Here is a 57270-nt window from a genome sequence, read left to right as displayed (position 1 = left end):
TAGGCTCTGAGATGGGCGTGAAGCCGGGAGCTGAGATGCTCGCAGCCATAGAGGCTGCCAGAGCAGTCAATGCAAGGGTTGCCCTGGTCGACAGAGACATCGGCATAACGATACAGCGCTTCTGGTCGGCGATGGGCATCTGGGAGAAGATGAAGATGCTCTGGAGTCTCGTCGCAGCCGCACTCGGCTTCGGCAAGGAGGATCTCGATGTGGACAGCGTCACCGATTCGGATGTGGTATCCCAGCTCGTGGCGGAGTTCAGGAAGATCGCGCCGTCTGCTGCCAGGGCGCTTGTAGATGAGCGGGATGCATACATCGCCAGGAATCTCTACGAGCTCTCGAAACACGGCAGAGTTCTCGCGGTCGTCGGGGCGGGCCATCGGGAGGGCATAACGCGCTACCTGGCAGATCCATCGCTTATACCAGAGACCTCGGCCCTCGAGATGCCTTCCGCAAAGAGATTCAGCATGGGGAAGGTATTCGGCGTCGCGGTGACGCTGCTGATAATCGCCACGTTTGTGTACATCCTGGCCGCAGGATACTCGAGCGGCGTGGTGCTCCTAGCATTTGGCATATGGTTCCTGGTGACCGGCGGGCTTGCAGCGCTGGGTGTCGTGGCTGCAAAGGGCCATCCCTTATCGATCCTCACAGCATTCATGATAGCCTGGATGACCACACTGAATCCGCTGGTCGCTGCAGGATGGTTCGCCGGAATGGTCGAGGCCTGGAAGAGGAAACCAACTGTGGGGGATGTTAAGCGCCTGGCGAGCGCCGAGAGCATGGAAGAGATGATGGAGAACCGGTTCTTCAGAGTGGTGCTCGTCGCCGCCCTCGCAAACCTGGGTGCAACCCTGGGCACCTTTCTGGGGATATACATCATATGGCATCGGATGGGTCTCATAGATCCGCATGCCATTCTGAGCCATATATTATGATCTGGCGTCAGAGGCTGTCCAGGATCTCGTGGTAGTCTGTGACGTTTCTGAGATCCCTCATCCTCACGCCCTGGCGCTGCGCTATCAACTCCATCATTTTGATCCAGATCGTATCTCCCTCAGGAGCGGATATCTTCAGGTCGTGGTGCGCCCTGAACAGAGCATGCGGATAGCCGAGACATTCAGAAGATCCCGAGAACGCGGCAGCCTTCGAGAGCGCGGTGGATATGCGCCCATTCAGATAAGAGGGTATATCAACCCTGAATGCCCGATCGGCCAGCGGATGGAAGAGCACGATGCAAATGCGCCCGTGCCAGCGCTCTTCGAGCGGATCCGGATTGACGTTCTTTCCGCTGAGATCAAGATACCATGCCCTTCCGGGCAGCAGGCTCTTCCCGAGACGGGAGACATGGTAGACCAGAGGCATTGATATGTCTCCCCACGACAAGCTGCTGGACTTGCTCACGCCGAGTAGGTCCACCCCGCGCTCAGATGCTCTCTTTATGATATCAGCCACTACTCTTCCGAAGGGGCGGTCCTTCCAGATGGCGAAGCCGCCGTCGTAAAGAAGCAGATCGCCCTCCTCTGATTCAGAAAGCGCTGCATCGAGAGCCAGGTACTCCTGCAGCTCTCTGAAGTATGTTGATATCCTGTCGAGCTCGCTCCCGCGGAGGCTGCTCAGATCGATATCAATGTCGAGCCTCTCCAGCGGCTCCCTGAACCACTCCATGTAGGTATGCCTGTCAGCGACGAAGATATCATTGTATGTTACCTCTGTCCTCTCCCGTCTCCTGCCCCTGTAAACCACATACCCCACACGGATGTGGTTCGCCTTGACCACAGAGAGATCGCAGACCTTGATGTTGGAGCCGTCAACAGCGAAGATCCTGCCTTCGAACGGCTCTGGCTCCACGGGCACGAAGTCTTTCTCCCCTATCCCGGTGTGACGCGTGAGATCATCAGTCCCCACACTGAGATATCTAATGAGAGATTCCGCTGCCCTCTCAAGATTCATCAGGGCGCTCATGCTTCATGGCCTCTCTCGCGATCCGTATCGCGCAGAGTTCGCTGCACATCGTGCAGGTCTCCACATCGATACCTCTTCTGTGGCGGATCCTTCTCGCTCTTGTCGGATCTATCGCCTCTCTGAACTGAGCCTCCCAGTCGAGCCTGGCCCTGGCGTCAGCCATCCTCCTGTCCCATGCCCTGGCGCGCTCCCTGACCCCGGGCTTGGTGAGATCGGCTGCATGGGCCGCGATCCTGGTAACCACAGTTCCCTCGACTATGTCATCCAAAGTGGGGAGATCGAGGTGCTCACTGGGCGTGGTGGCGCAGAGGAAGTCGGCGCCTGCCATGCCAGCGATCAGACCGCCCATGGCAGCTGTGATGTGATCATACCCTGGAGCTATGTCTGTGACTATCGGACCGAGAAGATACAGGGGAGCTCCGTCTGTAAGATGCTTCATCGCCTTCACGCTGGTCTCTATCTCATCTGCGGGCACGTGGCCCGGGCCCTCGACCATGGCCTGGACGCCCGCCTCCCTGGCCCGCGCGACAAGCTCGCCGAGGAGTATGAACTCCATGTACTTCGCCCGGTCGCTCGCATCCTCTATGCATCCTGGCCTGAGACCATCGCCCAGGCTCAGGGTCAGGTCGTGCTCCCTCGCGATCTCGAGCAGGTAGTCGAACTCCTCGTAGTACGGGTTCTCCTCTCCGGTCTCTGTGATGTATTTGATTGTGAGAGAGCCGCCACGTGAGACAACGCCCATGAGCCTCGGATCCCTGCTCAGGCGCCTCATCGACTCCTTGTTCACGCCGACATGGACCGTGACGAAATCGACCCCATCCTTTGCATGGAGCTCCAGGGCGTTGAACATGCCCTGTGACGTTAGTTTGTCCTCCACAGCAGCCTGATATATCGGCACAGTTCCAACGGGGACATCTACGGCTTTGAGCACAGCCCTTCGTATCTCATCTAGATTCCCGCCGGTCGATAGATCCATTATCGTATCAGCTCCGGCGTTCACGGCAGCCACTGCCTTCTCCACCTCGCCACTTAGATCGGAGAGCGAGGGGGATGTGCCGACGTTGACGTTGACCTTTGTGCACAGAAGCTCTCCTATGCCAACCGCCCTCTCTCTCATCCTCCGGGCGTTCATGGGGACCACTACACGACCTGCTGCCAGGAGCCTCCTGAGCGCTTCCGGATCCACTCCCTCAGTCTCGGCAGCCCTCCTGAGCGCATCGGGTATTTTCCCCTTTTTTGCGTCTTCCATCAGAGTCATGTTACCATTATATATCCAGACGTTATCTGGCCAGAAGGTGTTTAGATGGTTGAGGTGCATAAGGTTAGCGGTGCGGCCTACGACGGCAACGCATACCTGGTCATGGCCGAGCGGCCGGTCCTGATCGATGCAGGGATGTTCTCAGAGCCCACAATCAGAAATATCGGAAGGTTCATCGATCCAGAGGAGCTCGAGATGATCATTCTCACTCACTGCCATCACGATCACTCTGCAGCTGCGCCTGCGATAAAGGAGAGGACTGGCGCCAGGATCCTGCTATCAAAAGAGGAGATAGGTCTTGTGGGCGATGATCTGGCGACAGTGGCGTACCTTTTCGGCGACACCGCGCCGGAGTTTGAGGTGGATATGCCCCTGGAAGATGGTATGGTCCTCGATCTGGGAGATGCGAAGCTTGAGGTGATACACACGCCGGGACACTCCCCCGGGAGCATATGCCTTTATGAGCGGCGTGATGGCATCCTCTTCTCAGGGGATACTGTATTTCCGGACGGGAATATAGGAAGGACGGATCTGTTCGGAGGATCCACAGAGGATCTCGTGAGATCTATAGAGAAATTGCTGGAGCTGGATGTGAGCTGCATGTACCCCGGGCATATGGGGATAACGTGCAATAATGTAAAGGCGCAGATAAGAGAGAGCCTGAGGTTTGCTAGGAGGTTCCTATGAGCATCGATGAGATCGTGAGGAGAGAGGCAGGGGCGATATTCCAGACATATACGAGACAGCCAGTCCTGATAGTTCGCGGCTCAGGGGCCAGGGTCTGGGACTTGGACGGCAGGGAGTACATAGACTTCGTTGCAGGTATAGCTGTGAACAACGTCGGACACTGCCATCCGAGGGTGGTAGAGGCGATAAAGAGGCAGTGCGAGATCCTCATACACACATCGAATCTTTACTACACAGAGAACCAGGTCAGGCTCGCAGAGGAGCTGAAATCGCTGAGCGGCATGGACAAGGTCTTCTTCTGCAACTCAGGCACCGAGAGCGTGGAGGCCGCACTGAAGCTAACTCGGCGGGCCACCGGAAGGTATGAGGTCGTTGCAGCGACCGGCAGCTTCCACGGCAGGACGCTGGGTGCTCTGGGGCTGACATACAAGGTGAACTACAGGGAGCCGTTCCGCCCCCTCAACGAGGCCACATTTGTGCCCTACAATGATACAGAGTCGCTGAAATCGGCGGTGAGCAAAAGAACTGCAGCTGTGATCCTGGAGCCGGTCCAGGGCGAGGCAGGGGTTTACCCTGCATCGAACGAGTACCTGCGCGCTGCCAGGGAGATATGCGATGACTGTGGGGCTCTTTTGATCTTCGACGAGGTCCAGACAGGGTTCGGAAGAACAGGAAGATGGTTTGCGAAGGAGCACAGCGGCGTGATGCCCGATGTAATGACCCTTGCGAAGGCGATTGCCGGCGGGCTCCCCATGGGCGCGATGCTCTCCACAGAGAGCATCTCCGGATGCTTCCAGCGCGGGGATCATGCATCCACATTTGGCGGCGGGCCCCTGGTATGCGCAGCAGCACTGGCGTCGATATCTGCAATAAGGGATGAGAATCTTGTAAGGAGATCAGAGGAGATGGGTTCTTACCTCAGGAGAGAGCTGAGCAGGCTGCCTGTCAGTCTCCGCGGGCTTGGTCTCATGGTCGGTGTGGACATAGAAGGGGACGCGAGATCTGTTGTGGATGCCGCCCGCGAGAGGGGGGTGCTGCTGAACAGCACAGGCGAGCACACGCTCCGGCTGGTACCGCCTCTTGTTGTAACAAAAGATGAGATAGATCGCGTGGTGAATGTCATTGGAGAGACGCTCTAGACTCAGACCTGTGCTTTCCAGCCTCAGGCCGTACGTTGCGGGCAGGGGGATCGAGGAGATCTCCAGGATCTACGGAATACCTCCGGAGAGGATCGTGAAGCTGGGGAGCAACGAGAACCCGTACGGACCGAGTCCTGCGGTGAAAAAAGCGATAGCTGAGGCACCTCTGAATCTGTATCCGGAGGTCGATGATCTCATAAAATCGATCTCATCATACACAGGATTTCCGGAAAGCCAGGTGCTCATCGGTTCTGGAATGGATGGTGTGATCGATACTCTCTCCAGACTCTTCCTGGATCACGGAGTTCGCACGCTGATCCCCACCCCGACATTCAGCTTCTACGAGATCGTGACCATCCTCTGCGGCGCAGAGCCGGTGTTTGTCAGGCGATCAGATCCTTCAGATCTGATCGAGCGTGTGAGGGACGACAGAATCGGGATGGTCTTCATATGCTCTCCGAACAATCCAACCGGCGAGGTCATCGATGAGGATCTGCTGCGATCGGTGATCGAGTCCACAGATGCGGTGGTCTTCCTGGACGAGGCATACGTGGAGTTCGCGGAGAGGAGCATGGTGGATCTGTTGAACGATTACGATAATCTCGTCGTCGGTAGGACCATGTCGAAGGCGTTCGGCCTCGCTGGAGTCCGCCTCGGCTATGCGCTTGCCCCCGAATGGATCGCTGAGGCTTACAGAAAGGCTGCTCCGCCGTTCTTTGGAGTCACGACCCCTGCGGTTGCGGCTGGCATTGCAGCGCTGAGCGACCTGGAGCACATGCGGCGATCTGTGGAGCTTATAAAGAGAGAGAGGGGGCTGCTGCTCTCAGAGATCGTCGAGGCGAGTCCCTCGTGGGGCAACTTCCTCTACATAGAGACCTCTGAGAGATCTGATGTCCTCACAGAGAGGATGCTCCGGAAGGGCATCATAGTCAGGGACTGCAGATCTTTCAGGGATGCTGGCGATCACCACATCAGGGTGACTGTGGGAACTCCGGAGCAGAACGCGCGGTTCCTGGAGGCGTACAGAGAGCTATGCGGATAGCGCTGACAGGCACTCCCGGGACAGGAAAGACCACTGTCTCCAAGCTCCTTCCATTCAGGGTGGTGGATCTCAATGATCTGGTGAGAGCAGGGATGAGCGCAGGCTTCGACCCTGATAGGGAATGCCTGGAGGCAGACATGGATGCTCTTGAGGAGAGGATACGAGAGATCGAGCGGTCATGTGAGAATGAGATTCTTATAATCGAGGGGCATTTCGCGCATCACTTCGCAGACGAGGCGATAGTCTTAAGATTGCATCCGAACCTCCTCCGCAGACGGCTGGAGGCCCGTGGATATAATGAGAGCAAGATCAGGGAGAACGTCGAGTCAGAGGCGATCGATCTCATACTGGTTGAGGCGCTTGAGCTGTGCTCAAGGGTCCATGAGATTGATACAACTGATCTGAGCCCGGAGGAGGTCGCATCTATCGTAACCGCCGTGGTAAAGAGAGAGATCGAGATGCCCCCTGGAGGCATCGACTGGCTGGGGGATCCGGAGATTGACCTTGGATGATCTCAGAGAGGCATCGAGATCTATCACCGAGCCGGTGGCTGAGCTCGTCGAACGGGCGGGTCTGACCCCGAACATGCTCTCCGCGCTCTCCCTCTGCTTCTCATCTCTCGCATTCCTGCTCTACTACACATCAGCCTCTGATCAGAGGATGCTCTTTGCAGCTGCGATCATGGTCATGCTCAACGGGATTGCGGATGCTGTGGACGGTGCGCTCGCCCGCAAGATGGGATATGCGGATCGCAGAGGAGATCTTCTCGACCACGTGATCGACAGATACTCAGACGTGCTTATGCTGTCAGGAGTAATCTTCGCCGGATACGTCCGGTGGGAGGTGGGTCTTCTAGCTGTCGTAGGCGTTCTCATGACCAGCTACATCGGCACGCAGGCACAGGCCGTGAATCTCAGGAGATGCTACGGAGGCATGCTCGGCAGGGCCGACCGGCTGGTTTTTCTGGTCGTCGCGACGCTTGCAAACGCTATACACCCCCACAGGATTGGAGGCCTCCAAATCCTCGGCTGGATGGTGCTGATCACTATGGTACTGAGCCACATCACGGCAGTACAGCGTTTCATCTACATCTGGAGGAGCCTGGGGAGATGACGAATGCAGCTTTGAATCGTGGTTTCCTGAGACTGTTCAAAACAGCCGACGCTATCGATGGTCTGCGACCTCTCGAGGAGAGCAGGTTGTTCTGGGCAAATTCAAAGGATGGTAATGATGATCAAAATAATGCATTAATACCAATAATAATAGACATTTTAATAAACTGATCGTTCTTCATGTTTTTCCCTGCAAATCACAGCATTTATTCAAAGATCGAGTGATCCACACGCCACCTTTATATGCCACAATGAAACACGCTATCATGCATCAGAGGGAGGAGATATCTTTGTTCGGTCTGCCGACTGAAACTCTCATCGCGGTGACAATGGTGCCCGGCATCATAGCTCTTGTTCTTCTGGGCTGGGCGTTGAGGTGGAGCTGATGGACTTCAATATGGCAATCATTCTCGGCCTGTATCTGGTGGGGCTTCTCGCCATAGGCGCATGGGCCTCGAGGAAGGTCAGATCATCCGAGGACTTCATTGTCGCGGGAAGAAACCTCGGCTTCTGGCTGCTCACATTGATGATAGTGGCGAGCATATGCAGCGGTATGACGATCCTCGGGACAAGCGGCCTGGGATACATCGGAGGATGGCCCACGATCTGGGAGCAGATCTTCGTGCCGCTGAGCGCTGCATTCGTCATCCTGGTATACGGAACGAAGCTCCATGCGATCTCCGAGCGGATGGGATACATCACAATACAGGACTACCTCGCTCAGAGATTTTACAGCCAGCGCGGGCTGCGCGGGCTCTCAGCAGTGGCTGGAATACTTGTATCGCTGATTTACCTGGTGGGGCAGTACGTCGCCATAAGCATGGTCCTGAGCTGGATGCTCAAGATCTCGTACACAGATGCGCTGCTGATCGGCGCCATAATAGTCATGATATACACAATAATGGGCGGGCTCTACGCGATCGCCTGGGTCTCACTTGTCCAGGGTATTCTTATAATAATCGGAGTTCTTGCGGTCTCGCCCTTCATAATCCAGTCAGCAGGAGGGCTCACACATGTCAATAACATCCTGGCAGGTATAGATCCGAACTACGTGAAGATCTGGTATCCACAGATGCACCCACCGTATGCGAAATACGCCTTCATGACACCAATGTATCTGATATCATTCTTCTTCCTCCTGACCTTCGGGCTTGCGAGCGCTCCGCATGTCATAAACAACGTTCTCTCTGCGAGGAGTCAGAAATTCTTCCGGTGGTCTCCGCTTGCTGCATTTGTTCTGTACCTTGTTGTGATGTACCTGGTCAAGATCTCAGGTTTCGCCTCGAGGGCGATGGTAGCGGAGGGGATGATAGCGCTTCCGACAAACGTATCCAATCCACAGGATTACGCATTTGTTGTCGCTGCGATGCACATCTTCCCCAACATCGCAGGCCCCCTGGTCGCTGTGATCGTGCTCTCCGCAGTGATGTCGACCACCGACAGGCTCATGCTCACAATAGGGAGCTATGTCGGATGGGACATCTATAAGATGTTCTTCAATAAAAAAGCCTCGGATAGAAGCATAACCCTGGTGAGCAGAATAGCGATAGTCTTCTCAGTGATACTGACGCTGGTACTTGCGTGGAGGAAGCCACCGGAGCTTTTGGCATTCCTGATATGGATGGGGATAGGCATAATGCTCGCCACGTTTGTGGTGCCGATACTTGCCGGTCTCTACTGGAGGAGGGCGACAAGGGAGGGCGCTATCGCCTCTATGTCCCTCGGCCTCATAGGGGCGCTTGTGGCAGGATGGTACCACTGGTTCGTCTCGCCACTTCCAGTGCACTTCAGCTTCTATGGATTCATTCTATCGATAGCAGCCATGGTGGTGGTGAGCCTTCTGACCAGATCGCCTCCGGTGGATGTGCTGGATACAACGATGACCGGCATGTACATTCGCCCGAAGAGCAAGCGATAACGTCTAATACCAAAATGTCTCAGAGGTGGCGAGAGGGCCCGTGGTCTAGGTGGTCATGACATCGCCCTTACACGGCGGGGATCACGCGTTCGAATCGCGTCGGGCCCATCGTCACATCAATTTTTGCTGGCGTTCTCTTCAAAATATTTCTATAGGATCAGCTCACATTTATCATCATGATAGTTGCAGAGTTCAGTCTTATACCCATGGGGGCAGGCACAAGCGCTGGCAGGTACATCCGTGCGGTGCATGAGATGTTGAGGAGCTCAGGAATCAGATTCGTGCCAGGTGCTATGTGCACTACCATTGAGGCGGAATCGATAGAGCAGGTCTGCATGATAATCGAGAGGGCGAACAAGATACTGACGGATATGGAGGTGCAGAGGGTGATAACCACTGTGACAATAGACTACAGGCTGGACAAGGAGATATCAATAGACACGAAGCTGAAGGCCCTGGAGAGGAGCCCGTAAAGAGCATCTCTTGATGCTCAGAAATATTTGAGGGCGCGTGGGCAGCTTTGCTGGTCACGTTGCAGCTTTGAAGTCACAGAGGGCCCCCTTCTCCCGTCCGGGATGATCTCGCATACGTCCCCCATCAACGCAGTATCCTGGTCCGTATCAGATCCTTCAGCCTGGCCTCATCGCCCTCAGACGCGATCTTCGGCTTCATCGCACACCTGCTAGGCATCGGTATCAGGCCTGTATCCAGAAGCTCATAGTACGCCTCGTCGATTCCTATGCTTCCCTCCACGTATCTCTGAAGAATCACACGCATGGCCGCCCTCTTATCAGCGCTCATCCTTTCGAATCCATCAATCGCCTGCTCCATCTGGCTGAGCATGTGATTCGGTGCACGGAGATCGTATATCTACGTTTCCACAACCTGGGAGGGACAGCGTGCTGAATTTATTCCGGCTTTTACCGGCGCAGGCCATGACTTTCATCACAAGAGTATCGAAACGTCTTTATCTTTTAATATCAGCCTCCATCTGATGATCATCGATTCGATCACAGTCAGCACCTCGCGCTTCAACCGGTACGGCTCTGTATCCAGCCCTGATGATGCGGAGGATGTCTCCGGGAGGAGGATGGTTGACGGGATAACCGCATCAGGTCATGATTTCAGATACCGGCTGATTCCAGATGGCATCATGCCCGTGCGCCTTGCTCTGCTCGAGAGCATCGAGCGGAACAGCGACGCTGTGATTTTCTGCGGGGGCACAGGCCTAACACCGAGCGATCTCACCATAGAGGCGATCGAGCCGCTTTTTGAGAAGAGCATTCCAGGGTTTGGGGAGATCTTCAGGCTGAAGAGCCTGGAGCAGGTCGGCACAAGGGCGATGCTCACAAGGGCATCTGCAGGTCTGATCAGCGGCGTGCCGGTATTTGCCATACCGGGATCGCCCGCAGCTGCGTCCCTCGGGATCGAGCTCATCCTGCAGGAGCTTGAGCACATACTGCAGCACGCGCGGGGCAGATGATCTTCCGAGGAGCGTGCGGCCTCCATGCCATCAGTTCCAGCGTGGCTGGCCAGAGCAGCAGAGCTTTTCGACCGTTGCAGTCGGGGCTGCGTTTACGCATCTGCTGATGCACAGAGACTCTTTTATAGGTTGAGTTCGCTAAGAATTTGAATGCGGAATTATAGAGTATGAAGAAACGGAGGTTAAGGCGATGGAGACTACGATACGTGTGCGAGAGATCATGAGCCGCCCGGTGCTGACCGTCGATGCAGATATGGATGTGCTGGATGCTGCAAGCAGGATGATATCTGCCAACGTTGGCAGCCTGATAGTGGTTCGGGAGGGGAAACCCATAGGAATCATAACCGAGCGAGATCTTGTGAAGAAAGTAGTCGCCAGAGCTGAGGACCCCAGAAAGGCTAGGGTGGGGGATGTCATGAACTCCCCGCTCATAAAGATCCACCCGGATGCAAGCCTCCGTGATGCTGCCGAGCTCATGCTTAAATCCGGCGTGAAGCGGCTTCCGGTCATCTCCGATGATGGCAGACTGGTGGGGATTATCACCGACACTGATCTGGTCTCCGGTGCATCTCTCGGGCTGAATGACATTCTGGCGGATCTGATCGAGATGCACAGGGAGAGCGTGCACTTCGATGAGCCGAGAGAGATGGTCAGGGGGATATGCGAGCGCTGCGGCCAGCTTTCAGACTCTCTGGTCTCCGTTGATGGGGAGATGCTCTGTTGGAGCTGTCGGGATATCAGCAGATGATATTCTCTGCTTCGGATTATTGTCAGGCATTCTGGATGGGGAGCAACAATGAAAGTAGCTGATATTATGTCCAGGGATCCACTTTATGTGGAGAAGACAGATTTTGCGACCAGGGCGCGCCAGCTCATAAGAGATAATCATGTGCGCGGACTTCCCGTCCTCGACTCAGAGGGCCGGGTAATTGGGATCGTGACAAACCAGGATATGCTCAAGATAACCTCCACGAGGTCGAACGTCACTGTGGCGGGATTCACGGTCAGCGTGCCCCTCATCACCGAGGATATGGATATGATGGAGGCGGCCAGGGTGATGCTTCAGGAGAAGGTGACGCTTCTCCCTGTGGTGGACTCGCCTGCCAATAGAATGCTCAGAGGCGTTGTGAGCCTTCTTGACGTATTCAGGAATCTCGACCTCAGCAGGGTTCCGGATATGCCGGTCGATGCCATCATGTCCAGAGATGTGATCACAGCCAGGCCCGACGACCCGATATCGAAGGTATGGGACAGGATGCTTGAAGAGGACATCACGGGTCTGCCGGTGGTGAACGAATCCGGAAGACCTATTGGGGTCATCACCAGGTTTGATATACTGAAGAGGGGGTGGGCCAGGCTGGGCAAGGAGGATATGTACAGATCGAAGGACACCGCCAAGATCAGGGTGGAGAAGTTGATGAGCACTCCGCTGTACAGCATTAAGAGAGACGCCCCGCTCAAGCAGGCAATAGAGGTGATGCGAAAGCACGATATCGGACGGATCTCTGTTGTGGAGAATGATGTGCTTGTAGGTATAGTCGATAGGTACGATCTTATTAAAGCGGTCCTTGGTGATGTTTGAATGAAGAGAGTTGATCACAGGATTGGGGATCAGAGGGTCGAGGGGATACCAGTTCCTCCGGGCAGCATGGACAGAGGACCGGTCGAGTTTGATTCGAGGGTGGCGAGACGCCAGGGAGACATTCTCAGCATGGCGAGCACAGAGGTTGTTACCGCTCCACCCACGACAACGATAATCGGCGCGATCAAGATAATGAACAGCTACGGCTTCAGGAGGCTGCCAATAGCGGATGCTGGAACGAACCGGCTTCTGGGATTCGTGACCTGCGTGGATATCGTGGACTTCCTTGGAGGGGGCATAAGGCACAACCTTGTGAGAAAGAAGTACGAGGGCAATATTCTAGCGGCCATCAATGCCGAGATAAGGGAGATCATGAGCACAAAGGTGATCTCAGCCCCGGATACCGCTACGGTGGATGAGGCGCTGAAGATCATGTACGAGCGTAACGTGGGCGGTCTTCCGATCGTGGATGAAAGGTCGAGAATAAAGGCGATCGTCACAGAGGAGGACTTCGTGGAGGTTGTGAGAGGCCTTGAGATGGATAAGACCGTCAGGGACTACATGAGCCCGAATGTGGTTACAGCCCCCGCCAGCATGTCCATAGAGAAGACCTCCAGGATGATGGTGCAGAAAGGATTCAGGCGCCTTCCGGTAATTCAGGATGGCGTTCTGACAGGGATAATAACAGCCTCGGACATCATGAAGTACATGGCTTCGGGAGAGGCGTTCAGCAAGATCATAACAGGCGATATAAAGGATGTGATGGAGCAGCCGATAAAGGGCCTCATAAAGAGATCACTCATCATGACAGATCCAAGGACAAGGCTGAATGACGCTGCTAACCTGATGGTGGAGAAGGATGTGGGCTCCCTGCCTGTCATGGAGGGCGGCTCAATGGTGGGGATCATAACCGAGAGGGATTTCCTGAGAGCGTTGGCGGAGCATAGGGGAGTTGCGAGATGAGAGTAAAGGATTACATGGCAACACCCGTCTGGGTAGTGGAGAAAAATGAGCCCATCCAGAGGGCCAGGAACCTGATGTTCAAGCATGACATAAGCAGGCTTCCCGTGATGGACAAGGGGAAGCTTGTGGGAATAGTCACAAAGTACGACATATCGAACAGGCTCGCTCAGGCGGCGCCTGAATGGAGGAGGAGGCCGATCGACAGGATCCCTGTGCAGCTTGTGATGACAGAGAACCCGATCACAATATACCCGGATGCAACGCTCACCCAGGCTGCAGAGCTCATGATGGAGAACGAGATCGATGGTCTCCCTGTGGAGAAGGACGGAGAGCTCGTCGGCATAATAACATCCAGGGATCTGCTCAAGTATTTCGCACAGCAGAACCTCGACTCGAAGGTGGGGGACCTCATGTCCGAGGGCATGGTCAGCGTTCACAGGCATCACACGATAGCGCATGTCGTGGAGCAGATGAATCTCCATGGAGTCAGCAGGGTTCTGGTCTACGAGGACAACATGCGGCCTGTAGGAGTTATAACAAGATCGAACCTGACATTTGCGGGAATCTTCGATTCCTTCGATCAGCCGAGGATGAAGAGCATAAAGATGACCAGAAAGGAGAGCACGGCCGGAAGGAAGCAGTACAGGTACATAAAGCAGGTGCCGCTCGTCGCAGAGGACATAATGTCGTCTCCGATCATAGCTGCGCGTGTCGATGACAGAGCGGTTGATGATGCGAAGGTTCTCGTGGAGAAGAGCATATGCGGCATGCCTGTCATCGAGAACGATAGCATGGTTGGGTTTTTCTCCACGAGAGAGGTTGTCGCAGAGATAGGGAGATGGTGATGCATGCAGGTTAAGGATATAATGACACCGCCGATAACGATAGACAAATCTGAGCGTCTCGGGCATGCGCTCGATCTGATGGAGAAGCACGGCACCAGGAGACTGCTTGTGACAAACAACGGCAAGCTCGGTGGCATAATAACGATGAGGCAGATCGCCAGGGTTCTCGGCACAAGGAAGCGGCTTGGTATGCCAGCGTCATCCCTGCACGTGGCAGCTGCGACTCTTGATGCCGTTATACCGGTACACCCCGAGATGGGCATCGAGGAGGCGATACTGCTGCTCCAGAAGACCTCTGTTCTGGTTGTCACCCAGAACGATGAGATCCTGGGCTGGGTTAGGCCGAGGGAGATCCTCGCTAACGTCAAGCTCACAGGCATCTCCAAGGATGCGATGCGCTCCGCCCTCACAGTAGCCCCCAGCGACAGGCTCATTCACGCGAGAAGGATGATGATGGACAGGGATATCGGGAGGCTTCCTGTTCTCGATGGCGGAAAGCTCGTCGGCATACTCACGGAGAGAGATATAGCAAGAGCGTTCAGGGCGTTTCGCGATCTGGTCTCATGGCGCCAGCAGGAGGGCAGGATAAAGAACCTTCTGGTATCTGATGTCATGACCCAGGATGTGAAGTACGTCTACGTGGACACTCCGCTGGAAGAGGTCCGAAGGATCATCCTGGAGGAGAATCGCGGAGGCCTTCCGGTGCTCAACAGGGACGGATCTCTGGCCGGGATGATCACCAGGAGGTGCCTCATAGACTACCTGGTCAGGACAAAGGCCCTGGCCGCCTGATCCTCTTTTTAAGGGGCTCTTCATCATGAACCTGAGCAGGGCAGCGAGGAGCCTGGGTGTGCCTGTTGAGAGGCTTGAATCTCTGACGGAAGGCATACTGAAGCTCTCCAGCTGGCCTGAGCCCCGCCTCCTGCGCTTCGAGAAGGGCATATCCGGCGTCGAGCCCGGGACTGTGATATTTGAGAACGGTGATGTAGTCCACGGATATCCGAAGATAAGGAGGGCCATGATGCTGGGCCCTGCGATCAGGAGGAACTTTCTCGACAGGGTGGCTGTCGAGGAGAAGATGAATGGCTACAACATAAGAGCAGTCTCTGTCGACGGTGATGTGTATGCTCTGACGAGGGGAGGATACATATGCCCGTTCTCTACAGAGATCGTTCGGGAGAGGGTGGATCCGGAGCTCTTCGAGGATCATCCAGATGTTGTACTGTGCGGGGAGATGGTCGGTCCGGAGAATCCCTACGTGCCTAAGGAAGTCTATCCTGTTGAGAGCATAGACTTCTACCTCTTTGATATCTCAAAGAAGAACTGCCGCTCGATGATGGGCGTTCATGCCACGCATGCGCTTGCAGAGGAGTACTGCGTTAAGCACGTCCCGTTCTTCGGCGAGTTCCCGGTTGAGAGGGCTGCGGATGAGATATTTCGCATAATAAAGAGGCTAGGGAGGGCCGGGCGGGAGGGAGTCGTCATAAAGGATCCTGAGAATCGGGCGAGCCCGTTGAAGTACACCGCCTCGGAGAGCAACTGCAGCGACCTGGAGTTCGCCTTCAGGTACTACAATGATTACGCGCAGGACTTCTTCTTCTCAAGGGTCGTTCGTGAGGGGTTCCAGTCTGTAGAATGGAATGAGGATGAAGCGGCACTGAGAGAAAGAGCTTTAAGGCTTGGTGAGAGCATACTGGTGCCGCTCACCGATACGATCCGGAGAAGAATGCAGGGCGAGCAGATCGTGCAGCAGGTGCAGATAAGGGTGAGATCGATACAGACTGCGCGTGACTTCGAGCAGCACCTCAGACGAATGGGGACGAAGGCCATATTTGATATACCTGAGCAGGACGGAGACAGGTACGTGGTCAGAATCCTGAAGCAGGTGATGTCCACGAACGACAAGACCCTGGCGGTCATCGAGGGCCAGCCCTGGTGAGCGCAGTTTTTGGAGCTGTTGTTTGTATGAGTGAGATATGCGATATAGAGATGGAGGGGCATCTGATAGACTCGCTGATCCTGACAAAGGCGCTTGACAAGATCATGGACATGGGGGGCGAGTTCGAGATAAAGGAGTTCAAGGTTGGCAAGAGAAAGGACGAGCCGAGCCATGTCAGGCTCACGCTTATAGGTAAAGACCCGGCGCATCTCAACCAGATCCTGGAGGCTCTGAACGCGCTGGGTGCGAGGCTCGTGGACTCAGAGGATGTGAGGCTCGAGCCTGCGCCCAATGACATGGTGGTTCCCAGAGGGTTCTACTCGACCACAAACCATCCCACGTATATCAGGCTCAGAGGAACCTGGATCCCTGTTGAGGGGAGCCGGATGGACTGTCTTATAGTTGTCTCAGGCAGCAGCGCGAGATGCACTCCGATACACCACATAAAAAAGGGAGACATGGTCGTCGTGGGGACCACCGGCGTGAAGGTCGTGCCACCCGAGCGGCCCCGCGAGAAATCTTTCTTCGGCTTCATGAGGAATGAGGTCTCATCTGAGCGTCCGAGCGTGGAGATCGTGAGGCAGATCGCAGCAGAGATTGTTGCGACAAAGAGAAAGGGCGGAAGGATAGCTGCGATATGCGGCCCGGCGGTGGTCCACACCGGCGCTGCGCCTGCGCTCGCGCAGCTTATCCGAGACGGCTACATCGATATCCTCCTCTCAGGAAATGCGCTCGCTGTTCATGACATCGAGAGACAGCTCTTCGGCACAAGCCTGGGAATGGACATGAAGGGAAATGCGACATCAGGGGGCCACAGAAACCATCTGTATGCGATAAGCGAGATCATCGCCAGCGGCTCGATAGAGAACGCGATAAAGGAGGGGAAGATCAGAGGCGGCATAATGTACGAGTGCATAAAAAAAGGAATACCATTCGTGCTTGCCGGCTCGATAAGAGATGACGGGCCGCTTCCCGAGGTCATAACAGATACGGTGAAGGCGAAGGATGCGATGGCAGAGGCACTGAAGGGAGTGGATATGGCACTGATGATGGCTACAATGCTGCACTCCATAGCGACCGGAAACCTTCTTCCCTCTTACGTGAAGACGCTCTGTATAGATATCAATCCTGCAACCGTCACCAAGCTCATGGACAGGGGCACAGCCCAGGCGATAGGCCTGGTCACAGATGTCGGGACGTTCCTGCCGATGCTTGCCGAGGAGATCAGGAAGGCTGGTGGAGGATCGCAGATCCAGCAGTCCTGAATCCCATGAACATTCTAGCATAGAGGAAATGTGCGAGGATCTCGTATCTCTGATAAGAGCAGAGCTGCTGCAGAACGCTGACGACGAAACGCGGGAGTCTGCGCAGCGCTTCTTCAGGGAGCCTGTGAGGCTCTACGGGGTGAGGACTCCTGTGGTAAGAGAGATCGCCAGGCGTCATTTCAGGGTGATCCGCCACATGAGGAAGAGGGAGATCTTCGAGCTCTGCGAAGACCTTCTGGAGACGGATTACACAGAGGATGCGATCGTGGCATTCGACTGGGCATACTCCCTCCGGAGGAGCTACGAGCCCCCGGATTTTCAGGTTTTCGAGCGCTGGGTCACAGCTTACATCAACAACTGGGTCAAGTGCGATACATTCTGCAACCACTCGCTCGGAACATTCGTTGAGATGTACCCTGCGTACATCCAGAATTTGAAGAGCTGGTCTGCATCAGAGAACCGGTGGGTGCGCAGGGCTGCAGCCGCGACCATGATACTTCCAGCGCGCAGAGGTCTGTTCCTGAGCGATGTGCTCGAGATCGCTGATATGCTGCTCCGAGACGCTGATGATATGGTCCAGAAGGGCTGCGGCTGGCTTCTCAAGGAGGCCAGCAGGTGCCACCAGCAGGAGGTCTTCAACTACGTAATGTCCCGAAAGAACGAGATGCCCAGGACCACGCTCCGCTACGCCATCGAGAAGATGCCTCCGGACATGAGAAGACTGGCGATGGAGAGGCCCCGCTGAAAAGCAGGTTATGCGCTCCACTATCCCGGCCTGACGGAGTTCTCGTTACCCGCATCCCGTGCATCCGGCCAGGTCGCTCCTGGCGCTCACATCCACATCACACTCGGCAGAAAGCTCATCTGCAGCTCGAGCTCCGCCAGCTGGTGCGGGATATCTCTGTTTCTCAGGAGAGAGTCCAGATGGTAGAGTCTGGAGATCACATCAATGATCTTCACCTCGTTCTCTCCGCTCTTTGGCCTCACAGGGGAATAGTAGATGTAGCCGTGCTCCCTCCCGGCCTCGACGCCGAAGAAGTCCCTGTCTGAGAAACCTCTGAACTCAATAATTACAGGCTTGAATATGCTTCTGAGTCTTGGAAGATAGTAGTCCTCCAGGATCTTCTGGACCATCTTGTTCTCAACATCCCTCAGTGATACCCTTATGTATCCCTGTCCGTGAATGTATTTTGAGTAGAAGACATTGTATCCCACCCTGGAGGTGATATCCACCTGGAGCATAAGACGCATCTCCATATCGTCCCCCAGGGCTATCAGGCTGTCGTTGAGGAAGTACCGGACCTCGAGCACCACGCCCTTCTCAAAGACGATGTGCATGATGCTCTCATCCTCCGAGGGCGCGAGGAGCCGTATGGACTCAGGGCGCCATCCGAATACTCTCTCAACATCATCGCTCTCGGGCTCCGCGCGCGAAATCTCCCGGAGCCCGCGGATCAGATCTCCCAGGGTCTCCATCAGGGCAACTCCTAAATCGAGCTTGTTCAGCAGATAAGACTCTCTCCATGCCCCCCGTGATAAAGGTTGTGTATTTACGGATTCCACCTTCAGCTCCTCTGCAAAGTTGTCCATACCCAGCAGGGAAAGCTATAAAATAATAATGTTAATAACTTTTTTAGTTTATAATATTTTTTAAACCAAGTACAGATTTGCTTTGCAGGAAGGTATATATATAACATGCTAATAATCATTACTCAATAAGCAAATAGGTGAGTAGCTATGATTTCAAGAAGGGGGGTAAGCTCAGTTCTGCCTCTCTGGCTGGCGATTTTGATCCTGGTTGCATCAGCTGATGCTGCCACTTATACTGTATGTCCATCTGGCTGTACCAAGAGCAGCATTCAGGATGCCATCGACAATGCCAGCCCGGGAGACACCATCGTGGTATACTCTGGAACGTATAACGAGAATGTTGTGGTTGATAAGACGCTGAAGCTCGTAGGCATAAATAATCCCACAATTAACGCAGCCACTCCATCAGTAAACGCTGTATCGATCACCGGATCCTCTGTGGTTCTGACCGGATTCACGATCACAGGCGCATCGACCGGCACCGGCATAGATGTTTCAAACACAAGCCCCTTGATACTATACAACAACATAGAGAGAAATGGCGTAGGCCTCAGAAATACCCTGATGTCAACGATTCTCTCGAGGGCATGCTTCTGGGGTGATGGTGGAGTCGGAAGGGATAAAGGCAAGCCTGTGAGCCCGAACAATATCGTGATCGGCTCCGTGGATTACGCCCCGTGGCTCACGGCCAGGACCATAAACGGAAAGGTAACAAATGCATCTCCTGTGGTCTTCGACAATCCAGATGCCGGTATCAGGGTCGAGCTGAGAGGAATTGTGTACAGCGGGACCATAATGGGCAGCGCTGCATACATGCCTGGAGAGGAGCCATACGACGCATCGAAACTGCCTGCGATACCGATCAGGTACTTTGATGTCATACTCACAGGCAATCCGGGCGGAGTGGCCACAATAACCACATCCTACGCTGATGCAGATCTCGCATACGTTGCCGAGAACTCGCTCAACCTCTACGTCTGGGATGGCAATAACTGGATCGCGGCCACTGATACTGTTGTAAACGCGGCCGAGAACCGTGTTAGCGGAAAATTCTCAGCATCTCTGCTCACAGGATCTCCGATTGCTCTCGCGGGCAAGGATTACAGTGTTACAATAGAGCCAGCATCGAGCCCTGTACCGTATACGACCAAGCCTGTACTCACAACATTCCAGGTGGAGTCAATATGGGATCTGCTCAAGGCAGAGTACAAGATCGATGGCGGTAACTGGACTATAATAAGCACAGGCATAAACGCCAAGAGCTGGTACTATCCTGGATGGTCGATGACAGATGATGAATGGGCCAGGCTTGGAGCTGGCAGCCATGTCATAACATTCAGGTTCACGAGAGCTGGTGCGCCAGATATAACCGAGACCTGGCTGTTCGTCAAGGCGATGGACTCCACTCTGGTCAGGCTCATAACTCCAAATGGTGGAGAGGTCCTGAAGAGGCAGATTCCATTCACGATAACCTGGACGATGCCGTCATCAGCATCAGTCTCAGGCGTGGTGCTATCATACTCAACTGACGGAGGAAAGACATTCCCGCACACGATTGCGAGCATAATGGGACCTGCGACGAGCTTCACCTGGCGACCGCCGAACATAGCAACAACGCAGGCGCGCGTCAAGGTCACGGTGATCTACGATACCGGCGCCCAGGCATCTGACACGAGCGACGCGGACTTCACGATACAGAAGGGATATTCATTCATGGCGTGGAGGCCGGACTTCGGAGGATACTACACATCGTTCAGATCCTGGCTCAAACCGCCATACTCCTTCAGGGCAGGATGGTAGGGATCTGTGAGCGATCACAGATCCGATCTTATTTTATGGGGCTCATGTGGTTGAATCACTCCAATCCAACCGACACAACATCTTCCTGCGAGATTGCTGATCCTCCGAATCACCGGCAGGAGGCCTTTTGGACGTCGATCTCATCTGAGCGGGATGAGCAGCAACACCGATAACAAAGCAGCAAGGATCATCGCCCTTCCGATGAGCGAGATGGCAGATGATATGTCCTCGCTCTCCGGCTCCCGACCGTCATCAAGTATTTTGTATACTCCGGGCTTCTCCAGCCGCGTGCCCAGAGCGCCCGCAGCTGCTGCCATCGGCCATCCGGAGTTGGGGCTGGGTGTGGCTGAGCGGTATCGCATGCATGCCCTTAGTATATCAGCCGCTCTTCCTGGAGAGGCTATCATCAGCAGTGGCAGGCTCAGCCTCGCCGGGATCCAGTTCATGATATCATCAAGACGGGCAGGAACATACCCGATCTCGCGGAGCTCATCGGTCTTGTAACCGAGCATGCTGTCCATCGTGCTGACAGCCTTGAAGGCGAGCGCAGCCTCCACGCCGAGGCCTATGTACGAGAATGTCACGTAGTAAAAGAGAGGAGAGACGATCGTATCGACGTAGTTCTCGGAGAGCGACTCGATTACAGCAGACCTGGCCTGGGCGTGTGTAAGAGTAAGAGGATTTCTGCTCACCAGCGCCGGAAGGAGGCGTTTTGCAGCATCGAGATCTTTATCGATGAGACCGCCGATCTCCCTGGAGGTCTCGATCAGACTTCTGAATGCGAATGTGGATTTAAGGAGATACGAGGCCATGAGAAGGGCCAGGATATCCCCGATCGCAGGGGATCCGGCGAGATCGCCAGGAGCATGGGCGATGCGGATCAGGGCATTGCCTCCAGCCACGGCTCCAAAGATAACAAACAGTGTGATCATAAGGCCGGAGAGCTTCCTGCGCGGCATCATCCGCCTGAGAAGATCTACCATCTTCCCCATTAAAACGACCGGATGGAGCGCTGACGGCGGCTCTCCCAGCAGTATATCGATCAGAAGCGCTATGATTAGGACCAATATTGGATCTGTCATATCTGCGATCTCACCCTCCTCCAGACCAGAGCTATATCATCCCCTCTGAGCAGATCCTCAACAACCTCAGCTGCCACGTCAGGCCTGTGCAGAAGCGTGCAGTTGTCACACCTCCAGACACCGTCGATCCTGCACCCCAGAGATTCGTCTAGGCACGGGTAGAACGGACAGAAACAGAATGTGCAGTCCTGTCCCTCGAAGTGGCACGGGTAACGATCGCAGCTCTCCCTCATCTCGCCTCCAGGACATTCTTGAACGCGAGGATCAGCCTCTCGTTCTCATCCCTTCTTCGCACAGCTACCCTCACGTAGCCATCCAGGCCGAACGATCTGCAATCTCTTATTAGGATACCCTCATTCAGCATCCTATCTGCGAGCTCGCCTGAGCCCAGTCCGGTGTCTTTTACATCAACGAGTATGAAGTTCGTGCTGCTCCTGAGCGGTCTCAGCCCTATGCTCCTGAGAGCACCTGTCAGCCATTCAAGCTCCTTGATGATCGACTCTCTGCTCCTCTCCAGAAACTCCTCATCCTTCAGAAGATGGACAGCTACGGCAGACGCTATCGAGCTTATCGACCAGGGTATGCGCGCCCTGTTCATGATATCCGCAAGCCATCTGTTCGTGACAGCGAATCCGAGCCTAAGCCCTGGAACGCCGAATGATTTCGTGAGGGATCTCATGACCACAAGAGATTCCATATCTGGCGCGAGATCTGCCAGGCTCTGATCGGGATCTGAGAGCTCTATGAAAGCCTCATCGAGGAGAAGAAAGACCCCGCGGCTCTCACAACGCTCGGCAAGCCTGATGAGCTCCTCTCTCTCCGTGAGCTTACCTGTGGGATTGTTCGGGTTGCAGAAGAATGCCGCCTTTGCATCTCTCAGCAGCGGTTCATCGAATACGGAGTCGAGAGCTCTTGGAGCCTCGACGCCCAGGTCGGTTTTCACGATGCGCGCGCCAGCAAGCCTCGACTGGGTCTCGTACTCACCGAAGGTGGGCGCGGGAATCAGTGCGATCTCATCATCCTCGAGACAGACCTCTGAGAAGATCCTTATGATCTCCGATGAGCCGTTTCCGGGGACTATATTCTCAGGATCAACGCCGACGAATGATGCTGCAGCCTCTCTGAAATCGCTGTATTTGATGTCCGGATAATGGCTTATGTTTTTCAGCTCGCTCAGCACGAGATCCTCAAGGGGAGGGGGGCCGAGGGGGTTGATGCTGGCGCTGAAGTCAAGAATCTGGGCCCCGAGCCTTCGGGAAAGCTCAAGAATCCTGCCTCCATGCTCGCACGGCTCAACCGCCGCAAAGCTTCTGCGAACTCTCATCCACAGCCCGTCGAACCTCAATGATTTGAACCTAGCGATACATCAGCGAGCTGGACGCTGGAGGAGGAATGTTGAGCTGCAGGAAAGCCCTCAGTCTTCACGACGCTCAGATATTCACGATGGGTTCACCTCGAATGGGATCTTTTAGAGGTCAGATCAACTCGCGATCCCGGCATGTAGCACCGAATGCATCTATATCTCCAAAGAGGGGCGTGCATGTTATGCAACATCCCATTTCCGGTATCTTCTTAGGGAAGGCGAAGATGCGTGGATATCATAATAATCACATCAATTTGCTCTAAATCAAAAAATTCAGATTTGTTATCAAAGTTATGAATTATGATCGCATCTAATGTGCTTTTTGTTATTATTTTTATTATCAAATATTGCTTAAAACATATTTAACAGTGTTATCAATTTTATAAAACAACCGCCCGCCGAAAGGGTTTTATGTACTTCGCGCAAAAGGGGAGCTGCATATACAGGAAAGGAGGCCAAGAACCCAATGGCAAAGCTCGAGGGCAGCTTTACAGTTGAGGACATGAAGAATGTCCAGATCAACATAGGGGCTGTCGTTAAGGAGGAAGAGGAATGGGACCAGCCGATGGGTCCGTTCCCGAAGCCGCAGATCGCAACCCTGCGCGACTGGGACTTCAAGATTTTGAATCGTTATAGAATATTCTACGCGCCTGCAGACGATACATGTACACTCTGTACATACGGTCCATGCGATCTCACCGGCAACAAGCGCGGAGCATGCGGCATAGACATGGCTGGAACGTGCGGTAAGATCGTTCTTGTCGCATGCCTGATGGGCACATGCGCTCATACGGCTCATGGAAGACATCTGTACCACTGGACGCTTGACAAGTTCGGTGACATGAAATTCGACATGGGCACCGACATACTTGTGACCGCACCCCTGACTGAGACCATAATCGGCATCAGGCCGAAGAGCCTGAAAGACTTCGGCAAGGCTCTTGAGTACTGCGAGGAGCAGATCACACAGCTCCTGGCGGCCACGCACACCGGCCAGGAGGGCAACTACGTTGACTTCGAGTCCAAGGCCCTTCACGCAGGCATGATAGACTCTCTTGGAAAAGAGATCTGCGATATGCTGCAGATCGTGGCCTACAACATGCCGCGCGGCGATCCGAACGCTCCCCTTGTCGAGATCGGCATGGGCACACTGGATCAGAACAAGGCGGTCCTGATCGCATACGGTCACAACCTTGCAGCCGGCGCCGAGGCTATGTTCTACACCGAGGCAAACAACCTCTGGGACAAGGTCGATATAGGTGGCGTCTGCTGCACGGCCATAGATCTCACCAGGATCGGCGAGGGTATGGGCGAGAAGAAGGTTCCGGATATGGTGGGAACCAAGGCAAAGGTTGTCGGTGCCATCGGCTGGTGGAGAAAGATGGTCAGGGCAGGCATCATGGACACGGTGATGATCGATGAGCAGTGTGTCTGGTGCGATGCTCTGAAGGACTGCGAGGAGCGGAAGATCCCCCTGATCGCCACCAATGATAAGATTATGCTGGGCCTCAAGGACAGGACGAATGACCCGGTCGATGAGATCGTGGATGATCTTGTTAACTTCAGGGTGCCGGGTGTTGTTATACTGGATCCGGTCAAGGCCGGAGAGGTCGGTGTTAAGACAGCCATTGCGGTGAAGCCAAAGCGCGCAGATATCAAGAACAAGAGTGTGCTTACAGAGGATGAGTTCAAGAAGCTGGTCTCGAGCTGCACAAAGTGCAACGAGTGCGCATTCGTTTGCCCGCCGCACATCAGGATAAGCCATCTCATGGAGGAAGCCGCAAAGGGCAACCTGGAGCCGTTCTCCTCGACATACGAGGTCTGCGTTGGATGCGGCAGATGCGAGCAGGTCTGCAGGCAGGATCTGCCGATCCTGAAGATGTATGAGTACGCCAACAGGGAGTACATCAGGAACCAGAAGTTCAAGATGAGGGCTGGCAGAGGACCTGTCAGGGATACGGAGATCAGGGCAGTAGGAGCTCCCATAGTTCTCGGCACAATCCCCGGAGTGATTGCGCTTGTCGGATGCAGCAACTATCCGAATGGCACTAAGGAGGCATACGATATCGCCAAGGAGTTCGTCGACAGAGGATATATTGTTGTGACCACCGGATGCATGGCGATGGATATGTCCCTGTACACTGATGCAGATGGCAAGACGATCTGGGAGCAGTATCCAGGCGCATTCGATGGCAGAAATATATGCAATATCGGATCATGTGTTGCAAATGCCCACATACACGGAGCTGCGATTAAGGTTGCCACGATATTCGCTCACAGGAACCATCGTGCAAACTACGATGACATCGCGGATTACATCCTCTCCAAGGTCGGAGCATGCGGCATAGCGTGGGGCGCTTACTCTCAGAAGGCTGCCTCGATCGCAACCGGAGTCAACAGGATCGGCGTACCCGTTGTTGTGCAGCCGCACTCTGTGATATACCGCAGGGCGTTCCTCTCCAGAACAGACGTGCCTGAGGACTGGATCGTCATAGATGCCAGAGATGGGTCTAAGGTCAGGATCGAGCCTGCCCCCGAGCACATGCTGTATGTGGCAGAGACAAAGGAGGAGGCCATGCTGATGATGGCCAAGCTCTGCTTCAGGCCCAGCGACAACTCCATTGGACGAATGATCAAGCTGACCCACTACTGCGATATATCGATGAAATATTTCGGGAAGCTTCCGGATGACTGGCCCATTTTCGTGAGACACGCTTCTGAGCTTCCGCTCGCCTGGAAGGACCAGATGATGAAGGAGCTCGAGGAGAAGTACGGCTGGAAGATCGACTGGAAGGCGAAGAAGATCGTCGAGGGCCCGATCAGGCCGGCAGACGTGAGCTTCGATCCGACCAACATCGAGAGGAAGATCAGGGTTAGGAAGTGAGGGAAATGGCAGTCGACACAACCAAAAACCCCATACCTTTTGAGATGGCCCAGATCCCCGGGCCCGAGATGGCAAAAACCTATCCCGTAAAGGTCATAGGCGCCATCATAAAGAAGGCCAAGAGGCCGCTGCTTGTTGTGGGAGCAGAGCTCTTCGATGACCCGATCATGTTCGACAAGGCGATCGAGATCGCCAAGGCGAAGAACATGCCAATTGCAGCGACGGCTCACACGGTGAAGGGCTTTCTCGAGAGGGGGTACATGACTAACGTCTATACGATCGGCCTGCATCCGCTGACGAACTACCTGCGCTTCAAGGACTGGAAGGGCCTTGATGGGCAGGGACAGTATGACGTAGTGATCTTCATGGGTATCTTCTACAAGTTCGCCAACGCCATGTTCTCTGCTCTGAAGCACTTCAACAGGGACATCAAGAGGATCTCCATCGACAGGTACTACCATGTCAACGCGGATATGACATTCGGGAACCTGGCGTTCGACTCGGCAGGATACCACGAGGCGATCGATGAGCTGATCGCAATACTGAAGAAGTGATGTGAAATAATAATTCCAAAATTTATTTTGGTATTAGGAGAGGTGTAGAAATGGCTGAAGAGATTCAACTGGACATATCCCCGATGTACGAAGGGGAGCGCATAAGGAAGGAAGACCTGTGGGTAGAGATGGGCGGCCCGAAGGCAGACGGTTTCGAGCTGACCCTTGCAGCCTCGATGGACGAGGTGGAGGACGGGAAGGTCACGATCATCGGGCCTGACCTGAAGGATGTCAAGGAGGGCTCAACGATCCCCTTCGGAATGATATTCAAGGTCGCGGGCGAGAAGATCGAGAAGGACCTGGAGTCGATCATAGAGAGGCGCAACCATGCTCTGCTCTCCTACATAAGCGGCCTCATGCACCTCAACCAGAGGTACGATATCTGGATGAGGCTGGGCAAGAGCCTGCAGAAGAAGGGTGTCACATCATGGGAGCAGATTTTCAAGCCTGTCATCAACCTGTACAAGGCCGAGATGCCCTTCATCGAGAAGATGGAGGTAACCGTCATCACAGATCCGGCTAAGGTAAAGGAGGAGCTGGAGAAGGCGATGCAGGTCTACAAGGCGAGGGACGAGAGGGCGAAGGGTCTGCACGATGAAGACGTCGATGTCTTCTACGGATGCACGCTCTGCCAGGCGTTCGCTCCGACAAGCGCTTGCGTCGTGACGCCCGACAGGCCATCGCTCTGCGGCGCCATCACATGGTTCGATGGGCGTGCTGCTTCCAAGGTCGACCCCGAGGGCCCGCAGTTCCCGATACCCAAGGAGGGGCTGAAGGACCCGATCACTGGAGAGTACGAGAGCATCAACCAGATGGCCGCGAAGAGGTCCGGCGGCGAGTACACAGTGATGAAGCTGTACACCTTCTTCGATGCGCCCCACACATCATGCGGCTGCTTCGAGACGATCGGATTCTACATGCCCGAGGTCGACGGCATAGGCATCGCTGACCGCGACTTCAAGGGCGCTGCTCCGAACGGCCTGCCGTTCTCGACCATGGCCGGACAGACCGGCGGTGGCAAGCAGGTAGTCGGCTTCCTCGGAATGGGCGTGCTGTATTACTTCTCCCCGAAGTTCCTCCAGGCGGACGGCGGCTGGCGCAGGATCGTCTGGATGTCCAAGAGGCTCAAGGAGAGGGTGAAGGAGGGCATACCCGCGGAGATGTACGACAAGATCGCCACAGAGGATGATGCGAAAGATCTCGAGTCCCTTAAGAAGTTCCTGCTCAAAGTAGATCATCCAGTCGTCACTGGTGTCGTTAGGCCGGTCGATGGCAAGAAGATAACCGAGGGCTGGAAGTTCGAGGAGGTCACCGACGAGCTTAAGGAGAAGGTCATAGCATTCATCGAGAAGTATGGAGGCGAGATCGATACAGACAACGTGAAGAACGAGCTCCTGATGAGCGAGGGGCAGTTCATGCAGGTTGTCGAGGCGCTCCAGGCCGATGGCGTGCTAGAGTGAGTTGGAGGATTTTGAAATGGGCAAGCTGGTATTGAAGAAGAAGGAGGCGGCTGCGCCCGCGGCCGCTCCCGCTGCTGCAGCTCCTGCGGCTGCTGCACCCGCTGCAGCCCCGGCGTTTGCCATGCCCGCAGCCGGCGGTGCTGGCATAAAGCTGGTGCTGAAGGACGCGAAGATAACAATAGACAAGGTGGTTCTGGCAAAGTAGAACACCTGTCTACCATATATTTTTGTGAGGGAGAAAGAGAGGGAGGTTTTGAAGATGGCGAAGCTAGTGCTTAAGAAGAAGGAGGCGGCTGCGCCCGCGGCTGCTCCCGCTGCTGCAGCTCCTGCGGCTGCTGCACCCGCTGCAGCCCCGGCGTTTGCCATGCCCGCAGCCGGCGGATCTCAGGGCATAATCCTGGAGCTCAGAGGCGCGAGTGTACATATTCAGGAAGTAGTCATAAAGCAGAAGAAGTAAGGAAGGCTCGATCTTGGGGAGAGTAATAGCGATAACGGGCAAGGGCGGTACTGGCAAGACTGCAGTCTCCGCTCTTCTGGTCAGATATCTGATCAAAAGCGGCAAAAGATACCGCGTTCTTGTGATAGATGCAGATCCGGATTCAAACCTCGCCGATGCTCTTGGCGTTGAGGTGACGAAGACCGTCGGGGACATGAGGGAGTTCATGCAGGAGGCCAGGTACACCACACCGCCTGACACGGACAAGGAGAGGCTCTTCGAGGCGAAGATCTTCGAGATCCTTGTGGAGGAGAATGGCTACGATCTCCTGGTCATGGGCAAACCCGAGGGCTCGGGGTGTTACTGTTTTGTCAACAATCTTCTGAGAGGCATAATGGACAGGCTGATAGATCAGTACGATATCACCATAATAGACACAGCTGCAGGCCTCGAGCACTTCAGCAGGAAGGTGATCCCGGATCTGGACTCGTTGATCGTGGTGACGGACTCCTCCAGACGTGGTCTCACCACAGGAGAGCGGATCAGGGAACTGGCCGCGGAGCTGGGTCTCAAGTACAACAACCTCTACGTCATCGCGAACAAGGTGACAGAGGGTAACAGGGAGAAGATCATCGAGAACGCCAAGTCCGTGAGCCTCAATGTTATCGGCACGATCCCCTACGATGAGAGGTTAGCCAACTTCGATCTGGTGGGAGACCCATTGATCAACCTGCCTGATGACACCCCCTCGGTGAAGGAGATCGAGGAGCATGTCGTCAAGGCTCTGGGTATTTAAAGGGTGATTTATATGGCAGAGGAGAAGAAGATCAAATTATCAGATCTGAACAAGACATTGGCGGAATATGGCGTTGAGGCCATCGAGGGTGTATCCATCGAGGGCGATATAGAGATCGAGATAGATACAGGAGCTGCTGGGATAGGGCCGCTCTTCGCCTACTACTTCGGTCAGGAGGTTGCCCAGATCGCGGTGCAGCTCGTAAAGTTCGCCAGGAGCATGGGATATCCGGTCGATGCTCTGCTGCAGCCTGCTGCAGTTGCACACGCGATATCTCCAGCTCCAGCTGCGGTGGTGGAGGCGGCAGCCAAGGTGCCTGAGTGGAAGGTTGCCACCAGCCTGGTCCAGGCGAAGTTCCAGGTCGGAATCGATGATACCTGGAAGTACCCGATCCAGGAGGTCACGCTTGGAGCCACGAAGGCTGATGGAGGAAGCAGAGGTCACACGATAAAGATCGGCGGGGAGAAGGCGCTGCCGTTCTTCTACGATGCGCCAATGCCACACAGGCCCGTGGTCACGATGGACGTCTTCGACATGCCCATCGGCATGGCAAAGGCAGTCAAGATGCACTACGAGGATGTCATCAACGATCCCGGCGAGTGGGCGAAGAAGGCTGTCAAAAAGTTCGGCGCTGATCTCGTCACAATACACCTCATCAGCACAGATCCGCTCCTGAAGGATACGCCGCCGAGAGAGGCTGCGAAGACCGTTGAGGAGGTTCTCCAGGCTGTGGACGTCCCGATATGCATCGGCGGCTCGGGCAACCCGGACAAGGATCCTGAGGTGCTCAAGGCAGCCGCTGAGGTCGCCCAGGGCGAGCGCGCGCTCATTGCAAGCGCCAACCTGAACATGGACTGGGAGAAGATCGGGAAGGCGTGCGTTGACAACGGACATGTCTGCCTGGCATGGACGCAGCTCGAGATCAACTCCCAGAAGGAGCTCAACAGGAAGCTGATGAAGGTCGCCGGAGTTCCCAGGGAGTCGATAGTGATGGATCCGACCACGGCTGCTCTCGCATACGGTCTCGACTTCGCGTACACCAACATGGAGCGCATAAGGCTCGGTGCCCTGAAGGGAGACGAGGAGCTCACATTCCCGATGTCTTCAGGCACGACAAACGCCTGGGGCGTGAGGGAGGCCTGGATGGTCCGCTCGCCCAACAAGGAGGACTCCGACTGGGGCGACAGGATGCTCAGAGGCCCGATATGGGAGATCATAACAGGCTTCTCGCTCGCGATGGCCGGTGTGGATCTGTTCATGATGATGCATCCGATGGCGGTCGCTTACCTCCAGGAGATCACACAGACTCTCATGGGACTGATAGATGCGCAGACTCCTGATATTACCAACTGGGTCAAGATGGAGGTCTGATAGCGATGAAGGAAAAGAGCCCCCTGAATCTTTACAAACATCTTCCCCAGACCAACTGCGGCAAGTGCGGGCTGCAGACATGCATGGCGTTTGCAGCAGCTCTGATCGACAGGTCGAAGCGCGTTGAGGAGTGCACACCGCTGGCCGAGGAGAAGAAGTACGCGAAGAAGTACGAGACGCTCAAGTCCATAGTCGCTCCTGAGATACGCCTTGTATATGTTGGCACAGGGGATAAGGAGCTGAAGGTCGGCGGCGAGGATGTCATGTACCGCCACCAGATGACGTTCTTCAACAAGCCGCCGTTCGCCTACGATGTCACAGATACAATGGAGGAGGCAGCGCTCGTCGAGCGCGTCAAGAAGATAAGCACCTGGAAGAAGTTCTACATAGGCAAGTGGGAACGCGTGGAGATGATCGCCGTCCGGTCGACCTCTGGCGATCCCGCGAAGTTCGCAGCGTGCGTGAAGAAGGTCATGGAGACCACAGACTATCCGATGATCCTGTGCTCATTCGATCCGAAGGTCCTGAGGGCAGGCCTCGAGGTCGCAGCCAAGACCAGGCCGCTGGTCTACGCAGCCAACAAGGAGAACTGGCAGGAGGTAGCAAAGCTCGTCCACGAGTTCAACGTGCCGGTCGTTCTAAGCGTGCCCTTCGATCTTGACGGCCTCAAATCGATGGCTGTTACCTTTGAGCAGATGGGCATCCATGACCTGGTGCTGGACTTCGGGACTGCTCCGAACGGCAAGAAGCTCCAGGAGTCGCTGCACAACCTTCTCAAGCTGAGAAGAGCGGCGCTGGAGGAGGGGCAGAAGGATATCGCATACCCGACGATCGCCCTGCCCATCAACGCATGGTTCACGACCAAGGACCCAGTGAGGGCTGCCTACTGGGAGTCGATACTTACAGCGACGTTTGTCATACGCGGCGCCTCGATAATGATCAAGCACTGCATCGAGCCGCACTGCGTGATGCCTGACATGCATCTCAGGTACAACATCTACACCGACCCGAGAAGACCTGTCCAGGTCAAGCCGGGAATCTACAAGGTCGGGAACCCGACGGAGGAGTCTCCCGTCTTTGTCACGACCAACTTCGCCCTCACATACTACACAGTGGAATCGGATGTCGCCTCGAACAACATCGACGCCTACATCATGTCCATCAACACCGATGGCATCGGCGTGCAGGCATCTGTCGCTGGCGGCCAGCTGAACCCGCAGAAGATCGTCGATGCGTTCAAGGAAGCCGACTTCGACCTCACGAAGATGAAGTATCCGTCGATTGTTCTGCCGGGCATGGCGGCGAAGTTCAGCGGCGAGCTCGAGGATCTCTTCGGCGGAAAGGTGAAGATTCTGGTTGGTCCAGAGGACTCCGGGCGCATAGTCGACTGGATGAAGAGCTACTGGCCACCGAAGTGAAGCCCAGGGGGTTGATGCCCCCTGCAGCTCTCTGTTTCTCTTTTTCTTCTGCGGTCACGACCCTACAACTGCTGTTCGTCCCGTTTCTCAGCTTTCCGGATGTGGCAGGTGCCCTAGTTGAGGTGTGCCGGCCAGATCGCCCCGCAAAATGACGTTCTGGGAGATAAGGGCCCATAAGAACATGGGTTTTATGTACATCCTTGGACAAGCATCACCCATGGAACCACCTGGGGTGTTGGAGAGGCTTCATGCAAAGGTCGATGAGCAGCCTTTCGCGCGAAGGCTTGGCATGCGGCTGGTTGAGCTGAAGGAGGGATACTCGAAGGTCGAGATGGAGCCATCCGATGATAACAAAAACTTCTTCGGAACCGTCCATGGCGGGGCGATATTCTCCCTGATAGACCAGGCATTCGGCGCAGCTGCGAACTCTCACGGTACAGTCGCTGTGGCGATAAGCGTGACAGTGGACTATCTCAGGCCTGCAACTCCTGATGAGACGCTCTACGCAGAGGCGAGAGAGGTCAGCAGAACGCGGAGGATATCCACCTACAACATAGAGGTCAGAAACGCGGAGGGTGAGCTGAAGGCCGCATGCCTTGCGATGGCCTACAGAATGGACAAGAGCATACAGTTCGACTGAGCCGGAAAGTTTACCTTTCCATCGCTCCGGAGGGAGTCTCGGGAGAGGGTATTTGGGCTTTGCAGATGCTGGCTATTAGCCGGATCGGTACGCCTATGGTTTGTAGATGCTGCACTGCGCATGATGGTCGCGGTCTCAGTTTCCGGACTACAACAGAAAAGTGTATATCAATTGGCTCGGAATTATGTATCAGCAGTTTCGACATCCAACAGCTCTGTGAGCGCTGGAAATTTCTGCGCCACATCCATTCGCTATGCAGAGCGCCAGCTGTTTGTGTGATTAATGGGACACGCAGCATACAGATGGCGTATCGAGGCGGGACACAGCGTCGGAGGGAAGTCGTCACGCTCTACGGGGCATGTGAGATGCTGAAGAGGTCCCTGATACGGAAGATTGAATTGGAGATCACTGTTTGGGGAGGGCAACTGGATGGGATACACCCTTACTGAGAAGATCCTGAGGGATCATCTCGTGGATGGCACATATGAGCCGGGAAGCGAGATAGGCATAAGGATAGACCAGACCCTGACACAGGATGCGACCGGCACTATGGCGTATCTTCAGTTCGAGTCGATGGGACTCGAGAGCATAGCCACAGAGATCTCTGTGAGCTATGTTGATCACAACACGATACAGGTCGGGTTCGAGAACGCTGACGATCACAGGTATCTACAGTCGGTCGCTGAGCGTTACGGCATATACTTCTCACGCCCTGGCAATGGCATATGCCATCAGGTACATCTTGAGAGGTTCGGGCGGCCCGGAAAGACGCTGCTTGGTTCGGACAGCCACACCCCGACAGGCGGCGGCCTGGGGATGATAGCCATAGGCGCTGGTGGGCTCGATGTGGCTGTGGCCATGGGCGGCGGGCCTTACTACCTGACAGCTCCCAGGGTGATGGAGGTGCATCTGACAGGAGAGCTCCAGCCCTGGGTCACCCCGAAGGATGTCATACTGAAGGTGCTGCAGATACTCTCGACGAAGGGGAATGTGGGGTGGGTTTGCGAGTACACTGGCGAGGGCATTCAGGGGCTCACCGTGCCTGACAGGGCGACGATCACTAACATGGGCGCTGAGACGGGCGTCACGACATCGATATTCCCGAGCGATGATCAGACCAGAAGGTTCCTGGCGGCACAGGGCAGGCCTGAGCATTGGATGCCGCTTGCACCTGATGAAGGTGCAGAGTACGATAAGACCATCGAGATCGACCTCTCGGAGCTAGAGCCGCTGGTTGCCGCTCCACACAGCCCTGGGAATGTGGTCCCACTGCGCGATGTTGAGGGGATGCGTGTTGACCAGGTGCTCGTAGGCTCTTGCACAAACTCGTCATACACTGATATGATGACCGTCTCTCGAATGGTCAAGGGAAGGCATCTGCCGCCAGGCGTCAGCTTTGGGGTCGCCCCCGGCTCGAGACAGGTTCTCAGGATGATGGCCAGGAGTGGCGCACTTGACGATCTCATAGCCTTCGGCGCTAGAATCCTCGAGAGCGCATGCGGCTTCTGCATAGGCAACAGCATGTCGCCGGGCACAGATGCTGTCTCGGTCAGAACGAGCAACAGGAACTTCAAGGGCAGATCAGGAACTCCGAGCGCAAATGTCTACCTGACGAGCCCCGTGGTCGCGGCTGCAGCTGCGATAGCAGGCGAGTTTGTCGATCCATCAGATCTCGGCATCGAGTTTCCGAGGGTGGAGATGCCGGAGAGGTTTGAGATAGATGACAGCATGATCATAACTCCAAAGCCAGCTCAGGAGAGGGCCAAAGTAAGGATATTCAGAGGTCCGAACATAGGCGAGCCTCCGAGGAACACGCCGATGCCTGAGAGCATAAAAGGGGTCGTCACAATAAAGGTAGAGGACAACATAACCACGGATCACATAATGCCAGCCGGCTCGCGGCTCAAGTACAGGTCGAACGTGCCGAAGTACTCGACGTTCGTCTTCGAGCCGCTAGACCAGGAGTTCCCGAGGAGGGCGGCGGAGATCCGTGATAAGGGACTGCATAACATCATTGTAGCGGGTGTGAGCTACGGCCAGGGATCATCGAGGGAGCATGCTGCGATGTGTCCGATGTATCTTGGGGTGAAGGCGGTCATAGCGAAGTCCATAGAGAGGATACATGCCGCGAACCTGGTGAACTTCGGGATACTGCCGCTCTACTTCGTCAGGGAATCCGATTACGATAGCCTCTATCAGGGCATGAGCATAACCATTCCTGAGATCCGGCGGGCCCTGGAGAGCGGGGAGTCACAGGTAAAGGCGATTGCTGGAGATCAGGAGATCCCGCTCCGGATGGAGCTCAGCAGGCGTCAGAGGGATATACTCATCGCAGGTGGGCTGCTTCCATACACTGTGAGAAGAAGTTGATATGATTCGACTGATGATAAAAGGAGGTTGCGTGGTTGGAGATCGCTGAGATACTCTTCTACGTGATAGTGTTTCTGATCGCCTACATGATCGCGAGGATCGTGGTGAAGATAATGAGAGGATACTGAGCTCGAGGTCGGCACCAAGATTCGAGGGATTTTTGCGCACGCCCAGATATCAGCAAATCTTCCTGTACAGCGTGTCCCGCTGGACAGGTATCCTCCCATGCCTCTTTATCAGATCCTTGAACTCATCCGGTGACATGTACTGCCCCTCGCTGGATCCTGCGCATCTCGATATGTTCTCCTCCATGAGCGTCCCGCCGAGGTCGTTGGCTCCCCATTCCATTGCGGCTCCTGCGACCTCCCTGCCGAGCTTCACCCAGCTCGCCTGGATGTTCTTGATATGCGGATAGAGCGCCACCCTTGCCAGTGCATGCATCTTCAGGTTCTCAAGGATATCCGGAGTCTTCGCGACCCCTCTGAGCTCCGTGTTTCCCGGGACGAAGGGAAGCAGCACGAACTCTGTGAACCCTCCGGTCTCCATCTGTATGGAGCGGATGATCTCCAGATGGCTCAGCCTCTCCTCGAAATTCTCTATGTGACCGTAGAGCATGGTCGATGTCGTTGGTATGCCCATCCTGTGTGCAGATTTTATGATAAAAGACCATTCTGCTGTGCTGAGCTTATCAGGGCATATCTGCCGCCTCACAGAGTCGACCAGCAGCTCAGCAGCGGTTCCTGGCATCGAATCCAGGCCGGAATCTCTCAGAGCGCGGAGCGCGTCCCTGATATCCACGCCGGAGGCCCTCGACATGTGAAGTACCTCCATTGGTGAGTAGGCATGGAGATGCATCGAGGGATAGCTGGACTTCAGTACCTCAAGCATCTCGCAGTAGTCCTCCAGGGTCAATCCTGGCGCCAGCCCGCCCTGGAGGCAGATCTCCGTGGCGCCCATCCTCTCAGCCTCCTCTGCCTTCCGGAGGAGATCCTCATGTGTAAGGATGTAACCATCTTCCTTCCTGAATGCGCAGAATCTGCAGCTTCCAACGCATATGTTTGTGAAATTGATGTTCCTGTTTATGACATAGGTTATCTCTCTGCCGCAGCACTTCTCCTGCAGCCGGCGTGAGAGGGAGAAAAGCCTCATCGGGCTGCGCCAGAGGGATCGCATCAGATCGCGGTCCAGCATCGCGCGGTCTGGAGATTCGTATTTGTAGGATTCACTCTGAGCATTCATGATGCGCATCCTCAGGCTGTGCATATCTTGATGCGGATCTATCATCGATCTCAAGAATCCTGCGCTCCCTTGGGAGCTGCGAGATCAGCCTTCCGGGCGTGTACAGGCCGCACCCCATCACAGAGCCCATGTGCGTGACGACCACGTAACCTCTATCCACCTGCGCTCTCAGCTCCAGGCTCTCGCCCGCGAAGAAGCGTCTCGCCATCTCATCATCCAGATCGATGACGTTCTTTCTCGCATGCCGTCCCCAGAGCTGGAGGGCGTATGTTGTTGGCTTCCACGGGCTCTCGCGCATCGATATAACCCTCATCCCAATGCTCTCGCATCTGAACGGCGGGATCTCTGGGAGGCTGAACGCCCATATCATTCTGCCGCGTCTGAAGAAGCTGAATCCCTCGAAGACATCTTCAGGGATTCCAAACCTCTCCACCCACATCGATACCACTGTATCTTTATTCACCAGCTGAAAACCTTCTGCGGAGCTTCGCGACAAAGAATCCCCCCGTGTCGTTCTGATGCGGATAGTACCTTCTGCATTTCAAGAGCTCCTCGCCGTAATCAACTCCATTCCAGGATACAAGACCCGGGCTTGATTGGAGTCCTGGGATTGTGAAGCTCTCCAAATCAGCGATATCGAGCACCCTCGAGACGACTCCCTCGTTCTCCTCAGGCGCGAATGTGCATGTCGAGTAGACGATGACACCGCCAGGCCTTGTGAGCTCTATCGCCCTGCGCAGGAGCGATACCTGTAGGCTCTGGAGATCCATGCTCCTCTTCACAGAGCATCTCGCGATCACTCCAGGGTACCTTCGAGCGGTGCCCTCGCTCGAGCATGAGGCGTCAACAAGCGCTCTGTCGAATGTGTACTGAGGGAAGCGCCTTCCATCATAAGATGTGACCACAGCGTTGACCGAGCCGAGCCGCTCCAGATTTGCTCTCAGCGGCACGATGCGTGCAGAGGAGCTGTCGTTCGCGACCACCATCCCCCTGTTCGACATCTGCATGCTGATCTGCGCCGCTTTTCCTCCGGGCGCTGCACAGAGATCCAGAACCCGCTCGCCTGGCTGCGGGTCGAGGACCAGCGGAGGCAGCATTGAGATCTCCTCCTGTATGTGGATCAGCCCCATCTGAAACTCCATAAGCCTTCCCGGCCTCTCCATATCGAGCCTCAACCCGAGCGGATACCATCGCATGCGCTCATACCCGATCCCAGCGCGATCAAGCCTGGTTAACAGCTCTTGGACCGAGGTCTTCAGCGTATTTATCCTGACGGTCACAGGCAGCGGCCTGCTCATGAAATCCAGGAATGTACTGAAATCAGGTATTATATCGCGGTACCTCTCCAGGTGCTCATGTCCCATGTTTGGGTGGTGGATGTTTATCGGCAAAATATCTTGGCCTTTACATATCGAATGGTGGCCTCGATCCTCTGGGCTACCTCTAACAACATGCGACCACGAAGATCTTTGTTTGTATCACGGGATTCACGATTCTGCCTGATCTCTTCAAGTGAATCAGCGATCTCTTTCAGATTCCACGGGAACAGAGATGATCCAGACGCTGACGCCGCACGGGACGAAAGTTTGATATTCAGCCGCGACCCATCACGCATGGTGGTCTGATGAAGTTCAAGGAGTGGACCCGGCCGATCAGGAAGTTTGATGATATATACTACACAATCGAGAGGATTATCTACGGAAGGGGCAAGCTGAGCGGTTTTACATCAGAGGATATATACAACAACCTCCACGATAAGCGCTTCTTCAGGGATGCGGCAGATCTCCACAATTATCTTCTTGCCAAGGGCAAGACATACAGGATAAGGCCCAAGGACGGCGGCTGGGAGAGGATCTGGTAGATCTCATCGCCCGGCTGAAGTTTGGCGGGCATCCACAAAATTTTTGGTACGGTTGAACTGCTGTGTTGGATAACTTTTTCAGAATTCCATCTCTAGGCATCGATTCTTGGTTAATTTCCATCTTTACCCCTAATGGCCTTCCGGTTACGAATTTCAGGACTTATCCAACACAGCACGGTTGGACCGGATATGCAAGCGCAGGTGACATCTGGACATCGATAATTGGCTCTGCCAATGTGATTCGCTGAATCACATGGATCGGCCATCTTTTCCTGGCTGCGGCATCTCGCGGATCTCCCTGAGCAGCGATTCTGCGGCCCTGGCCACGGCCTCTCGTGAGCTCAGCCTCGGCCTCCAGCCGAGCTGTCTTATCGCGTCTGTTGACAGACACATAAGCTTCACATCTCCCTTCCAGCCCCTCCCGTCGATCCCGCCTGTGAATCTGTACCTCACGCCGTCCAGACCCATCGCTTTGACGACTATATCCGCGATCTCCCTGACATCTACAGTGTCCTGAGAGCCTATGTTGTATATGTTCACCTGCTCGTCCGCATGCTCAACGCAGTGGATCATCGCATCCACGCAGTCCCTGACATCGAGATAGGACTTACGCTGCGCTCCTGATCCGAGGATCTCGAGCTCGTTCGGGTTTGTCCTGAGCTTTCTTATGAAATCCACGATCACGCCGTGATTCCCGCGCTCTCCCACTATGTTCGCGAAGCGGTATATCCAGGCCTGCATATCGAAGGTGTGACAGTACGATGATATCATCGCCTCGCATGCGAGCTTCGACGCCCCGTAGAGCGATATCGGCTTCAGCGGGCCGTAATCCTCTGGCGTCGGTATGATCTTCGCCTCACCATAAACAGTCGATGTGGAGGTGAACGCTATTCTCCTGACCCTCGCCCGGCGCATCGCCTCGAGAAGGTTGTATGTGGTGAGGGCGTTCTGCTCGAGGTGGACCCTTGTATCGGTCTCGCCCACTGCCACAGATGGGTTGGCAGCGAGGTGGAACACAATGTCCTTGTCCTTCACAGCATCATAAACCTCCAGCCTGTCGAGCAGATCTGCCTCTATGAGCCTGAAACGCGGATTGGATTCGTGCGCACTGAGATAATCCCGTTTCCCCGTGCTCAGATTGTCTATGACTGTAACCTCGTTGTGTTTTATCAGTGCATCGACAAGATGAGATCCTATGAACCCTGCGCCGCCAGTTACCAGAATCGACATATCTCTGAGTATGGGCATGCTTTGAGGGTACATGGGAGGTGTGATATATCTTTTGGAGATTGGCAGGTGTGATTGAATCTCAACCGGCCTTAGGCCCATGTCTTTATCGTAAAGCTGAACTTCTGAGCTTCAGAACGTACAGCTCCTCGAAGAAGTATCTCTCCCTGGCCACGATCTCTGTGGTGAAGCCCGACGCCCGGGCGAGCTCCATGACCTCCTCAAGCCCAGTGAGGGATGATATGAGCAAGAGTATCCTAGCTCGCGGGCTCATTACATCACTCACGCCTTTCAGAAACCTCGCTATCACCTCTCTCCCATCAGCTCCGCCATTGAGCGCCGCTGAAAGCCAGTGATCCTCCGTTAGATCCGGGTCAAGCTCGCTCTCCTCCGGCAGGTATGGCGGGTTGAAGAGAATGAGGTCGAATCTCGATCTTATCCCATGAAACAGATCCGCTCTGACCGCGGGTAAGCCGAGAGATGCCGCAGCCTTTACAGCATGAGGGTTTATATCCGTGGCAAGTATGCTCCTCACCCTTCCAATCAGAGACGCCGATATCACCCCCGAGCCACAGCCGATCTCTATGACAGAGTCGTCGGGCCTGGCCTCAGAGGTCGCAGCACGCATGAGGAGATACGTATCCTCTGATGGGGGGTACACATTCACCATTCTTCCGCCTCGGTCTGATATTCTGTATGTCAGCCCATCCCAGCTTTATCAGCAGTATGGCACTGAGGTATTCACGATCCGGCTGCACATGCCTAAGCGCATTCACGCCTCCTTCTTCCCCCTGCACATATCCATCGCCATAAGGAATCCGCGAGCCCTCTCAGCTAAAGGATACCTGTTCACCAGCGACCTGAATCGCGGCCCGTGGTTCGGCTCGATCATGTGCGCGAGCTCGTGCACGATCACGTAATCCTCCACCCAGACCGGCATGCTTCTGAGTCTGGAGCTTATCCTTATCGTGCCATCAGATGGTGTGCAGGATCCATATCGCCTCTCCATTCTATCTGAGTATGAGATGCTCTTCCAGGAGACTGCACCTCCAAGGTACTTCATGTTGAGCTGCCTGGCCCTCTGCTCCAGCTGGGATTCATCTCTTGATCTCCTCCTCTCCACCCTGCTACTGAACCTGGCGATGTGCGCTTCGAGATCCCTATCGGAGATATCAGCCGGAGCAAGGACCTCTATCTTGTCTCCCCTGAGCCTAATCTCGATGGTCTTCTGCCTGCGTTTTGAACGCCTGATCTCAACATCCAAGACCGATCACCCCAGTTCTGCGATGTGCGGGCTGTGAACTCATATCTCCGTGAGGATTCATGCGGGGATGCATCCTCCAATCTTCTGTGTGGCAGCTTCATATACCTAAAATGCTCTGCTAGGAGTTATGATCCACAGGGGCATGAGAACTAAGGGCGGCACGATGCCGCTTGAGACACAGGAGAAGGTTGATGCTCTTCTCGACGAGTTCGTCGGCTTCGTCAATGAGATCTCAGATTCGAGACATCTGCAGCGCGGGATCGCGCGATCATCCCTGCCATGCAGCATCGTGGTCGTTCTGGACCGCAGCAAGCTTCTTGTCATCGCGCAGTTCAGGCCCAGCAACCTCTCATCGATGTACATCTCAGCGGAGCACCTCGAGCTCGCCGCAGACCAGGCTCTCTCAAAGGCGAGCTGGGAGTTCGGCTTCGAAGACCCCTTCCTGCTCCAGTTCCCTGCGGATATGCTTGATATGCCATCTGCGGATCGCGCAGATGCGCTGAGAAGGATAGCCGAAGAGCATGTCGATTCAGAGTTTCTCCGCTTCATGGGCATGCTCAGCATGCTCAGACTGAGGCCGGCCTTCGGACCCGCGCCATACGTCCTGGAGAACAGCTGCGCGATCCTTTCTCCCGCGGGAGGGGATGGGGTATACGATGAGGTCGCGGAGGCTCTCGATAACCTCAGGGTCCAGCCGGTGCTGCTCAGAGGCATAACAGGGACAGAGATCGCCCTCAGGCAGGCATGGCGTGCGATATGCAGTTCAAGACTGGTCATTGCAGATCTCACAGATAGAGACGCAGATGTCATGTACGGCCTGGGGATGGCACAGACTGTTGGAAAACCAGCTCTGATAATCCACGTGGAGGGAGAGCGCCTGGCACTCCCTGGACATACGCTCCCGTACAGCCCGTCTGATATGCAGTCCATGAGGTCGAATCTCGAGAGGGCGCTGAATGATCTTCTGGGGCCGGTCCTCAACCTATAAAAGGATCTCTGAAGCTATACATCATATAGAGTTATATACGTCTACCTAAATAGCGTGAGTCGGTCTCAGAGTTCCAGCTTCCAGGGATTCCAGGAGGGGAATAGGTATTGAAAAAGATTAGATTGGCAGTAGCAGGGGTGGGCAACTGCGCGAGCTCTCTGATCCAGGGCATTGAATATTACAAAAACAGGAGCGCAGAGGAATGTGTTGGCCTCATGCACTACGACATATGCGGTTACAGACCAGGCGACATAGATGTCGTGGCAGCTTTCGATATCGATGCCAGGAAGGTGGGTCATGATATAAGCGAGGCCATATTTGCCAGGCCGAACTGCACCAAGGTTTTCTATCCAGATGTTCCGTACAAGGGTGTCGAGGTCAGGATGGGCCCGGTGCTCGATGGCGTGGCGCCGCACATGATGGATTACCCTGAGGAGAGCACATTCGTCGTATCTGATCAGCCGCCATGCGATGTCCGAAGGGAGCTTGAGGACAGCGGCGCTGAGATACTGATAAACTACATGCCTGTGGGATCTGAGAGAGCGACGAGGTTCTATGCGCAGGCTGCCCTGGATGCTGGCGTTGCTTTCATAAATTGCATGCCTGTCTTCATAGCGTCTGACCGCGAATGGGCGATGAGGTTCCAGGAGAGGGGCATCCCTGTTGTAGGGGATGACATAAAATCGCAGATCGGTGCCACAATAGTCCACAGGACGCTGGCAAAGCTCTTCATGGACAGAGGCTGCCGGCTCGACAGGACCTACCAGCTCAACGTCGGAGGAAACACAGACTTCCTGAACATGCTCAGCAGGGACCGTCTGAGATCGAAGAAGATATCCAAGACGGAGGCTGTTCAGTCTGTCCTGGATGCGCCTCTTGATCCTGAGAACATACACATAGGGCCGTGTGATTACATACCATGGCAGAAGGACAACAAGGTCTGCTTCCTGCGGATGGAGGGGAGGATCTTCGGGGACGTCCCCATAAACCTGGAGCTGAGGCTGTCTGTAGAGGATTCGCCCAACAGCGCAGGCTGCACAATCGATGCGATAAGGGTATGCAAGCTTGCGATCGAGAGAGGCATCGGCGGACCCCTGCTGGAGATCTCATCCTACACGATGAAGCATCCCCCTGTCCAGTACCCGGACGAGGTGGCCAGAGAGCTCGTGGAGAGGTTCATAGCAGAGTCGAAGAGCGTGATCGAAGCAAAAGTTTAGCATTTCTCTGCCATTCCCCTGCCTGGAATGTGTAATGGAAGAGATCTGTACTTGTGGATGATTGCGATCCGAGAGATCTATCCGATATTCAAGTTTCGATTATATAATTTTGCAGATATAGCTAACAGCGTCTCTCAGGCAGAAGGTCAGTGGAAGCAATTACACGATCGCGATCCGAGTATGCAACGTTTTTAATGTATACGATCGATCCAGAATTCGGGAGGTATTACGATAAGACGCATAGTTCTAGATGTGCTGAAGCCGCACAAGCCCACCATCATAGAGCTCGCGAACGTGCTCAGCAATCTCAAAGGCATTAAGGGGGTCAACATGAGCATCTTCGAGGTAGACAGGCAGACGGAGACGGTGAAGGTCACCATCGAGGGGGACAACATAGACTACCTCGCCGTGGAGAAGCTCATCCAGGAGTTCGGCGGCGCAGTTCACAGCATAGACCAGGTCGTCGCTGGCAGGGAGATGGTGGAGGAGATCGATACCTGCCAGGAGCCTTAGGATCTCCTCCTCTTCAGCGCCCTCGCTATGCTCCTCAGCGTCTTAGTTTTGCTGCCCTTCTTCAGGACGAGCACCCTGCCGGGCTGGTCGTACCAGCTCTTGGGATAGCATTTCTCCCGCTCCACCACAGGATCCAGGCCCAGATCCGCGGAGACTCGGAATATGTCCTCCAGCTTCGGATTGCGCACCGCATCAGCTGTGGCGACCCTTCGGCCCTGATCCCTGCTCCGCTCCAGATCAAAGTAAGCCGGCCATATTACTAGCCGATCCCCAGGCATGTGAGCAGCTCTATCCAGTATCCACTTAAGCTTTTGGGCAATTATGAATTACAGGCCATAGCCTGTATCATTGTGTATCATTGCGGGTCGATATCATGGCTGACCACTCTGCAGACCTGCAACCCACTCTTTTGGCAGCAAGGCAGTCTCAAAACCGTGCCAGAACCCGACTGCAATATGTGCAGTGCATCAGAGTTACAGGATGCTTATGCGAATATGGGGCTGCTGGCCATTCTGAGAGATGTTCGATAAGAGCGCAGATCTTCACTCAACTCGCGCTCGTGCATGTAGAAGCCAACCGCGATTCTGAGAGATGTTCGATAAGAGCGCAGATCTTCACTGGCACAACAACATGCATCTTTATAGTGGTGGTTGTATACACCATTCCATGGAGATGTGGAAGATCCTGCTGATATGTCTCCTTATGCTGCCTGCATTCTTTGCCCTGAACTACCTGGTGGTTGTCTACATGGCTAGAAGCAGAAGGGAAAGGGAGATGAGGGTTGAGAGGTTCGTCGGGGATTCTGTGGGCAGGGACTACAGAGCTCACAGATTCGTCACAAGAAGATACAGACCGCGGAGGAGATAAGCGTGCTGCAGGAGAGTGGGCTCGAAATAACCGAGTTGTCTTAAAATCAACGTTCACGGGCGTGTTCACCGTATGAATTATGGTGGCCCACATCTTCTGTCTCAATGGTGAGATATCATCAGGCTGCAGAACTGCAGAATTTGTATGGATGCAGATAACAGGGGTTTCAGACCATGACCAGCATCAAGAATGCGCCGAGAACCGCGACCACGATCAAGGTGAGATCGAAGCCGGAGTACATGATAAGCAGATCGAGGGATCCGTATCACGAGCTGATGCTGCGTTTATTCAAGGACGAGACGACCGCGATGAGGGGCAGGAGGTTCCTGGGCATCGTCGAGGAGAGGATGCGTGAGGGAAATCCGCTGAAGACGAACGAGTGGGAGAGCATGATCAGAGAGCTTGGAATAAGCAGGTCGGCATTCTATGCCATGAGGAACAAGCTTCTGGGTGCAGGCCTGATCTCCATAAGAGGAGGCGAGTACAGGCTATCAGGAGCCTTCAGCAAGGATCTAGTGGACATGGCGAGATGGTGGTGGACCGCTGTTCTCGGAAACAGCCTGGAGAACCTCTAGCCCAGGATAAAGGTTAAATTATCAAGTGCGATCCTACCATCGGAGGATTTTGGTATGGACAGGTACGAGCAGGTGACCGAGCTGGCGAGAAGACGTGGCTTCATGTGGCCGTCCTTCGAGCTCTACGGTGGTGCTGCGGGCTTCTACGACTACGGTCCTCTCGGGGCCAGGCTGAAGAGGCGGATAGAGGACATCTGGAGGAGGTTCTTCGTAATAGGAGAGGGGTTTGCAGAGATCGAGTGCCCGACGATAGGCATCGAGGAGGTGTTCAAGGCATCCGGCCACCTCAGCGGCTTCTCAGATCCCCTCACAGAGTGCAAGGAGTGCAAGGAGATCTATAGAGCGGACCATCTCATAAAGCACATCGTGGAGGTCCCTGACGCGCTCTCCGCGGAGGAGATCTACAGGGTGATGAGGGAGAACGATATCACCTGCCCAGAGTGCGGTGGGGAGCTCTCTGAGGTATACGAGTTCAACCTGATGTTCAGAACCGCGATCGGCCCTGGCAACAGGCATCCTGCCTACCTCAGGCCTGAGACGGCGCAGGGGATGTTCATAAACTTCCAGAGGCTTCTCAGGTACTACCGTGATTCTCTGCCGTTCGGCGCTGTCCAGATCGGGAGGTCCTACAGAAATGAGATATCTCCGAGGCAGGGAGTGATAAGGCTCAGGGAGTTCAGCCAGGCCGAGGCAGAGGTCTTCATAGATCCCAGGAGCAAGCGGCACCCGCGATTCTCCGAGGTGAGGGATCTCCGGCTGAGGCTCTACTCCCGGGAAGCACAGGAGCGCGGCCAGGTCGAGGAGATGAGCATCGGAGAGGCCGTGGAGCGCGGAATCATAGCACACGAGATCCTCGCATACTTCGTCGCAAGGACCTATGAGTACCTGGTGGCTGTTGGCGTTGACAGAGATCGCCTTCGGTTCAGACAGCACAAGGCAGATGAGATGGCGCATTATGCCGCTGACTGCTGGGATGCTGAGGTCCTGCTCGACCGTCTCGGCTGGATAGAGATCGTCGGCATAGCAGACCGCACGGATTACGATCTCAGGTCTCACATGGCGCTGAGCAAGGCGAACCTGAGCGTTTTCGTCCACTACCCCGAGCCCGTCAGGCGCAAAAGGATCGCTGTAAAGCCTGATATGAAGGCGCTGGGGCCGAGGTTCAAGGGCAGGGCAAAGGCGATAGCAGAGGCCCTCCAGTCGATGGATCTCTCGAATCTTAAAGATGATACAATAAAGGTCACCGTGGACGGCGAGACGTACGAGATCGAGAGGAGTCTCGTATCTGTGGAGGAGATCGAGGAGGAGATTCGCGGCGAGGAGGTGGTGCCGCATGTCATCGAGCCCTCCTTCGGGATAGACAGGATCCTGTACACAGTGCTCGAGCATTCTTATCATGAGGAGCATCTCGAGGATGAGGCCCGGGTGGTCCTGAGGTTCCTGCCCGGCATATCCCCTGTGGATGTCGCTGTTCTCCCCCTCATGGACAAGGATGAGCTGATCGAGCCTGCAAGGAAGATCTTCGATGCGTTCAGGAGATGCGGAATGCTCGCGGAGTTCGACACATCAGGATCCATCGGGCGGAGGTACAGGCGGAACGATGAGATCGGGACTCCGTACTGCATCACCATCGATTACCAGACTCTCGAGGATGGAACGGTCACAGTGCGGGACAGGGACACGATGCAGCAGATCAGGATTGGAGCTGATAGAGCTGTTGATGTCATCAGGGATCTTCTATCCGGAGCTCTCTGCTTCTCAGAGGCCGGCGCACCTGTAAAAGCATGATGGCCGCTGAGAACTGGCGCTATTGCCTGATCAAGGAGATCAGAAGGAAGTCCATACATCTCACCGGCCTGTCTGTGCCAATCCTCCTCCTCAGTGTCGGCTGGCGCATAACGGTTGGGTTCGTCGCCACAGCTCTTGCTGTTGCAGTCGTTCTGGAAGCGCTCAGGCTCAAAGGGATGATACGGCTTCCTGAGGTTCGGGAGAGCGAAGAGGGGCGTGTGGCAGGCTATTTCTTCTACATATCAGGATGTCTTCTGACTGTGATTCTCTTCAGCGAGATGATCGCAGCTCTCGCCATACTCATGCTCTGCATAGGCGATGCAGCCAGCGGCATCGTCGGATCTGTGGTCGTGGGATCAAACGTGCGCGATTCCAGTACCCCGAGGAAGAGAAAACCGAGGATCGTTTCAGCGGCAATGCTCTCGGTATGCATGCTTCTCGGCTTCCTCTTCTCCGGCGTCACGCACCTTCCACCACATGTATATCTGGCAGGAGCTGCAGGCGCGACCATTGCTGACTCGGTGCCGATTTTCGTGAAAGGCAGGTCTGTGGACGATAACTTCACGATACCTTTGGTATCAGGCGCCCTGATGACCGCAGCATCGATGATCTGAGCGGGCCAGCCGCAGTACCATATCTTTCGCTACTGCACATCCGGATCTATGTGAAACTGCGAGTTACTGCTGCACATTCCGCCAGATTTAGATATGTAGCCTGTCAATTTACAGAAGATGATCTTACGGCTCAGGAGCTTGATTCTTCTGTTTCTGCTGATCAGCACACAATCAGACTCGTCGGCAGTTACAGTCGCGGCTGATGAGATCAGGCAGAAGGTGATATCTGGAGAGCCTGTTATGCTTGATGGCGTCACGGTCTCGGGATGCCTGAACCTCTCCGGAATAGAGCCGCGGATTGTGAGGAGGGAGTTTGTTATCACAAACTCGGAGATCGGCGATGCAGATCTCAGCGGACTGGAGTTCAAGGGGGATGTGAACCTCACCGGCACACGGATCGGCGATATGAATTTCGCATCATCTGTGTTCTCCCAGGGCGCGTTCTTCGATCTGATCGAGGTCTCTGGGGATGCCAGCTTCGAGGGCGCCCAATTCAAGCGTGATGCGAGCTTCTCCGGAGCCGCGTTCTCAGGAGCTGCTGAGATGAACCACACAGTCTTTGACGACTACGGGTACTTTGCCGGCAGCTCGTTTCTTGAGGGTCTGCACATTTCCAGCTCCTCATTCCAGGGGTTTGCGGATTTTTACGGAGCCCGGATCTCCGGAGATTTTCTTTGCCTGATCACAAAATTTGGCGACGGGGCCGGCTTCATGAATGCGGAGTTCAACGGAGACGCGAACTTCGGCATGTCGAGCTTTGCGGGATACACATCCTTCGATGGGTCTGTGTTCAAAGGTGATGCGAACTTCGCCCTCACAAGGTTTGATAAGGCTGTTTACCTAGGCGATATGACATTCGAGGGAGATGCGATCTTCGGGCTGGCACAGTTCGAGGGTCTCGCAAACTTCGCAGGCACTCATTTCATGGGCGATCTCAACCTGAACAGCGCGAGCATCGATGCATTGATTCTGGACAACACCACATTCGGGAGCGCATCGAGGATAAACCTGAAGGGCGCTGAGTTCAGGAGGCTCACAGCACCCTGGTCCCACATAAAAGATCATATCCTCTACGACGGTGCAACATATCTGGCTCTGGTCAAGAACTACCAGGGGCTGGAGTGGTTTGAGGATGCAGACGACTGCTACTACGATTACAGGAGGGAGGCGCAGCTCAGAAAGCCTCTCGGCTGGGGAAAGATCATCGATTACCTCGCATGGATAACATGTGGGTATGGGGTCAGGCCGAGCTACCCCTTCCTGTGGTCGATCGTGCTGATGGCATTATTCGGGATGGCCTTCTACCTCGGAAAGGGAATCCGCCGGCAGCCTGCAGCTCGAGAGGAGAATCCGGAACATCTTAAGGAGGCCGCGCCAACTGAGGGAACACCAGCATCACTTCATGAGAGCATTTACTTCAGCGCGCTGGTGTATCTCTACTCCACAAGCAGCGTGGACTTCAGGCCCTCTGGCATCTACAGGTACCTTGTGATCCTGGAGGGGATCCTGGGTTGGTTCTTCCTCTCACTGTTTCTGGTGAGCCTTGGCAGGGTGATGATAAGGTAGCAGGCGTACAAACGGGTGCTTTGGGTACAGGAGCCCGCATGTGAGCTGATGCTGAACAGATGGCGCGTGCGATTCCACCTGTGCTGGCAATAGATCTCACTTTGCAATACTCTCAAGCTCTCTCCTGACCCTCTCGAACTCCTCATCCAGAGCTCTCAGTTTCTCCCCCACACCATCAAGCTTTTCTTCCCTTCCGAGCGCCTCAATCTCCGCGCACATCCTGGAGAGACGATGCGCCCCTATGCTCGCGCTTGCCGACTTCATGCTGTGAGCTGCCCTGTAAAGAGCGTCTGGATCATTCCTCTCAAGGGCCTGGTGCATCGATGCGATCCTTGATGGAGCGTTGCTTAGGAATATCGCCCCCAGCTCTGCCACCACATCCGGCTCGCCAGCCTCCTGGAGCTCTCTGAGCCTGGAGAGAGCCGAACGGTCAAGAGCACAACCATCCTCCACCCTCTCGATCGCTGCCTTCAGCTTCTCCATCGTCACAGGCTTGGTTATGTAATCGTCCATTCCCGCTGCTATGCACCTCTCCCTATCACCATCCAGGGCATAGGCTGTTATCGCCACGATACATGGCCCTTCATATCCCTGCATCTCCCGTATTCTCCGGGCCGCCTCCAGGCCGTCCATATCAGGCATCTGTATGTCCATGAACACGAGATCGTAATCGCGATGCTCGAGGGCGCTGAGAACCTCAAGACCGTTACGAGCGGTATCTGCCTTGTAGCCGAGATGTGAGAGCATCATGAGTGTTACCTTCAGGTTCACAGGGTTATCCTCAGCGACAAGTATCCTCAGGTCGCTCCTCCCGACCTCCTGAGGTGCGATCAACTCCTTTGATTCCCCAGCAATGGCGCTGATCATCGCTGAGATCATCTGCGAGTGCTTCACAGGCTTCGGGATCGCCGGAATCTCCGGTGAAATATCTGGATTCAGCAGATCCGTGATCGCGAGAACCCATGTGCCTGGCAGAGCAGATTTTATCCTCATGATATCGCTGCCTTCAGCAGATTCTGCAAGCACAAAATCGAACTCTCCCTTCAGAAGAGATTCGTCGAGGCAGGGCGCATCCAAGACATCGATATTATAAGAGAGGAGCAGCGTTTTGAGCGCATTTCTGGCGGTATCGTTTCTGTAGATCAGCAGGGCGCGTCTCCCCTTCAGCAGGTCGCTCCTTTCCTGCGATTGCTCTGAGACCCCTGCTTGTATCGTGAAGTGGAAGGTCGAGCCCTTTCCAGGGAAGCTCTCAGCCCAGATCCTGCCGCCCATCATCTCAACAAGATGTTTGCTGATCGCAAGACCCAGACCTGTTCCGCCGTACCTCCTTGTGATCGAGGAGTCGACCTGGCTGAATGTATGAAATAGGCGGTCCATCTTCTCCGCAGGAATCCCTATGCCGGTATCCCTGACGGAGAAGTGGAGCTCCGACAGACCTTCATCCATATGCCGGCAGCTCACCCTCAGGAAGACCTCTCCCCTCTCTGTGAACTTGATCGCGTTCTCAAGAAGGTTGATCAGCACCTGTCTGAGCCTTGTGACATCGCCCAGAACCAGCTCCGGCACATCCTCATCTATGAGATAGATAAGCTCGATCTGCTTCTCGCTTGCTTTTACGGACAGAATATCAATGCATGACTCAACGCATTCCATGATGTTGAAGGGGCTCGAATCGAGCTCTAGCTTCCCCTCCTCGATCTTCGAGAGGTCTAGTATTTCAGCGAGCATTTCAAGTAACACATTTCCGCTGCTCTGTATCGCGCTGACATACGACCTCTGCTCCTGGGTGACGCCTGTTCTGAGCAGGAGCCCTGACATGCCTATGATCGCGTTCAGGGGGGTCCTGATCTCATGGCTCATGTTCGCAAGGAACTCGGCCTTCGATCTCGCAGCCTCCTCAGCAGCCTCCTTCGCTTTTCTGAGCTCCTCAGCCGCCTTCATATCCTCAGTCACATCCTCGAAGATGCCCAGCCTCCCGAAGTACCTCCCGGATCTATCCCTGATATCCGTCGCTAAAACCCTTATCACCCTGTCATCTGATGTCCTGATCTCGATCTCAGCATCATCGGTGCTATCGTATATTTCTTGGAGGGACTCTCCAGCATCCGGATGCACCAGACGTATCCGAGAGAAGAGACCGCTGCCATCCAGCCTTCCAGCTCTGAGATCCTCCTCGAGATCCTCAACGCCCAGAAGCTCGCAGAACCTGTGGTTGAGATAGAGAGTCCTCTTTGTCGCTCTGTCGAGCACATAGAATCCAAAGGGTATGCTCTCCGTCATGGATCTCATCAGGAGTTCGCTCCGCCTGAGACGCTCCTCGGCGAGCCTCCTCTCGGTCGTGTCCCTCTGTATCGATACCCAGTGGGTGACCTCGCCTCTCTGATCCCTCACAGGGAAGATGTTCAGCTCGACCCAGAACATCGAGCCATCCTTCCTGTAGTTAATGAGCTCCTGGTTCACGGGCAGCTCCTTCCTGACCGCCTCCAGGATCTCCAGAGTCCTCGATCTATCGGTCTCTGGCCCCTCAAGAAAATCAGGATACCTTCCGAGCACCTCCTCTCTCCCGTATCCTGTCATCCTGGTGAATGCATCGTTCACGTAAATGATCTTGGGCATGCCGTCAGATGGATCAGGTGCGGCTATGACGATCGCATCGTTGCTGTTTACCACTGCGGACTCGAGGAGCCGCATTCGCTCAATGGCATCATTTTTCGCCACCGCCTCGCCTATGGTGCTGGCAGAGGCGACCAGGATCGAGACCTCGGCATCGGTCCATACTCTTTCGAAAGTTGTATCATCGATTCCGACGAAACCCCAGAACCTCCCGCCCACCGTGATCGGGACGATGAGGATGGATAGAACGCCATACGGCTCAAGGATCTCTCTCACAGGGGATGGAAGATCACGCACAATGCCCTTTATGACCTTGCCAGAGCTGAGGAGCTCGTACCATCCTGGGAACCTGCTGTACGAGAGACTCCTGAAGATCGGATCGTCTATCCAGCTTCTGATTCCGTCCCTGCACCACTCGAACCGCAGGCAGAGCTGTGGCTCACCGCCCTCATGGTTCTCGAAGACGTAGACGCGATCCACATCTGAGATCATGCCCAGAATCTGCATCGCCTCGTTTATCGACGACTCATAGTCATCTCCAGAGAGAAGGCTGCTTATAGCAAGAGCTGAGCCGGCAAGAAGATGGTCTCTCCTGAGCAGTTCCATCTCGGCCATCCTGCTCTCGGTGATGTCCCTCATCGACTCGATCGCGCCCACAAGCCTGCCATCGCTGTCCCGGAGGGGAGAGGATTTAACCCAGAGATATGCACCGCGGCCGTTGTAGAGCGACGGAACATAGACATGGGCGTAGAGGGTATCGCCCTTTCTCTCAAGATTCTCATACAGGGATGCGATACGCTCATCGTATCTCATGACAAGATCTATGAGCATCGGTCTCCTGCATCCATGGAATGGCATGGCATAGATGAAATTCCCTTTCCCCAGCACCTCGCTCTTCGGGATCCCTGTCATCTCCTCCATAGCCTTGTTCCACGCCATCACATTTCCATCTGAATCTATAACAAGAGTTGCATCCGGAAGGAACTCTATTATCTCGAGAAGCCTCTGGTTCGTTGATTCAAGCCGTTCCTTTGCGAGCCTGAGCTCTGTTATGTCGTTTCCGACACACAGAATCTCGAGCTCTCCGCTCTCAGAGACGACCGGCTTGTTCGTCCAGGCCACCCAGACGCGCTCTCCACTCTTTTTTATATTCTCATTCACATTCGTCCTGTAGTTCTCCGGGGATTTTAGTATCTCCGCGATCATCCCCCTGAGATCCCTTCCCGTCGACTCTATCTCAGGGACGAGCGTGCCCATAACGCACTTCCCCAGGATCTCGCTCTCCGAGTAGCCGAAGAACCGCTGGGCGAACTCGTTGATGAACCTCACGTTACCTCTTCTGTCCAGCCGCAGGATTATGCTGTTAACGCTCTCGACGAGCTCCCTGTACCTCTCCTCGCTCCTGCGGAGGTTCTCCTCAGCTGCGCTTCTCGCTATCGCGCCGCCTATGCTGGCCACACCAAGCATGAGTATGGATATCTCGTTCCAGCTCCAGGATCGCTCGCGCTCGCAGTCCTCGAAGCCTATGAACCCCCAGAACCTGTCGCTGATGGTTATGGGAAAGATCAGGACGGATCGCGCGCCGCGGCATTTCAGCATATCCCTCTCCTGTGGAGGCATCTCGTCCACTATCCCATGGACAGGTCTGTCTTTCAGGAAACGCTCGCGCCACCGCGGCAGCTCATCGTAGCGAATCCTATCGTCAAGGCTCGCGGGGACGCTGCCCCTCTCCCACCTGAACCTGAGCACGGCCTCATCCCCGGACTCGCTGTTCTGATATACGTAAACACGATCGACATCCGCTGCAGACCCGAGGAACTCGAGCGCGTTCATCAGGCCCGTCTCGAATCCATCCACTGTGAGGAGCTGGTTTGCAGCCATGGCGACGCCAGCTAGGAGCACATCCCTCTTCTGGATCTGCTCCTCTTTCTCACAGGGGGATAGGATCACGCACAGAGTTCCATCGCCCTCGACCGGGCTGAACCTACCCCTCATCTGGATGCTCGAGCCGTCGATGGATCTGTATGCCTGGACGCTCTCGGTCTCCCGGCTCACAGCGTGCCTCAGGAGCTCATCGATCTCCTCCCTGTCCTGCTCCATTATGTCATAGAGTGAGAGTGACTGGACCTCCTCAGGAGGGTACCCCAGCAGCTCCTGGAAGGCCGCATTTGCATCGAGGATCCTTCTGCTTGCAGCCTCCACAAAAATTATAGCATCGCTGCATCTGTCGAGCGCGGTCCTGTACCACCGCTCCTCTCTCCCCTCCTCAAAGGAGCCAGAGATGTCTGAGATGACCATAAGCCCCGTGGAGCCGTCGGCATCCCTGAGGGGAATAACAGAGAGGGGCATCTCAGAATTGGAGCTGCCTATCCGCGCCCTGATCCTCGAGGGAGCATCAGATACAACTGCAGAGGCAAGGGAGTCGCTGCATGATGCCCCCAGGAGCTCATAGATGGATCTGCATCTCGAAAGACTTCCTGATAGCATTTCAGCGGTCCTGCTCAGGTATCTGATACGACCTTTATCATCAAATACATACACTGCTGGTTGATCAGCATCCATACCATTCCCTCATGAATTAGATTTGGAGAGCTCAGCGGATCCACTGATGCCACTCAGCCGGAGCCAGGATGGCTCTCACCGGAGATGCCTCAGCGTCCTCGATCTTGAGCGGCATCCAGAGAAGTGTGTGCATGCCGGCCGGAACGCCCTCGAGAGAGAGCCCCTCGAGGATCAGTATGTCATTCGATAACAGCGTCCTGTGCACAGCACCATCCTCTGAGCTGTCCACTGAGAGCGCATCTGTTCCGATCAGTTTTAATTTGAGATCCACACATGCTCTGGCAGCGCTCTCTGAGATCCGTCCCATGAGAGATCCTGTTCTGAAGATGACGCCATCTGCGAGAGGGTCCAGATGCGATAGATCCCCGTAATCCACGACAATCCCGGTGTCGATGAGATCAACAATCATGATCAGCCTCTCTATGGGTATCTCATGAACGGATCTGCCGCCTCTGATAAAATGTGAAGGGGCGTCGATGTGCGTGCCTGCGTGGGCGCTGAGATGGAGAGCTGAGAGCGTGTACGGATCTCCCCATTCCAGGCTTTTCAGCACATCTCTGGAGAATCCCGGATCTCCTGGATACACAGGCAGCCTGCTGCTCATCGTATGTGTTACATCGTAAATCCTTAGATGAGAGAGCATCTATCCCATCATCCCCATGCCGCCAGCTCCGCCCATGTTGATGCCCGGCGGAATCACGCCCGCTGCAGGAGGCACGAGGTGCGCCAGGGAGTGGACATCTGTGTACCTGCTCTGTCCGCCCGTTGCCTGCGTCCCGGAGGAGGATGATGTGTTATCAGATGTGATTGAGGACTCGGTACCGATCTCTGGCTGCGCCTCCTTGACAGGCGTGTACCCAGAGGTATCCGGATTTATCAGGATCGCCTCAAACTCACCGCTCTCCGCGTTCCCGATGTGGTCAGCCCTGTAGAATGTTCCGCGCATCTCCTCGTCTGTGCAGCTGCCGATCAGTTTTATTTCAGCGAGACCCCCCTCTCTCAAGAGCGTGATCGTCAGCTCCAGGGAGCTGCTGTTCGCCGACCCCATAACAACGCCGTTCCAGGACTCCTCAGAGGAGCTGGCGGATCCGAAGAGCTGCCCCTCGAACTGGTGGAGGACCATGGTCACTGCCTTCTGACCGAGCGAGACTCTCCATATGCCCTCGAGAGCAGGCTGATCGGCGGTTACGTTCTGGGCCAGCCCTCCGCATGTGAAGAAAAACATGAGTACGAGCAGAAGGGCCGCATGAGACCAGTGGCATCTGAACATAGATATCAGGTCTACCTGCTAATATTAATATTTGTTATCGCGTAGCCGGGATGTCGGGTCCGGCTTGCGTAGTGAGATCAGCAAATCTGGCATTAAATCAAAGTGCACTGGTCTTCCATCTATCATGATATCCGCACCCCATGTGATGCATCAATTGCTATCCCTTATCCTTCATGTACTCTCTCAGCACAACAGTGGCATAGGATCCGGCTGGCAGGGAGAACTGAATGCATACGCTCGCCTCTCTTAAAGCAAACATCGGATCGACCTGCAAAAGAGCAGGTCTTCTTGCGCCGCGTGAGCCCAGATCCGGAAAGAGAGCGACTGAGAAGCTCTCCCTGGATATACCCTCAGATTCCAGGATCTGGCGCTCGATCTCGCCCTGCTCTCCATCAGCGAGCTCTGTCTCGTATCCGATGAGAGGGAGGGTGACAAACGCGCGTCTTCTCTCGAACAGCCTCCTCACTGCCTCGACCTTCTCAGCTGTCACTTTCTCCGTCCTGCTCACGTCTGGCATCCCGTTCCTGGAGAAGCAGACGATGTCTCCCTCCACCGGCTCGAATGATAGGCATCTCTGCAGGCGAGCGCTTAGCATTCTGTTAAACAGATACGACTGGTATGCGTGAACGAACATCCTCCTCAGGTTCTCGGGGAGGACCCTCAAAGCGCCTGCATGATCCCCGGGATTGGATACCAGATGGTTAAGCATTGCCAGCTCGTATGTGAGATGTCTCGGGTATCTCCTGAGCGCGGATCTGACATCCCTTGACTCCCAGAGCTCCTCGCGTGCTGCTCTCGTCCCCTCGGGCTCATCAGGAAATGGCATCGCGAGATATGTGAAAACAGCACGCTCCAGATCTCCCCTTATGATGGCCTCGCCGACAAGATGCGTCACAGGCCTGGTCTCGCCGAACCTCTGCACACCGAAGTAGTTCGGAACGCCGCCTGTCTCTGAGATCTCAGAGGTTATGCGCTCCATGCGCTCCCTCGCTGAATCCGTATCGACAGCTAGGTCTCGTATCACAATCCTGAAGCGGTTACCCCTCAGATCGCCAAGGCCGAGAGGCCTGTTTGTTCTTCCAAGAACAGAGATCCTGAGATCCGGGATTCTCAGATCACTCAGGGCCTCCTCATCGATATTCATGATCGCCATTCTCTGCCTCGTGAGAGCCCTCTTGTCCTTAGTGCCTGCGAAGCTGATCCTCCTCTGGCTTATCCTGAGGGCCCTCGAGATCTCTCTTATGAGCTTGTGCGTATCCCAGTCCCGCTTCTCAACCTCGATGACAAGATACCTTCCGCCCTCGTAACGATCATCATCGAAGATCTCCTCCACAATGAAATCCTCCGGGACCGCGCGTATAACCCCGCCGATGCCTGGAGTCCTTGTGACGTAGATCTCCATGCCCAAAGCTTTGTCTCGTTCAGGCGCCGGAAGAATTGCCTGCATCTATCCTCCATCCCCGAAGGTCCTGCTGAACCTGTCCATCGATCCCGGCGGTCCGAGGAGCACCAGCACATCTCCCGGCAGGATCTCGGTCTCTCCTGAGATGCTCAGTACCGGATCACCTGCCCTATCGATCGCCACAACAGTGCAGCCGAAGCGCTCTATGAGCGCCACCTCCCTCAGAGTCCTGTGGGCCATCGCAGATCTCCTGCGAACCTCATACCTCCTGAGCTCCAGCCCCTCGTGGAGTATCGTCAGATCCTCGCTCGCAGGTGTGACCATGGTGAGAAGCATCTTGCTCGCGACCAGCGGCACCGATGCCACGTAGTCAGCTCCGGCCCTGTAAAGCTTCTCTGTGGAGAGGAGATGGTTTGCTCTGGATATTATGAACGCACCCGGGTTCAGGTTCCTGGCGACAAGTGTCGCGTATATCGCATCATGATCGTTGTTCAGCATGATCATTATGCATGAGGCGTCCTTTATGCCGGCCTTGATGAGCACATCCTCTGAGTAGCCATCGCCCTTGACATGCTCGAACCGGTCTGTGGCCAGATCCCGCCTGTCCACAACCACAGGCCTGATCCCATGCTCGCACAGGAGCCTTACCAGCCTCTGTCCCACGTCACCATACCCCACGACGAGAAGCCTCATGCCCCTATCATCTCCAGCGCCCAGCAGCCTGAGACGCATGAGCTGCTCGGAA

Annotated in this window: 56 protein-coding genes and 1 tRNA gene (1 of these 57 only partly in view); 38 read left to right on the top strand and 19 right to left on the bottom strand. The window is 55.1% G+C overall.

What is annotated here, in order from left to right; translation table 11 throughout:
• Positions 1-935 carry the 3' portion of a TraB/GumN family protein gene (locus tag NQU42_RS01390; RefSeq protein WP_296608421.1) on the top strand. It extends 274 nt beyond the left edge of the window, so 935 of the gene's 1209 nt are visible here — the last part of the coding sequence; its start codon lies off the left edge, out of view; its stop codon occupies positions 933-935.
• A gap of 7 nt (positions 936-942) precedes the next feature.
• On the opposite strand, the gene NQU42_RS01385 is transcribed toward NQU42_RS01390, so the two are convergent.
• Together NQU42_RS01385 and thiC are read right to left on the bottom strand one after the other, a co-directional pair.
• Positions 943-1950: a DNA double-strand break repair nuclease NurA gene (locus NQU42_RS01385; protein ID WP_296608419.1), complete on the bottom strand. Its 1008-nt coding sequence runs from the start codon at positions 1948-1950 to the stop codon at positions 943-945.
• Positions 1940-3220: a phosphomethylpyrimidine synthase ThiC gene (thiC, locus tag NQU42_RS01380; protein WP_366069969.1), complete on the bottom strand. Its 1281-nt coding sequence runs from the start codon at positions 3218-3220 to the stop codon at positions 1940-1942. Before thiC ends, NQU42_RS01385 begins: the two co-directional genes overlap by 11 nt.
• A gap of 45 nt (positions 3221-3265) precedes the next feature.
• Between thiC and NQU42_RS01375 the strand changes: the two genes are divergently transcribed.
• The 8 genes from NQU42_RS01375 to NQU42_RS01340 all read left to right on the top strand — a co-directional run bounded on the left by NQU42_RS01375 (position 3266) and on the right by NQU42_RS01340 (position 9591).
• Positions 3266-3907: an MBL fold metallo-hydrolase gene (locus tag NQU42_RS01375; protein WP_296608416.1), complete on the top strand. Its 642-nt coding sequence runs from the start codon at positions 3266-3268 to the stop codon at positions 3905-3907.
• Positions 3904-5046 (top strand): acetylornithine transaminase, encoded by a 1143-nt coding sequence (locus NQU42_RS01370; protein ID WP_296608414.1) that lies wholly within the window; start codon positions 3904-3906, stop codon positions 5044-5046. The genes NQU42_RS01375 and NQU42_RS01370 overlap by 4 nt, the downstream gene beginning before the upstream one ends.
• On the top strand, positions 5024-6088 hold the full coding sequence (hisC, locus tag NQU42_RS01365) for a histidinol-phosphate transaminase (protein ID WP_296608413.1): 1065 nt from the start codon (positions 5024-5026) through the stop codon (positions 6086-6088). The genes NQU42_RS01370 and hisC overlap by 23 nt, the downstream gene beginning before the upstream one ends.
• Positions 6079-6600, top strand: a complete 522-nt coding sequence (locus tag NQU42_RS01360; protein WP_296608411.1) for an adenylate kinase family protein — start codon at positions 6079-6081, stop codon at positions 6598-6600. Before hisC ends, NQU42_RS01360 begins: the two co-directional genes overlap by 10 nt.
• Positions 6593-7201 (top strand): CDP-alcohol phosphatidyltransferase family protein, encoded by a 609-nt coding sequence (locus NQU42_RS01355; RefSeq protein WP_296608410.1) that lies wholly within the window; start codon positions 6593-6595, stop codon positions 7199-7201. Before NQU42_RS01360 ends, NQU42_RS01355 begins: the two co-directional genes overlap by 8 nt.
• A 384-nt stretch (positions 7202-7585) precedes the next feature.
• Positions 7586-9118 (top strand): sodium:solute symporter family protein, encoded by a 1533-nt coding sequence (locus NQU42_RS01350; RefSeq protein WP_296608408.1) that lies wholly within the window; start codon positions 7586-7588, stop codon positions 9116-9118.
• Between the two features lie 34 nt (positions 9119-9152).
• Positions 9153-9226, top strand: a tRNA-Val gene (locus tag NQU42_RS01345).
• Positions 9227-9294: 68 nt separating this feature from the next.
• Positions 9295-9591 carry an MTH1187 family thiamine-binding protein gene (locus tag NQU42_RS01340; protein ID WP_296608407.1) on the top strand — a complete coding sequence of 99 codons (297 nt, stop codon included), beginning with the start codon at positions 9295-9297 and terminating at the stop codon, positions 9589-9591.
• Between the two features lie 124 nt (positions 9592-9715).
• Here NQU42_RS01340 and NQU42_RS01335 read toward each other — a convergent pair whose 3' ends face one another.
• Positions 9716-9961: a hypothetical protein gene (locus NQU42_RS01335; protein ID WP_296608405.1), complete on the bottom strand. Its 246-nt coding sequence runs from the start codon at positions 9959-9961 to the stop codon at positions 9716-9718.
• Positions 9962-10112: 151 nt separating this feature from the next.
• On the opposite strand from NQU42_RS01335, the gene NQU42_RS01330 reads away from it, so the two are divergent.
• The 9 genes from NQU42_RS01330 (at position 10113) to NQU42_RS01290 (ending at position 17940) form a co-directional block, all read left to right on the top strand.
• Positions 10113-10601 (top strand): MogA/MoaB family molybdenum cofactor biosynthesis protein, encoded by a 489-nt coding sequence (locus NQU42_RS01330; protein WP_296608404.1) that lies wholly within the window; start codon positions 10113-10115, stop codon positions 10599-10601.
• Between the two features lie 190 nt (positions 10602-10791).
• Positions 10792-11349, top strand: a complete 558-nt coding sequence (locus NQU42_RS01325; protein WP_296608402.1) for a CBS domain-containing protein — start codon at positions 10792-10794, stop codon at positions 11347-11349.
• Between the two features lie 66 nt (positions 11350-11415).
• Positions 11416-12183, top strand: coding sequence for a CBS domain-containing protein (locus NQU42_RS01320; RefSeq protein WP_296608401.1), 768 nt, complete (start codon positions 11416-11418; stop codon positions 12181-12183).
• A complete protein-coding gene (locus tag NQU42_RS01315) occupies positions 12184-13146 on the top strand; it encodes a CBS domain-containing protein (RefSeq protein WP_296608399.1) in 963 nt (320 codons plus the stop codon).
• Positions 13143-13991, top strand: coding sequence for a CBS domain-containing protein (locus NQU42_RS01310; protein ID WP_296608396.1), 849 nt, complete (start codon positions 13143-13145; stop codon positions 13989-13991). The genes NQU42_RS01315 and NQU42_RS01310 overlap by 4 nt, the downstream gene beginning before the upstream one ends.
• Positions 13992-13994: 3 nt before the next feature.
• Entirely contained in the window at positions 13995-14783 is a 789-nt protein-coding gene (locus tag NQU42_RS01305; RefSeq protein WP_296608395.1) for a CBS domain-containing protein, read from the top strand.
• A gap of 25 nt (positions 14784-14808) precedes the next feature.
• A complete protein-coding gene (locus NQU42_RS01300; RefSeq protein ID WP_296608393.1) occupies positions 14809-15930 on the top strand; it encodes an RNA ligase in 1122 nt (373 codons plus the stop codon).
• Positions 15931-15956: 26 nt separating this feature from the next.
• Positions 15957-17195: a TIGR00300 family protein gene (locus NQU42_RS01295; RefSeq protein WP_296608391.1), complete on the top strand. Its 1239-nt coding sequence runs from the start codon at positions 15957-15959 to the stop codon at positions 17193-17195.
• 28 nt (positions 17196-17223) lie between these two features.
• On the top strand, positions 17224-17940 hold the full coding sequence (locus NQU42_RS01290) for a DNA alkylation repair protein (protein WP_296608390.1): 717 nt from the start codon (positions 17224-17226) through the stop codon (positions 17938-17940).
• Between the two features lie 86 nt (positions 17941-18026).
• Here NQU42_RS01290 and NQU42_RS01285 read toward each other — a convergent pair whose 3' ends face one another.
• A complete protein-coding gene (locus NQU42_RS01285; protein WP_296608389.1) occupies positions 18027-18785 on the bottom strand; it encodes a hypothetical protein in 759 nt (252 codons plus the stop codon).
• Between the two features lie 309 nt (positions 18786-19094).
• On the opposite strand from NQU42_RS01285, the gene NQU42_RS01280 reads away from it, so the two are divergent.
• The gene (locus NQU42_RS01280; protein WP_296608387.1) at positions 19095-20585 is read left to right on the top strand and encodes a hypothetical protein; all 1491 of its coding nucleotides are present in this window, start codon (positions 19095-19097) and stop codon (positions 20583-20585) included.
• Positions 20586-20725: 140 nt separating this feature from the next.
• Here NQU42_RS01280 and NQU42_RS01275 read toward each other — a convergent pair whose 3' ends face one another.
• The 3 genes from NQU42_RS01275 to cobD are packed head-to-tail and all read right to left on the bottom strand — an operon-like array spanning position 20726 to position 22991.
• Positions 20726-21667, bottom strand: a complete 942-nt coding sequence (locus NQU42_RS01275) for a cobalamin biosynthesis protein (RefSeq protein ID WP_296608385.1) — start codon at positions 21665-21667, stop codon at positions 20726-20728.
• A complete protein-coding gene (locus NQU42_RS01270; protein ID WP_296608384.1) occupies positions 21664-21900 on the bottom strand; it encodes a cysteine-rich small domain-containing protein in 237 nt (78 codons plus the stop codon). The genes NQU42_RS01275 and NQU42_RS01270 overlap by 4 nt, the downstream gene beginning before the upstream one ends.
• Positions 21897-22991, bottom strand: a complete 1095-nt coding sequence (cobD, locus tag NQU42_RS01265) for a threonine-phosphate decarboxylase CobD (protein WP_296608382.1) — start codon at positions 22989-22991, stop codon at positions 21897-21899. Before cobD ends, NQU42_RS01270 begins: the two co-directional genes overlap by 4 nt.
• A 505-nt stretch (positions 22992-23496) precedes the next feature.
• Here cobD and cdhA point away from each other — a divergent pair.
• From cdhA to NQU42_RS01215, 10 genes are all read left to right on the top strand, one after another.
• Positions 23497-25914 (top strand): CO dehydrogenase/acetyl-CoA synthase complex subunit alpha, encoded by a 2418-nt coding sequence (cdhA, locus tag NQU42_RS01260; RefSeq protein ID WP_296608381.1) that lies wholly within the window; start codon positions 23497-23499, stop codon positions 25912-25914.
• A 5-nt stretch (positions 25915-25919) separates the two neighbouring features.
• Entirely contained in the window at positions 25920-26468 is a 549-nt protein-coding gene (gene cdhB, locus NQU42_RS01255) for a CO dehydrogenase/acetyl-CoA synthase complex subunit epsilon (RefSeq protein ID WP_296608379.1), read from the top strand.
• 50 nt (positions 26469-26518) lie between these two features.
• Positions 26519-27928, top strand: a complete 1410-nt coding sequence (gene cdhC, locus NQU42_RS01250; RefSeq protein WP_296608377.1) for a CO dehydrogenase/CO-methylating acetyl-CoA synthase complex subunit beta — start codon at positions 26519-26521, stop codon at positions 27926-27928.
• Positions 27929-27944: 16 nt separating this feature from the next.
• Positions 27945-28133, top strand: coding sequence for a hypothetical protein (locus tag NQU42_RS01245; protein ID WP_296608375.1), 189 nt, complete (start codon positions 27945-27947; stop codon positions 28131-28133).
• 54 nt (positions 28134-28187) lie between these two features.
• Positions 28188-28385, top strand: coding sequence for a hypothetical protein (locus NQU42_RS01240; protein WP_296608373.1), 198 nt, complete (start codon positions 28188-28190; stop codon positions 28383-28385).
• 13 nt (positions 28386-28398) lie between these two features.
• Positions 28399-29160, top strand: a complete 762-nt coding sequence (locus tag NQU42_RS01235) for an AAA family ATPase (RefSeq protein ID WP_296608372.1) — start codon at positions 28399-28401, stop codon at positions 29158-29160.
• A gap of 12 nt (positions 29161-29172) precedes the next feature.
• Positions 29173-30531 carry a CO dehydrogenase/acetyl-CoA synthase subunit delta gene (cdhD, locus tag NQU42_RS01230; RefSeq protein WP_296608370.1) on the top strand — a complete coding sequence of 453 codons (1359 nt, stop codon included), beginning with the start codon at positions 29173-29175 and terminating at the stop codon, positions 30529-30531.
• A 5-nt stretch (positions 30532-30536) separates the two neighbouring features.
• Positions 30537-31949 carry an acetyl-CoA decarbonylase/synthase complex subunit gamma gene (acsC, locus tag NQU42_RS01225; RefSeq protein ID WP_296608368.1) on the top strand — a complete coding sequence of 471 codons (1413 nt, stop codon included), beginning with the start codon at positions 30537-30539 and terminating at the stop codon, positions 31947-31949.
• Between the two features lie 217 nt (positions 31950-32166).
• Positions 32167-32589: a hotdog fold thioesterase gene (locus NQU42_RS01220; protein ID WP_296608367.1), complete on the top strand. Its 423-nt coding sequence runs from the start codon at positions 32167-32169 to the stop codon at positions 32587-32589.
• Between the two features lie 429 nt (positions 32590-33018).
• Positions 33019-34959, top strand: coding sequence for an aconitate hydratase (locus NQU42_RS01215; RefSeq protein WP_296608365.1), 1941 nt, complete (start codon positions 33019-33021; stop codon positions 34957-34959).
• 177 nt (positions 34960-35136) lie between these two features.
• Here NQU42_RS01215 and cofH read toward each other — a convergent pair whose 3' ends face one another.
• The 3 genes from cofH to NQU42_RS01200 are packed head-to-tail and all read right to left on the bottom strand — an operon-like array spanning position 35137 to position 37562.
• On the bottom strand, positions 35137-36198 hold the full coding sequence (cofH, locus tag NQU42_RS01210) for a 5-amino-6-(D-ribitylamino)uracil--L-tyrosine 4-hydroxyphenyl transferase CofH (protein WP_296608363.1): 1062 nt from the start codon (positions 36196-36198) through the stop codon (positions 35137-35139).
• Entirely contained in the window at positions 36182-36661 is a 480-nt protein-coding gene (locus NQU42_RS01205; RefSeq protein WP_296608362.1) for a hypothetical protein, read from the bottom strand. The genes cofH and NQU42_RS01205 overlap by 17 nt, the downstream gene beginning before the upstream one ends.
• A complete protein-coding gene (locus NQU42_RS01200; protein WP_296608360.1) occupies positions 36654-37562 on the bottom strand; it encodes an RsmB/NOP family class I SAM-dependent RNA methyltransferase in 909 nt (302 codons plus the stop codon). Before NQU42_RS01200 ends, NQU42_RS01205 begins: the two co-directional genes overlap by 8 nt.
• 260 nt (positions 37563-37822) lie before the next feature.
• Here NQU42_RS01200 and NQU42_RS01195 point away from each other — a divergent pair, with 260 nt between their 5' ends.
• On the top strand, positions 37823-38059 hold the full coding sequence (locus tag NQU42_RS01195) for a hypothetical protein (protein ID WP_296608358.1): 237 nt from the start codon (positions 37823-37825) through the stop codon (positions 38057-38059).
• Positions 38060-38308: 249 nt separating this feature from the next.
• Here the strand turns inward: NQU42_RS01195 and NQU42_RS01190 are convergent, their stop codons facing one another.
• The 3 genes from NQU42_RS01190 to NQU42_RS01180 all read right to left on the bottom strand — a co-directional run bounded on the left by NQU42_RS01190 (position 38309) and on the right by NQU42_RS01180 (position 40550).
• Positions 38309-39307, bottom strand: a complete 999-nt coding sequence (locus tag NQU42_RS01190; protein ID WP_296608356.1) for an NAD-dependent epimerase/dehydratase family protein — start codon at positions 39305-39307, stop codon at positions 38309-38311.
• Positions 39308-39392: 85 nt separating this feature from the next.
• Positions 39393-39956 (bottom strand): HemK2/MTQ2 family protein methyltransferase, encoded by a 564-nt coding sequence (locus NQU42_RS01185; RefSeq protein WP_296608355.1) that lies wholly within the window; start codon positions 39954-39956, stop codon positions 39393-39395.
• Between the two features lie 102 nt (positions 39957-40058).
• Positions 40059-40550: a M48 family metallopeptidase gene (locus tag NQU42_RS01180; protein WP_296608353.1), complete on the bottom strand. Its 492-nt coding sequence runs from the start codon at positions 40548-40550 to the stop codon at positions 40059-40061.
• A 127-nt stretch (positions 40551-40677) separates the two neighbouring features.
• On the opposite strand from NQU42_RS01180, the gene NQU42_RS01175 reads away from it, so the two are divergent.
• From NQU42_RS01175 to NQU42_RS01165, 3 genes are all read left to right on the top strand, one after another.
• On the top strand, positions 40678-41538 hold the full coding sequence (locus tag NQU42_RS01175) for a hypothetical protein (protein ID WP_296608351.1): 861 nt from the start codon (positions 40678-40680) through the stop codon (positions 41536-41538).
• A gap of 107 nt (positions 41539-41645) precedes the next feature.
• Positions 41646-42755 (top strand): inositol-3-phosphate synthase, encoded by a 1110-nt coding sequence (locus tag NQU42_RS01170; protein WP_366069959.1) that lies wholly within the window; start codon positions 41646-41648, stop codon positions 42753-42755.
• A gap of 225 nt (positions 42756-42980) precedes the next feature.
• On the top strand, positions 42981-43268 hold the full coding sequence (locus NQU42_RS01165) for a DUF211 domain-containing protein (RefSeq protein ID WP_366069979.1): 288 nt from the start codon (positions 42981-42983) through the stop codon (positions 43266-43268).
• On the opposite strand, the gene NQU42_RS01160 is transcribed toward NQU42_RS01165, so the two are convergent.
• Positions 43265-43546, bottom strand: coding sequence for a signal recognition particle subunit SRP19/SEC65 family protein (locus tag NQU42_RS01160; RefSeq protein WP_296608348.1), 282 nt, complete (start codon positions 43544-43546; stop codon positions 43265-43267). The genes NQU42_RS01165 and NQU42_RS01160 overlap by 4 nt on opposite strands.
• A gap of 313 nt (positions 43547-43859) precedes the next feature.
• Here NQU42_RS01160 and NQU42_RS01155 point away from each other — a divergent pair, with 313 nt between their 5' ends.
• The 5 genes from NQU42_RS01155 (at position 43860) to NQU42_RS01135 (ending at position 48678) form a co-directional block, all read left to right on the top strand.
• On the top strand, positions 43860-44135 hold the full coding sequence (locus NQU42_RS01155; RefSeq protein ID WP_296608345.1) for a hypothetical protein: 276 nt from the start codon (positions 43860-43862) through the stop codon (positions 44133-44135).
• A gap of 173 nt (positions 44136-44308) precedes the next feature.
• Positions 44309-44710: a hypothetical protein gene (locus NQU42_RS01150; protein WP_296608343.1), complete on the top strand. Its 402-nt coding sequence runs from the start codon at positions 44309-44311 to the stop codon at positions 44708-44710.
• A gap of 54 nt (positions 44711-44764) precedes the next feature.
• Positions 44765-46498, top strand: coding sequence for a glycine--tRNA ligase (glyS, locus tag NQU42_RS01145; RefSeq protein ID WP_296608341.1), 1734 nt, complete (start codon positions 44765-44767; stop codon positions 46496-46498).
• Positions 46495-47112: a hypothetical protein gene (locus NQU42_RS01140; RefSeq protein ID WP_296608339.1), complete on the top strand. Its 618-nt coding sequence runs from the start codon at positions 46495-46497 to the stop codon at positions 47110-47112. Before glyS ends, NQU42_RS01140 begins: the two co-directional genes overlap by 4 nt.
• A gap of 117 nt (positions 47113-47229) precedes the next feature.
• A complete protein-coding gene (locus NQU42_RS01135; RefSeq protein ID WP_296608338.1) occupies positions 47230-48678 on the top strand; it encodes a pentapeptide repeat-containing protein in 1449 nt (482 codons plus the stop codon).
• 96 nt (positions 48679-48774) lie between these two features.
• Here the strand turns inward: NQU42_RS01135 and NQU42_RS01130 are convergent, their stop codons facing one another.
• From NQU42_RS01130 to NQU42_RS01110, 5 genes are all read right to left on the bottom strand, one after another.
• Positions 48775-53853 (bottom strand): PAS domain S-box protein, encoded by a 5079-nt coding sequence (locus NQU42_RS01130; RefSeq protein ID WP_296608336.1) that lies wholly within the window; start codon positions 53851-53853, stop codon positions 48775-48777.
• Between the two features lie 31 nt (positions 53854-53884).
• Positions 53885-54496, bottom strand: coding sequence for a cyclase family protein (locus NQU42_RS01125; RefSeq protein WP_296608334.1), 612 nt, complete (start codon positions 54494-54496; stop codon positions 53885-53887).
• A complete protein-coding gene (locus tag NQU42_RS01120; RefSeq protein WP_296608333.1) occupies positions 54497-55123 on the bottom strand; it encodes a hypothetical protein in 627 nt (208 codons plus the stop codon). It abuts the gene before it with no gap.
• A 157-nt stretch (positions 55124-55280) separates the two neighbouring features.
• On the bottom strand, positions 55281-56570 hold the full coding sequence (gene truD, locus NQU42_RS01115) for a tRNA pseudouridine(13) synthase TruD (RefSeq protein ID WP_296608331.1): 1290 nt from the start codon (positions 56568-56570) through the stop codon (positions 55281-55283).
• A partial coding sequence (locus tag NQU42_RS01110; RefSeq protein ID WP_296608330.1) for a TrkA family potassium uptake protein occupies positions 56571-57270 on the bottom strand: 700 nt, incomplete at its 5' end.

The organism is Methanothrix sp. (assembly GCF_024518575.1).
Classification (GTDB): domain Archaea; phylum Halobacteriota; class Methanosarcinia; order Methanotrichales; family Methanotrichaceae; genus Methanothrix_B.
This window is presented reverse-complemented; position numbering and strand designations above follow the sequence as displayed.

Excerpts from the sequence above, each read along its gene's own strand:
- truD (WP_296608331.1), bottom strand. The coding sequence starts at position 56,570 with ATGCAGGCAATTCTTCCGGCGCCTGAACGAGACAAAGCTTTGGGCATG.
- NQU42_RS01215 (WP_296608365.1), top strand. The coding sequence starts at position 33,019 with ATGGGATACACCCTTACTGAGAAGATCCTGAGGGATCATCTCGTGGAT.
- NQU42_RS01370 (WP_296608414.1), top strand. The coding sequence starts at position 3,904 with ATGAGCATCGATGAGATCGTGAGGAGAGAGGCAGGGGCGATATTCCAG.
- NQU42_RS01245 (WP_296608375.1), top strand. The coding sequence starts at position 27,945 with ATGGGCAAGCTGGTATTGAAGAAGAAGGAGGCGGCTGCGCCCGCGGCC.
- NQU42_RS01240 (WP_296608373.1), top strand. The coding sequence starts at position 28,188 with ATGGCGAAGCTAGTGCTTAAGAAGAAGGAGGCGGCTGCGCCCGCGGCT.
- NQU42_RS01140 (WP_296608339.1), top strand. The coding sequence starts at position 46,495 with ATGATGGCCGCTGAGAACTGGCGCTATTGCCTGATCAAGGAGATCAGA.
- NQU42_RS01130 (WP_296608336.1), bottom strand. The coding sequence starts at position 53,853 with ATGGATGCTGATCAACCAGCAGTGTATGTATTTGATGATAAAGGTCGT.
- NQU42_RS01125 (WP_296608334.1), bottom strand. The coding sequence starts at position 54,496 with ATGCTCTCTCATCTAAGGATTTACGATGTAACACATACGATGAGCAGC.
- NQU42_RS01160 (WP_296608348.1), bottom strand. The coding sequence starts at position 43,546 with ATGCCTGGGGATCGGCTAGTAATATGGCCGGCTTACTTTGATCTGGAG.
- NQU42_RS01195 (WP_296608358.1), top strand. The coding sequence starts at position 37,823 with ATGAAGTTCAAGGAGTGGACCCGGCCGATCAGGAAGTTTGATGATATA.
- NQU42_RS01200 (WP_296608360.1), bottom strand. The coding sequence starts at position 37,562 with ATGGGACATGAGCACCTGGAGAGGTACCGCGATATAATACCTGATTTC.
- hisC (WP_296608413.1), top strand. The coding sequence starts at position 5,024 with ATGTCATTGGAGAGACGCTCTAGACTCAGACCTGTGCTTTCCAGCCTC.
- NQU42_RS01175 (WP_296608351.1), top strand. The coding sequence starts at position 40,678 with ATGATCCACAGGGGCATGAGAACTAAGGGCGGCACGATGCCGCTTGAG.
- NQU42_RS01310 (WP_296608396.1), top strand. The coding sequence starts at position 13,143 with ATGAGAGTAAAGGATTACATGGCAACACCCGTCTGGGTAGTGGAGAAA.
- cdhB (WP_296608379.1), top strand. The coding sequence starts at position 25,920 with ATGGCAGTCGACACAACCAAAAACCCCATACCTTTTGAGATGGCCCAG.
- NQU42_RS01375 (WP_296608416.1), top strand. The coding sequence starts at position 3,266 with ATGGTTGAGGTGCATAAGGTTAGCGGTGCGGCCTACGACGGCAACGCA.
- cdhA (WP_296608381.1), top strand. The coding sequence starts at position 23,497 with ATGGCAAAGCTCGAGGGCAGCTTTACAGTTGAGGACATGAAGAATGTC.
- acsC (WP_296608368.1), top strand. The coding sequence starts at position 30,537 with ATGAAGGAAAAGAGCCCCCTGAATCTTTACAAACATCTTCCCCAGACC.
- NQU42_RS01190 (WP_296608356.1), bottom strand. The coding sequence starts at position 39,307 with ATGCCCATACTCAGAGATATGTCGATTCTGGTAACTGGCGGCGCAGGG.
- NQU42_RS01320 (WP_296608401.1), top strand. The coding sequence starts at position 11,416 with ATGTCCAGGGATCCACTTTATGTGGAGAAGACAGATTTTGCGACCAGG.
- glyS (WP_296608341.1), top strand. The coding sequence starts at position 44,765 with ATGGACAGGTACGAGCAGGTGACCGAGCTGGCGAGAAGACGTGGCTTC.
- NQU42_RS01135 (WP_296608338.1), top strand. The coding sequence starts at position 47,230 with ATGATCTTACGGCTCAGGAGCTTGATTCTTCTGTTTCTGCTGATCAGC.
- NQU42_RS01150 (WP_296608343.1), top strand. The coding sequence starts at position 44,309 with ATGACCAGCATCAAGAATGCGCCGAGAACCGCGACCACGATCAAGGTG.
- NQU42_RS01295 (WP_296608391.1), top strand. The coding sequence starts at position 15,957 with ATGAGTGAGATATGCGATATAGAGATGGAGGGGCATCTGATAGACTCG.
- NQU42_RS01335 (WP_296608405.1), bottom strand. The coding sequence starts at position 9,961 with ATGCTCAGCCAGATGGAGCAGGCGATTGATGGATTCGAAAGGATGAGC.
- NQU42_RS01285 (WP_296608389.1), bottom strand. The coding sequence starts at position 18,785 with ATGGACAACTTTGCAGAGGAGCTGAAGGTGGAATCCGTAAATACACAA.
- NQU42_RS01305 (WP_296608395.1), top strand. The coding sequence starts at position 13,995 with ATGCAGGTTAAGGATATAATGACACCGCCGATAACGATAGACAAATCT.
- cobD (WP_296608382.1), bottom strand. The coding sequence starts at position 22,991 with ATGAGAGTTCGCAGAAGCTTTGCGGCGGTTGAGCCGTGCGAGCATGGA.
- NQU42_RS01325 (WP_296608402.1), top strand. The coding sequence starts at position 10,792 with ATGGAGACTACGATACGTGTGCGAGAGATCATGAGCCGCCCGGTGCTG.
- NQU42_RS01300 (WP_296608393.1), top strand. The coding sequence starts at position 14,809 with ATGAACCTGAGCAGGGCAGCGAGGAGCCTGGGTGTGCCTGTTGAGAGG.
- cofH (WP_296608363.1), bottom strand. The coding sequence starts at position 36,198 with ATGAATGCTCAGAGTGAATCCTACAAATACGAATCTCCAGACCGCGCG.
- NQU42_RS01290 (WP_296608390.1), top strand. The coding sequence starts at position 17,224 with ATGTGCGAGGATCTCGTATCTCTGATAAGAGCAGAGCTGCTGCAGAAC.
- cdhC (WP_296608377.1), top strand. The coding sequence starts at position 26,519 with ATGGCTGAAGAGATTCAACTGGACATATCCCCGATGTACGAAGGGGAG.
- cdhD (WP_296608370.1), top strand. The coding sequence starts at position 29,173 with ATGGCAGAGGAGAAGAAGATCAAATTATCAGATCTGAACAAGACATTG.
- NQU42_RS01340 (WP_296608407.1), top strand. The coding sequence starts at position 9,295 with ATGATAGTTGCAGAGTTCAGTCTTATACCCATGGGGGCAGGCACAAGC.
- NQU42_RS01360 (WP_296608411.1), top strand. The coding sequence starts at position 6,079 with ATGCGGATAGCGCTGACAGGCACTCCCGGGACAGGAAAGACCACTGTC.
- NQU42_RS01220 (WP_296608367.1), top strand. The coding sequence starts at position 32,167 with ATGGAACCACCTGGGGTGTTGGAGAGGCTTCATGCAAAGGTCGATGAG.
- NQU42_RS01315 (WP_296608399.1), top strand. The coding sequence starts at position 12,184 with ATGAAGAGAGTTGATCACAGGATTGGGGATCAGAGGGTCGAGGGGATA.
- NQU42_RS01120 (WP_296608333.1), bottom strand. The coding sequence starts at position 55,123 with ATGTTCAGATGCCACTGGTCTCATGCGGCCCTTCTGCTCGTACTCATG.
- NQU42_RS01185 (WP_296608355.1), bottom strand. The coding sequence starts at position 39,956 with ATGGTGAATGTGTACCCCCCATCAGAGGATACGTATCTCCTCATGCGT.
- NQU42_RS01270 (WP_296608384.1), bottom strand. The coding sequence starts at position 21,900 with ATGAGGGAGAGCTGCGATCGTTACCCGTGCCACTTCGAGGGACAGGAC.
- NQU42_RS01385 (WP_296608419.1), bottom strand. The coding sequence starts at position 1,950 with ATGAATCTTGAGAGGGCAGCGGAATCTCTCATTAGATATCTCAGTGTG.
- NQU42_RS01330 (WP_296608404.1), top strand. The coding sequence starts at position 10,113 with ATGATCATCGATTCGATCACAGTCAGCACCTCGCGCTTCAACCGGTAC.
- thiC (WP_366069969.1), bottom strand. The coding sequence starts at position 3,220 with ATGACTCTGATGGAAGACGCAAAAAAGGGGAAAATACCCGATGCGCTC.
- NQU42_RS01350 (WP_296608408.1), top strand. The coding sequence starts at position 7,586 with ATGGACTTCAATATGGCAATCATTCTCGGCCTGTATCTGGTGGGGCTT.
- NQU42_RS01275 (WP_296608385.1), bottom strand. The coding sequence starts at position 21,667 with ATGACAGATCCAATATTGGTCCTAATCATAGCGCTTCTGATCGATATA.
- NQU42_RS01155 (WP_296608345.1), top strand. The coding sequence starts at position 43,860 with ATGTTCGATAAGAGCGCAGATCTTCACTGGCACAACAACATGCATCTT.